48 protein-coding genes and 1 pseudogene are annotated in these 47,914 nt (G+C 44.5%); 30 read left to right on the top strand and 19 right to left on the bottom strand.

All coding sequences use genetic code 11. The features are described from left to right. Positions 1 to 87 precede the first annotated feature (87 nt). Positions 88 to 498, top strand: coding sequence for a nucleoside 2-deoxyribosyltransferase (locus tag DY78_RS04060; RefSeq protein WP_024625772.1), 411 nt, complete (start codon positions 88 to 90; stop codon positions 496 to 498). Here DY78_RS04060 and DY78_RS04055 read toward each other — a convergent pair. The 6 genes from DY78_RS04055 to DY78_RS04035 all read right to left on the bottom strand — a co-directional run bounded on the left by DY78_RS04055 (position 495) and on the right by DY78_RS04035 (position 7,215). Then, positions 495 to 845 (bottom strand): iron chaperone, encoded by a 351-nt coding sequence (locus DY78_RS04055; RefSeq protein WP_033612841.1) that lies wholly within the window; start codon positions 843 to 845, stop codon positions 495 to 497. The genes DY78_RS04060 and DY78_RS04055 overlap by 4 nt on opposite strands. A gap of 277 nt (positions 846 to 1,122) precedes the next feature. Continuing rightward, on the bottom strand, positions 1,123 to 1,275 hold the full coding sequence (locus DY78_RS16000) for a hypothetical protein (RefSeq protein WP_156093436.1): 153 nt from the start codon (positions 1,273 to 1,275) through the stop codon (positions 1,123 to 1,125). A 106-nt stretch (positions 1,276 to 1,381) separates the two neighbouring features. Next, positions 1,382 to 2,326, bottom strand: a complete 945-nt coding sequence (locus tag DY78_RS04050; RefSeq protein ID WP_033613918.1) for a glycosyltransferase family 2 protein — start codon at positions 2,324 to 2,326, stop codon at positions 1,382 to 1,384. A gap of 121 nt (positions 2,327 to 2,447) precedes the next feature. Beyond that, on the bottom strand, positions 2,448 to 3,836 hold the full coding sequence (locus DY78_RS04045; RefSeq protein ID WP_024625775.1) for a sensor histidine kinase: 1,389 nt from the start codon (positions 3,834 to 3,836) through the stop codon (positions 2,448 to 2,450). After that, positions 3,829 to 4,521 (bottom strand): response regulator transcription factor, encoded by a 693-nt coding sequence (locus DY78_RS04040; protein ID WP_024625776.1) that lies wholly within the window; start codon positions 4,519 to 4,521, stop codon positions 3,829 to 3,831. The genes DY78_RS04045 and DY78_RS04040 overlap by 8 nt, the downstream gene beginning before the upstream one ends. A 153-nt stretch (positions 4,522 to 4,674) precedes the next feature. Further along, complete coding sequence (locus DY78_RS04035; protein ID WP_024625777.1) at positions 4,675 to 7,215, bottom strand: YfhO family protein; 2,541 nt, start codon at positions 7,213 to 7,215, stop codon at positions 4,675 to 4,677. A 608-nt stretch (positions 7,216 to 7,823) separates the two neighbouring features. Here DY78_RS04035 and DY78_RS04030 point away from each other — a divergent pair. Together DY78_RS04030 and DY78_RS04025 are read left to right on the top strand one after the other, a co-directional pair. Further along, entirely contained in the window at positions 7,824 to 8,819 is a 996-nt protein-coding gene (locus DY78_RS04030; protein ID WP_024625778.1) for a glycosyltransferase family 2 protein, read from the top strand. Continuing rightward, positions 8,816 to 10,864, top strand: a complete 2,049-nt coding sequence (locus DY78_RS04025; protein ID WP_024625779.1) for a hypothetical protein — start codon at positions 8,816 to 8,818, stop codon at positions 10,862 to 10,864. The genes DY78_RS04030 and DY78_RS04025 overlap by 4 nt, the downstream gene beginning before the upstream one ends. Before the next feature lie 85 nt (positions 10,865 to 10,949). Here the strand turns inward: DY78_RS04025 and DY78_RS04020 are convergent, their stop codons facing one another. Then, complete coding sequence (locus DY78_RS04020) at positions 10,950 to 11,219, bottom strand: hypothetical protein (RefSeq protein ID WP_024625780.1); 270 nt, start codon at positions 11,217 to 11,219, stop codon at positions 10,950 to 10,952. A gap of 217 nt (positions 11,220 to 11,436) precedes the next feature. On the opposite strand from DY78_RS04020, the gene DY78_RS04015 reads away from it, so the two are divergent. Continuing rightward, a complete protein-coding gene (locus DY78_RS04015) occupies positions 11,437 to 12,015 on the top strand; it encodes a TetR/AcrR family transcriptional regulator (protein WP_024625781.1) in 579 nt (192 codons plus the stop codon). 106 nt (positions 12,016 to 12,121) lie between these two features. Here DY78_RS04015 and DY78_RS04010 read toward each other — a convergent pair whose 3' ends face one another. After that, positions 12,122 to 12,763 (bottom strand): VTT domain-containing protein, encoded by a 642-nt coding sequence (locus DY78_RS04010; protein ID WP_024625782.1) that lies wholly within the window; start codon positions 12,761 to 12,763, stop codon positions 12,122 to 12,124. A gap of 479 nt (positions 12,764 to 13,242) precedes the next feature. Here DY78_RS04010 and DY78_RS04005 point away from each other — a divergent pair, with 479 nt between their 5' ends. After that, positions 13,243 to 14,958, top strand: coding sequence for a glycosyltransferase family protein (locus tag DY78_RS04005; protein WP_156093437.1), 1,716 nt, complete (start codon positions 13,243 to 13,245; stop codon positions 14,956 to 14,958). A 411-nt stretch (positions 14,959 to 15,369) separates the two neighbouring features. Here DY78_RS04005 and DY78_RS04000 read toward each other — a convergent pair whose 3' ends face one another. Genes DY78_RS04000 through DY78_RS03990 form a run of 3 tightly spaced genes read right to left on the bottom strand, consistent with a single transcriptional unit; the run spans position 15,370 to position 17,148 of the window. Next, positions 15,370 to 16,038 (bottom strand): chloramphenicol acetyltransferase, encoded by a 669-nt coding sequence (locus tag DY78_RS04000; RefSeq protein WP_024625784.1) that lies wholly within the window; start codon positions 16,036 to 16,038, stop codon positions 15,370 to 15,372. Beyond that, positions 16,038 to 16,412 (bottom strand): GIY-YIG nuclease family protein, encoded by a 375-nt coding sequence (locus DY78_RS03995; RefSeq protein WP_024625785.1) that lies wholly within the window; start codon positions 16,410 to 16,412, stop codon positions 16,038 to 16,040. The genes DY78_RS04000 and DY78_RS03995 overlap by 1 nt, the downstream gene beginning before the upstream one ends. Positions 16,413 to 16,428: 16 nt before the next feature. Continuing rightward, positions 16,429 to 17,148, bottom strand: a complete 720-nt coding sequence (locus DY78_RS03990; protein ID WP_024625786.1) for a DUF2087 domain-containing protein — start codon at positions 17,146 to 17,148, stop codon at positions 16,429 to 16,431. A 193-nt stretch (positions 17,149 to 17,341) separates the two neighbouring features. Here DY78_RS03990 and DY78_RS03985 point away from each other — a divergent pair, with 193 nt between their 5' ends. Continuing rightward, complete coding sequence (locus DY78_RS03985) at positions 17,342 to 17,836, top strand: NUDIX hydrolase (RefSeq protein ID WP_024625787.1); 495 nt, start codon at positions 17,342 to 17,344, stop codon at positions 17,834 to 17,836. 80 nt (positions 17,837 to 17,916) lie between these two features. On the opposite strand, the gene DY78_RS03980 is transcribed toward DY78_RS03985, so the two are convergent. Next, entirely contained in the window at positions 17,917 to 19,623 is a 1,707-nt protein-coding gene (locus tag DY78_RS03980) for an NFACT RNA binding domain-containing protein (RefSeq protein ID WP_024625788.1), read from the bottom strand. A gap of 263 nt (positions 19,624 to 19,886) precedes the next feature. Here DY78_RS03980 and DY78_RS03975 point away from each other — a divergent pair, with 263 nt between their 5' ends. From DY78_RS03975 to DY78_RS03930, 10 genes and pseudogenes are all read left to right on the top strand, one after another. Further along, positions 19,887 to 20,309, top strand: a complete 423-nt coding sequence (locus tag DY78_RS03975; RefSeq protein WP_024625789.1) for a MarR family winged helix-turn-helix transcriptional regulator — start codon at positions 19,887 to 19,889, stop codon at positions 20,307 to 20,309. 94 nt (positions 20,310 to 20,403) lie between these two features. Continuing rightward, positions 20,404 to 21,276: a DegV family protein gene (locus DY78_RS03970; protein ID WP_024625790.1), complete on the top strand. Its 873-nt coding sequence runs from the start codon at positions 20,404 to 20,406 to the stop codon at positions 21,274 to 21,276. Continuing rightward, on the top strand, positions 21,276 to 21,716 hold the full coding sequence (locus DY78_RS03965; RefSeq protein ID WP_024625791.1) for a GNAT family N-acetyltransferase: 441 nt from the start codon (positions 21,276 to 21,278) through the stop codon (positions 21,714 to 21,716). The genes DY78_RS03970 and DY78_RS03965 overlap by 1 nt, the downstream gene beginning before the upstream one ends. Before the next feature lie 150 nt (positions 21,717 to 21,866). After that, positions 21,867 to 22,598 carry a DUF975 family protein gene (locus DY78_RS03960; RefSeq protein WP_024625792.1) on the top strand — a complete coding sequence of 244 codons (732 nt, stop codon included), beginning with the start codon at positions 21,867 to 21,869 and terminating at the stop codon, positions 22,596 to 22,598. Between the two features lie 386 nt (positions 22,599 to 22,984). After that, the gene (locus DY78_RS03955; RefSeq protein ID WP_024625793.1) at positions 22,985 to 23,761 is read left to right on the top strand and encodes a hypothetical protein; all 777 of its coding nucleotides are present in this window, start codon (positions 22,985 to 22,987) and stop codon (positions 23,759 to 23,761) included. An 83-nt stretch (positions 23,762 to 23,844) separates the two neighbouring features. After that, positions 23,845 to 24,138, top strand: coding sequence for a type II toxin-antitoxin system HicB family antitoxin (locus DY78_RS03950; protein WP_235810631.1), 294 nt, complete (start codon positions 23,845 to 23,847; stop codon positions 24,136 to 24,138). A gap of 61 nt (positions 24,139 to 24,199) precedes the next feature. After that, positions 24,200 to 24,961, top strand: coding sequence for a DUF4931 domain-containing protein (locus tag DY78_RS03945; RefSeq protein WP_024625795.1), 762 nt, complete (start codon positions 24,200 to 24,202; stop codon positions 24,959 to 24,961). A 90-nt stretch (positions 24,962 to 25,051) separates the two neighbouring features. Next, entirely contained in the window at positions 25,052 to 25,384 is a 333-nt protein-coding gene (locus DY78_RS03940; protein WP_024625796.1) for a hypothetical protein, read from the top strand. A 25-nt stretch (positions 25,385 to 25,409) separates the two neighbouring features. Continuing rightward, complete coding sequence (locus DY78_RS03935) at positions 25,410 to 25,718, top strand: DUF960 domain-containing protein (protein WP_024625797.1); 309 nt, start codon at positions 25,410 to 25,412, stop codon at positions 25,716 to 25,718. A 146-nt stretch (positions 25,719 to 25,864) separates the two neighbouring features. Further along, a pseudogene (locus DY78_RS03930) lies at positions 25,865 to 26,599 on the top strand (DUF1003 domain-containing protein). Here the strand turns inward: DY78_RS03930 and DY78_RS03925 are convergent. Continuing rightward, on the bottom strand, positions 26,600 to 27,457 hold the full coding sequence (locus tag DY78_RS03925) for a DUF368 domain-containing protein (RefSeq protein ID WP_024625798.1): 858 nt from the start codon (positions 27,455 to 27,457) through the stop codon (positions 26,600 to 26,602). 197 nt (positions 27,458 to 27,654) lie between these two features. Between DY78_RS03925 and DY78_RS03920 the strand changes: the two genes are divergently transcribed. Then, entirely contained in the window at positions 27,655 to 29,013 is a 1,359-nt protein-coding gene (locus DY78_RS03920) for an amino acid permease (protein ID WP_033613922.1), read from the top strand. A gap of 35 nt (positions 29,014 to 29,048) precedes the next feature. Here DY78_RS03920 and DY78_RS03915 read toward each other — a convergent pair whose 3' ends face one another. The 3 genes from DY78_RS03915 to DY78_RS03905 form a co-directional block, all read right to left on the bottom strand. Further along, positions 29,049 to 29,396 (bottom strand): hypothetical protein, encoded by a 348-nt coding sequence (locus DY78_RS03915; protein ID WP_024625801.1) that lies wholly within the window; start codon positions 29,394 to 29,396, stop codon positions 29,049 to 29,051. A 133-nt stretch (positions 29,397 to 29,529) separates the two neighbouring features. Beyond that, positions 29,530 to 31,128, bottom strand: a complete 1,599-nt coding sequence (locus tag DY78_RS03910; protein WP_024625802.1) for an L-lactate permease — start codon at positions 31,126 to 31,128, stop codon at positions 29,530 to 29,532. Between the two features lie 31 nt (positions 31,129 to 31,159). Continuing rightward, positions 31,160 to 32,509, bottom strand: a complete 1,350-nt coding sequence (locus tag DY78_RS03905; protein ID WP_024625803.1) for a hypothetical protein — start codon at positions 32,507 to 32,509, stop codon at positions 31,160 to 31,162. Positions 32,510 to 32,820: 311 nt separating this feature from the next. On the opposite strand from DY78_RS03905, the gene DY78_RS03900 reads away from it, so the two are divergent. The 4 genes from DY78_RS03900 to DY78_RS03885 all read left to right on the top strand — a co-directional run bounded on the left by DY78_RS03900 (position 32,821) and on the right by DY78_RS03885 (position 35,899). Then, a complete protein-coding gene (locus DY78_RS03900; protein WP_024625804.1) occupies positions 32,821 to 33,216 on the top strand; it encodes a hypothetical protein in 396 nt (131 codons plus the stop codon). Further along, positions 33,200 to 34,492 (top strand): Y-family DNA polymerase, encoded by a 1,293-nt coding sequence (locus tag DY78_RS03895; RefSeq protein WP_024625805.1) that lies wholly within the window; start codon positions 33,200 to 33,202, stop codon positions 34,490 to 34,492. The genes DY78_RS03900 and DY78_RS03895 overlap by 17 nt, the downstream gene beginning before the upstream one ends. Before the next feature lie 9 nt (positions 34,493 to 34,501). Beyond that, the gene (locus DY78_RS03890; RefSeq protein WP_024625806.1) at positions 34,502 to 34,855 is read left to right on the top strand and encodes a hypothetical protein; all 354 of its coding nucleotides are present in this window, start codon (positions 34,502 to 34,504) and stop codon (positions 34,853 to 34,855) included. Between the two features lie 222 nt (positions 34,856 to 35,077). Beyond that, positions 35,078 to 35,899 carry an N-acyl homoserine lactonase family protein gene (locus tag DY78_RS03885; RefSeq protein WP_024625807.1) on the top strand — a complete coding sequence of 274 codons (822 nt, stop codon included), beginning with the start codon at positions 35,078 to 35,080 and terminating at the stop codon, positions 35,897 to 35,899. Here DY78_RS03885 and DY78_RS03880 read toward each other — a convergent pair. Continuing rightward, positions 35,886 to 36,446, bottom strand: coding sequence for a TetR/AcrR family transcriptional regulator (locus DY78_RS03880; protein WP_024625808.1), 561 nt, complete (start codon positions 36,444 to 36,446; stop codon positions 35,886 to 35,888). The two genes, DY78_RS03885 and DY78_RS03880, sit on opposite strands and share 14 nt — an antisense overlap. A 9-nt stretch (positions 36,447 to 36,455) precedes the next feature. Beyond that, a complete protein-coding gene (locus DY78_RS03875) occupies positions 36,456 to 37,400 on the bottom strand; it encodes a helix-turn-helix transcriptional regulator (protein ID WP_024625809.1) in 945 nt (314 codons plus the stop codon). A 78-nt stretch (positions 37,401 to 37,478) separates the two neighbouring features. Here DY78_RS03875 and DY78_RS03870 point away from each other — a divergent pair, with 78 nt between their 5' ends. The 6 genes from DY78_RS03870 (at position 37,479) to DY78_RS03845 (ending at position 43,719) form a co-directional block, all read left to right on the top strand. Beyond that, on the top strand, positions 37,479 to 37,952 hold the full coding sequence (locus DY78_RS03870; protein ID WP_024625810.1) for an effector binding domain-containing protein: 474 nt from the start codon (positions 37,479 to 37,481) through the stop codon (positions 37,950 to 37,952). Positions 37,953 to 38,389: 437 nt separating this feature from the next. Further along, positions 38,390 to 39,091 (top strand): IspD/TarI family cytidylyltransferase, encoded by a 702-nt coding sequence (locus tag DY78_RS03865; RefSeq protein WP_024625811.1) that lies wholly within the window; start codon positions 38,390 to 38,392, stop codon positions 39,089 to 39,091. A gap of 1 nt (position 39,092) precedes the next feature. Next, positions 39,093 to 40,118: a ribitol-5-phosphate dehydrogenase gene (locus tag DY78_RS03860; RefSeq protein WP_024625812.1), complete on the top strand. Its 1,026-nt coding sequence runs from the start codon at positions 39,093 to 39,095 to the stop codon at positions 40,116 to 40,118. Further along, positions 40,106 to 41,206: a CDP-glycerol glycerophosphotransferase family protein gene (locus DY78_RS03855; protein ID WP_024625813.1), complete on the top strand. Its 1,101-nt coding sequence runs from the start codon at positions 40,106 to 40,108 to the stop codon at positions 41,204 to 41,206. The genes DY78_RS03860 and DY78_RS03855 overlap by 13 nt, the downstream gene beginning before the upstream one ends. 25 nt (positions 41,207 to 41,231) lie before the next feature. Beyond that, positions 41,232 to 43,139 (top strand): CDP-glycerol glycerophosphotransferase family protein, encoded by a 1,908-nt coding sequence (locus tag DY78_RS03850; protein WP_024625814.1) that lies wholly within the window; start codon positions 41,232 to 41,234, stop codon positions 43,137 to 43,139. 58 nt (positions 43,140 to 43,197) lie between these two features. After that, a complete protein-coding gene (locus tag DY78_RS03845) occupies positions 43,198 to 43,719 on the top strand; it encodes a GNAT family N-acetyltransferase (RefSeq protein WP_024625815.1) in 522 nt (173 codons plus the stop codon). Positions 43,720 to 43,874: 155 nt separating this feature from the next. Here the strand turns inward: DY78_RS03845 and DY78_RS03840 are convergent, their stop codons facing one another. Further along, positions 43,875 to 44,309: a hypothetical protein gene (locus DY78_RS03840; RefSeq protein ID WP_024625816.1), complete on the bottom strand. Its 435-nt coding sequence runs from the start codon at positions 44,307 to 44,309 to the stop codon at positions 43,875 to 43,877. A 210-nt stretch (positions 44,310 to 44,519) separates the two neighbouring features. On the opposite strand from DY78_RS03840, the gene DY78_RS03835 reads away from it, so the two are divergent. The 3 genes from DY78_RS03835 (at position 44,520) to DY78_RS03825 (ending at position 47,868) form a co-directional block, all read left to right on the top strand. Further along, the gene (locus DY78_RS03835) at positions 44,520 to 45,827 is read left to right on the top strand and encodes a glycosyltransferase family 2 protein (RefSeq protein ID WP_024625817.1); all 1,308 of its coding nucleotides are present in this window, start codon (positions 44,520 to 44,522) and stop codon (positions 45,825 to 45,827) included. After that, a complete protein-coding gene (locus tag DY78_RS03830) occupies positions 45,820 to 47,346 on the top strand; it encodes a glycosyltransferase family 39 protein (RefSeq protein WP_024625818.1) in 1,527 nt (508 codons plus the stop codon). The genes DY78_RS03835 and DY78_RS03830 overlap by 8 nt, the downstream gene beginning before the upstream one ends. 96 nt (positions 47,347 to 47,442) lie before the next feature. Beyond that, entirely contained in the window at positions 47,443 to 47,868 is a 426-nt protein-coding gene (locus DY78_RS03825; protein ID WP_024625819.1) for a GNAT family N-acetyltransferase, read from the top strand. Positions 47,869 to 47,914 lie beyond the last annotated feature (46 nt).

Genomic DNA, 47,914 nt, shown 5'->3' with positions numbered 1-47,914 from the left:
GTTATGCTGAACAATTTGTCCAAAAATTCGGATTAAATTTGCAATCTACCGTAAACTAAAATCAACTTTAGAAACGGGTGATTTTAGATGAAAATTTATTTTGCGGCTTCGATTCGAGGCGGCCGCAATGATGCGTCGTTGTATCAAGCCCTAATTGATGATTTAAAGACGCGGCATACGGTTTTGACTGAACATATTGGCAATCCGAATTTAACCGCGGATGGTCAGATACAACTCACTGATCAAGCCATTCGCGACCGCGATATTGATTGGTTGAAAGCCGCGGATATGGTAGTGGCTGAAACGACTAATCCGAGTTTGGGGGTTGGTTATGAATTGGCGTATGCGGAGAAAATAAAAACGCCCGTCCTCATTTTGCATCGTGACCAAGTGAATCATTTGTCTGCGATGATTAATGGGACCGGCTATTTTGACAAAATCTTTAGTTATCAGACCGTTGCGGATGCGCTAGCAATTTTGCAACGAGAATTACCTTAATGACCTTTTGGACGCCAGAAACTTGTGACGTCCTTTTTAGTCGTTAAATTATACTTAATCGCCGTGGTTAACAAGTCGTAATTAATGGGACCGTCATAATTGATTTGCCACAACATTTTAGTCGTGTGGTCGCCACCAGCGGTAATTTGTTCCCGGAAGTAATCGAGGGGGGCCGCTTCTAAAGCCACGTTAAAATGCGCTTTAGCGACGCTGAACCCAATAATAAAGGTGCCATGATCGGTAAACATTGGTTGATTCCAGGCAAAGCGGGGAGTCAATTGGGGGAAGGTCGTTGTAACCCAGTTTAAAACGGTAACGAATTGGTCGCGTTGGGCTGCATCCGGCATCGCATCCGTGAAAGCAGTAAAATCTGTGAGTTTTGGTAATAAGTTAGTCGACATAAGGTTTCCTCGTTTTTGATTAATTTTAATGAAAAAGGCGTTTAAACGCAATTAATCCCCCTCCATCGGCCCACAACGATGAAGGGGGATTAATGATAATTTGGCATGGTTTTGCTTGCGGGATAAGTTAACGGTCACGGCGGGCGGGGATTCGGCAAATTGACCATGCAAGCCCACTACGATTCGCATGATTACTTTGCCAAGTACCCGCCGTTCCTGAGAGTTAAGCGGTTGGTATGGCTAATTGCCAGTGCCAGTTTGGATTGGTCGTCCGCGTATATTGAACTGGCGTCGAATAGACTCGGTTGTGTGGCCGTTGTTTGCTGGCATGGTACCGGCGCACCGTTCCTTGGCTAACTAAATGGTTATTACGCATCGTCATCAGTTCCTTTCGTAATTGAATGACTTTAGTTTAGTCCGAAACGCAACTGACAACTACCGAGTTTTCATAAGGGTTAAATAAGAATTTCTTATAAACGCGATTAACGTTCTTCTTTACTAATATAAATGGGCCGGTGCTTTTCTTCCAAATATTGGCGACCCACATATTTACCAAGAATCCCGATGCAGAATAATTGCAATCCACCAAGCATTAAAATAATCGTCATCATCGACGGCCAGCCCATGGTTGGATCACCGAAGATTAAGGCGCGGACAACGATAAAAATCATGGCAAAAATCGAAATAATGAAGGCGACGATACCTAAAAATGAGGCCATCGCTAACGGCTTTTCGGAGAAGTTAATAATACCATCTAAGGAATAGCTCACTAAGTCACTAAATGACCAGTGTGTTTCACCAGCGACGCGGTCGTGATTTTCATAACCGATATACTTGGTTTTAAAGCCGACCCAGCTGAAAATGCCCTTAGAAAAGCGATTGTATTCTGGTAAATCTAAAACGGCATCCACGACTTGCCGAGTCATCAATCGATAATCACGGGCGCTGCGTTCGATGCGGGTGTGTGAAATCTTGTTAATGAAGCCATAAAAGGCATTCGAGAAAAATGACCGAATGACCGGTTCGCCTTTGCGGTCAACCCGTTTAGTACCAACGATATCATAGTGGGCCTCTAAAATGCCGGACATCATTTGCGGTAACAATTCGGGGGGATCTTGTAAATCAACATCCATTACCGCAATCAGTTCTCCGGTCGCATGTTGTAAACCGGCGTATAAAGCCGCCTCCTTACCAAAGTTACGGGAAAATGAAACGTAGTGGACATGTTCAGCATCCGTATGGGCTAAGGTTTTTAATTCGCGGAACGTATCATCAGATGAGCCATCATCGATGAACCAGTATTCCATTTGATATTCGGGCCACGTGACGTGGATTTTTTCAGTGTAAACTTTTTGAACGGCCTGATAGAACAAAGGAATGGATTCTTGTTCGTTATAGCAGGGCACGATAATTGATATTTTTTTCATAGTCGAAAGCTTCTTTCGTTAAAAGGTTATCTGCGTCAGTTAACGAAAACACCGCTAACCGTCACTCGCTGAATACAGTCTAACGAGATTCGATTAGCGGTGCTAGCTACAAAAGCTGAAGTTATTCTGAAGTTTTCTCAGAATGATTGACACTGAGCTTAATGTTAAAACTAGTGCCGTGGGGCTGGTGGTCAGTGACACTAATTTCAGCTTGATTCAAGTGGACGAGGCGCTCAACAATTGCTAAGCCTAAGCCGGTTCCGGGTATCTTTTGCGAGCGCGCTTGGTCGACGCGATAGAAGCGTTCAAAAATATGCGCTTTGTCATCATCGCTAATACCAGCACCCAAATCCGCAATTTGAATGGTTGGCGCTCCGTGCACCATACTAGTTGTCACCGTGATGGGCGCATCGGCCGGTGAATATTTATTGGCATTATTTAGCAGTGCAATCAAAATTTGTTGCAAACTGTCCGTATTGACCGTCGCCATCATGACTTTGGTCGCCATGTCGGCGTGAATGGGCTGACTAATGTTAGGTTGGTAATTGTCAATCGTGTCTTGTACGATTTGGTTCACATCGACGTAATTCATCTCAATGCTGACGTGGTCCATCCGGGAGAGCCGTAACAAACTTTCAACCATTTTTTGCATCCGTTCTGATTCGTTATCAATGAACTTCAACGATTTCGGAATGATTTCTGGATGCTGGTCACCACGGCGCTTGATTAAACTAATATGACCGCGAATGGCCGTCAACGGCGTCCGCAATTCATGCGAAGCATCGGACACAAATTGGTGGTCCCGTAAGGCCTGTTCATTCAGTGATTGTAGCAGCTGGTTAATTTCGGTCCCCAAATCATGCACTTCAACTGGATTGGCCGGAACCGGCAAGGCCTCCCGGTATGACAAACTTTCGGCGTGGTTGATTTTTTTAGCCGCGCTCGTTAAGTCTGCTAACGGTTGATTCAAGCGGCGTGCCAACCAGACGACGACTAAATACCCCAGTGATCCGCACAAGATTAAAACGAGCACTAAGTCGAGTAGAATCAACCGGAAAATGTGGAGGACGTTGTCGAGACTCGTCCACGTTTCATAATAAATATATTTAGATTCGGTCCCGGAACGGTAAAAAATCCCGTAACCATCAATATAGCGAATATCTGGACCAAAAGGTAATTTATATTGTTTGGCTCTTAAAAAACGTTTCGTATGTTTTGAATAAAAAGTTTGATGCGGGCGTTTGGGCATTTTTGTGCGAACTTTAACAAAGGTATCTTTAGTATCAATGGGACTATTTAGGTTCCACTGATTCCAATCCGGTTCGTCATCAATAATGGAACGTTTCAAACTTTTTAATAACGTTTCGGCATCTTCCATCCGGTTACGGGTAAGTCGGTAACCGACGACCACCGAAATTGTCGCACCGGTTACTAACACGACCAAAATCAGCATGATGGAAAAGGCCCGAGTGATTTGAGCGGCGTTTGAATGACCCCGGAAGTTAGGCATGGACATCATCTCGCAGACAATAGCCAACGCCGCGGACCGTATGAATTAACTTGCGGTCGCTTTCAGTGTCGACTTTATGCCGCAAGTAGCGGACGTAGACATCGACAATATTAGGTTGGCCTTCAAAGTCGACACCCCAAACTTGATCGAGCAATTCATCACGCGTGAGGGTGTCGCCGGCATGTTGCATCAAAGTTAATAATAATTCGTATTCGCGTTGTGTTAATTGAACGAGGCGCCGATTCCGGTGAACTTGACGCGCTTTAGTATCCAATTCCAAATCGGCATATTGATAAATCTGTGGGGTCGCTTGATTTTGCTCGGAATGTCGTAAAATCACGCGAATTCGGGCCAATAATTCTTCGGTGTCAAATGGTTTAGTGATGTAATCATCCGCACCACCGTCCAAGCCGGCGACTTTATCACCGACGTAATCGCGCGCCGTCATCATAATGACCGGAATATCATCATGCTTACGAATCCGCCGTAAAACTTCGAGACCGTCCATCTTCGGTAACATCCAGTCTAAAATAATTAAATCTAAATCATCTTTTTGCGCTTCATAAATCTCATAAGCTGCTTGACCATCGCCAGCTGTGACGACCTCATAGTCTTCAAAAGTTAATTCTTGTTGTAAAAAGTCAACGACGCTTTCTTCATCGTCGACTAACAAAATTTTCGTCATAAATTTTCTCCGTTTTCTAAAATCGTTTAACTCCAGTATAACGGTCTTTAGATTAAATTTTTAATAATATCAATCGCATTATAACTAAAAATATTGAGTATCGCTAGAACGGTAAAATAAAAGCATTCTGAGAATTTCTCAGAATGCTTAAAACTAGTGCCGGCGTCGCGACAGCAGGCGCCAGATAACAAAGCTCAGCGTCCCGATTATTGAAAGAATCGTACTGAAAAGTAACGCTGGGACATGATATTGCAACTTGATTTGGTTATGACCGGGTTTGATGGGGACTGCCGTCAAATTACCAAGCGCGGCTTTGGTCTTAACGGTTTCGCCATTGACGGTCGCGTGCCAAGCTTGATCATACGGAATCGCCACGTAGAGCCAGTGACGCGCTTGTTGATTTTGCATCGTGCCGCTGACGATGGTTTGCCAACCGCGCGCATGGTATTTCGGTACGAATTGACTCGTCTTCAAGTAACGATAGACTTGGTTGAATTGACTCATTTGTAGGCTCGCCAAGCGAACTTGACCACTGAGCTGCCGATGCGCCGAATTGAACGTCACGCGCACAGTAGCGCCACGTTTGAAGTTGCCGAGATGCCATAACAGTCGGGAGTCGTCGGCGTTAACGGTCGGCGTGACCGATTGGCCGTTGACTGTGATACTGGAATATTGTGATAAGCCTAAGTAGTCATCAAAGTACAACGGTCCGGTCGCGGTCGTTTTAAAGATCAAGCGATGATGATACGAGTAATCGCTCGACTGGGTCCGGCGACTGGTGGCCGTGGTCAGGGCAACGTCATGAAAATAGGGCGTTGCCTGTGGTCGCAGGAGTTGCAAGATTTTTTCTTGGTTCGCTAAGGCGCGGGTCGCTGATAGCTGTAGTTGGGTGACTTCACTGGGCACCGCGAACCCCATACCCAAGTAATGATGGTTAGGGATGGTCGTCGCATCGCCGTGACGGTTCAATAAGACATCGTATTTAATCCCCAGCAGCATTGAACTGACCGGAGTTAAGCCTTCCGAACTGATGCGGCGGGCATTGCGTGAGTACAAGCCTAGTTGGTCTAACATTACCCGGGTCTTTTCATTTAATGTCGAACTGTAATAGTTAATGTCGTGAAAATTAAATAACATCGGATCATTGTAATTGTTATATTTTTCTTGATAAGCGCGATTGATTAAGGTATTTGTATTGTCAACGCGATATAGTTGGCCATCCGGGTCATTGACAGCGGTCATCTGCGTATATTCACTCGAATAAGCTTGCTGATACATCGCTTGGCTACCAAAACTCGTGTTGGCCATACTCAGACTAAAGTTACCGCCGAGTTCACTCAACATAATTACCGCTAAGCCGGATGTTTGCCACCAGCGCTTGGTGGTCCATAAAACTAATGCCGTCAGGGCCACACTTACAAGACTGAGCATTAAGGTCGTGACCGGAATTTTAAATTGTAACAGCCAATTAGTGACCCACCCAATCAGCAATAGCCCACTTAAGCCGAGCGTCAAACGCCAGCGCCACGCGGGCGTCACGTGTTGTGGTCCCGCTTGCCAAGCTTGCATGGCAATCATGATTAAAGCAAAGCTGAAGAAAAAGGCGTTACGGAACGGAAAGCCCTCTGGTTGTTGAAACAAGTGCCAAATCGTATTGAATAGCTCGATACCCATACTTAGTAATAGGGCGCCTAAGAACCAGGCCGTATGCACCTTAGTCGTCCGTTTAATGGACGGTAAGGTGAAAAAGGCACCGACTAATAAAATGACGGCGGTTGTGCTAAAAATCGTGGGTGCGTGGGTCAACCGATTTTGATACGTATTGGCGCCCAACGCTAATTGACTAAAAATATCGGTACCAAATTGCGGCACTGGTAGGAAGATTTGCCAAGCATGACTGCTTTTGGCCGTCTGCATTAACCCTAGGGCTGTGGGTATCAAAATGAATAGGGCACTGACGACACTGAGTAAACCGGTGAGGATAATTTCCCGTAACCGGGGCCAACGTTGCCGTAAATCATCACGCCAGTTGGTTTGTTTAGTTTCAAATAATTGATAAATTAAATAATATCCGATAAATAAAATTGTCATGTAGCCGAGGTAAAAGTCGGTCACGATGCTGACCCACAGCCACCAAAAGAACCGGCCGGCCTGCCCATCATTTAATAAGCGATCGAGACCATCGATGATTAGTGGTAACCAGATTAGGGCATCGAGCCACATCAAGTCAAAATAATTCATCGCGACAAATCCACATAAAGCAAAGGCCGTTCCCAACAAAGCCGTCATGATTTGCGTCGTGTGAAAGTGACGTTGCAGCCAATAGGTCATCGTGAACCCAATTGCGGTAATCTTACTCATTAAAATAATGGTAATGGCAATCGGTAAGTCGGCGGCGCTAAAGCCTAAAACGATTAAATTAAACGGACTCATTAAATAATACGCCACGGTCGGCACTAAACTCCCACCGAGTGATTGTGAAAATGAGTAAAATTGAAAATTATGATAAATCAAAGCATGGCGATAACTCGTGAAAAATGATAAGTACTGAGTCCCCATATCACTAATTAAAAAATTGTGATCGCCAAACGGGGTGATTTGTTGATAACTAAAGACCGTGACTAAAACGAGCAAAGTTAAGCCACTGGCTAGCAGTGGCGCTCGCCAAAAACGGCTTATTCGGTTGATAGACATGTTTCCACTCCAATTCCCCATATTCAAAGTGTTTTCTTAGCGAAGTTGGCGCTGGTAACACCAATTGTAAGAATGTCGGTAGCCAACGAGTAAAGCGCACCAGTTAGCGACAAGTTTTATTATAACTGTTAACTAACTAGTCTGCAGGTCTGTACGCCTCGGTAATGTGAGGTGGGTGTACTTGCGTCGGCTGGCTGCTGACACCTTTAGCTAAATAAATTCGCATTTGGTCGTCAATTTTTCACTAACATAAACTATTCCCCGCAATAAAGCAAAAATTAAGCTATTTTGGTAAAGTTGCTTTGTAAGCTTATTTTTTCCTGTCACATTATTTTTTTAACTAGACCGGAACCGCTATAATAAAAATAAGTATCCAGACGAGGGAGTCCAGCACATTTGGGGTGGCTGCGACTCAGTTAAACATGGCACTTTCCTTAGTATTGCTAGCTTGTTTGACAATGCGAACTGCTGAAAAAAGAAAAGATTCTGAAGTTTTCTCAGATGGCGTTCACGCAATACCACTAGTTTCATTGTTGATGAGTCACTATACTAATTGTCAATACCTGTGAAACACAGGCAGTTAGGTATTTATTTAGGGGGAATTGATAATGAAACAACCACGGTTAACGATTGTCGTACCTTGCTACAATGAAGAAGCGGTCTTGCCGGAGTCTTCACAAGTATTAGGCGCGATTTTAAATAAAATGATTACTAATAAGCAAGTTAATCCGGCCAGTCGCATTTTGTTCGTGGACGATGGTAGCCATGATCAAACCTGGTCACTCATTCAACAATATGAACAAACTGAGCCAATCTTCAGCGGTCTTAAATTTAGTCGCAATTTTGGTCATCAAAATGCGTTAATGGCCGGCATGAAAGTGGCCGGCAAATATTCGGATGCGGTCATTACGATTGACGCTGACTTGCAAGATGATCCGAAACTCATTCCAGAAATGGTTACCCGGTTTACGGCCGGCAGTGAAATCGTCTTAGGTGTTCGCAATGACCGGTCCACCGATTCGCGTTTTAAACGGTTTACGGCCGAAACGTTCTACGGCTTGATGCAAAAAATTGGGGTGCAACTCGTGCCGGATCATGCCGACTTTCGGTTATTGAGTCAACGGGCGGTCGATGCCTTGATGGAATATCAAGAAACCAATTTATTCTTACGCGGGATCATTCCACAATTAGGGTTACCAACGACCAAACTGTATTATCGGCGGCAACCTCGGTTTGCCGGTGAATCTAAATATCCCTTTAAAAAGATGGTGGCCTTCGCCTTGGATGGCATTACGTCATTTTCAATTGCCCCAATCAAAGCCATTATGTCGTTAGGGGTGATTGTCATTGGTATCAGCTTGCTGATGATGATTTACGCGGTCGCGCGATTCTTTACCGGCAATGTGATTAATGGCTGGACCTCGCTGATGACTAGTCTGTGGTTTTTAGGTGGCATTCAATTGATTGGGATTAGTATTATCGGTGAATACATTGGTAAAATTTTCGCCGAAGTTAAACATCGCCCGCGTTATATTATTGAAGAAGACGATTATTCGGCTCGTCAACAACCGGTCTTAATCGTTAAACGCCAACGGGTTCAATGAAATATTTAATGCGCCCATTGAACTGGGCCGTTGCGACCATCTTTGCGGGCGCGATGATTGTTGCAACGTTTTTTCCGGTTCAAATTTTTGCCGATAAAGACTGGGCACCGCCACTAGCGATGCTCTTAGTGGCAGCCGGTTTGTTACTAAGCTATCTGAACTTGCAACACTTCGCGCGGCGGTGGTCACCCACCACGTATCGCCGGGTACTATGGGGTATCGGCGGCTTAATCGTCATTGCGCAGCTGGCAGTGGCGCTTAGCTTTGTCGACGCTGGTCGCGCGGATGCTTTCTTTGTTCGCAATCAAGCGATTGCTTTAGCGCAAGGTCTTTTGAACTGGAGTCAATATTTCAAAATTTATCCCAATAATGTGAACTTCACGTTGTTGGAAGCTGGCTTCTTAAAAGTTGCATTCAGTTTAGGCTGGCAGACGCCATGGGCCGGGCTCAATGTGTTACGGTTCATCTGGATTGACACTGGGCTACTAGCGGGACTGGTTTTACTCAAGCATTGGCGTAACTGGCAACCGGGTGCGCTGAGCTATTTATTAGCTTGGGGACTGAGTGTGCCACTATATGCTTACGGTGTCTTTGCTTATACGGATGCACTAGTGTTGCCACTGATGGTCGATGTTGCCGCCTTACTGGTCATTGTCCGGCAAAAAACGGGCTGGCAACGGTGGCTATGGTCCATGCTAAGCTGGCTAGTTCTAGGCTTGGGCATCGTCATGAAGAGCAACATGATCGTTGTCTGGGTTGCCGTTGTGCTCATTTTATGCGTAGCGGCATGGCAACATCAATGGTCATGGCGACTCGTTGGTCAGTGGCTGATCGGTAGTATGGTTGTCTTGGTCCTGTTTTCTGGTGGGATGAACCGCTTGGCTAAAGTGAACGGTTATCAAAAAGATGCTAATACCGCGTTACCGGTGACGAGTTGGATGGCGATGAGTTTAAATCCAAAACTCGACGGTCAATATAACCATGCTGACTTTACTAAGGTCCGGCTGGCGAAAACGGCCGCGGCTAAAAAGCAAACGGCGCAGACGATGATTAAGACGCGGGTCACTAAGATGGGTGCGCGTGGGTTAGTCGTCCATCTGGCCCGCAAATTTCGGGTCTTCTTTGCAACGGGTGACTTTGACAGCTTCAAATTAACGACGCAATGGTTGCAGGCGCCGCGCTGGTATATACGCCATCAACGTAGCTGGCAGTTTTGGCTGGTGTTGTGGACGCAGTGTTGGTACTTAGTTTGGCTGTTAGGTGGTATCGTGGCGGTACTTCGGCGGCGTCAAGCGGCGTTAAGCTTAGAATTATTGGCGCTAGCCACTTTAGGGTTAACCATGTTTCACGTTGGCTTGTGGGAAGTGGAAGCCCGTTATGCGTTGCCATTGTTACCGGTCGTGTTAATGCTCGGGATTCAAGGCTGGTCAACGGTGTGGCTGCCCGTATTAACCAAAAAACGACTCGCTTTAGCAAGTGGAGTGACCGTTGTGGGGGCCGTCATCGTCAGTGGGCAATTACTGAATTTAAGTAATCAAACTCATTTGAAGCAAACTAGTGTGACTCGTCAAGGTAATGGCTCATACGTGTTACCGGATACCTTGAAAATCGCGGTGGGGCAAACCCAAACAGTACATTTGACGACTCCGATTGCTAGTAACGAGCTAGAATTGCATCCGGCGTCTAAAACGGGTCGCGTGACGGTGACCATCCGGCAAGCGGGCCACCTGATCAAACGCGTGACTGGTACGCCCAAAAAGACGACGACGGTTAACTATCGCCAGACAAAGGCCGGTGCTTTGACGATTTCGATTACGAATCGTGGACCACGAGCGGTGACGTATCATGATGTCAAGAGTTGGTACAATCAACAAACGGGCCAGCGCTTTACTAAAGCGCAACCCGCCTTACAATATAAGATTTTCTTGAATCATAAGCGTTCAAACTTGAGTACACTAACGACCGTTACGACCTTGGTCGGACTCTTGAGCCTGAGTCTGATGGCAAGTTGGTGGGCGTTATGGCGTCACTCAATCGCTAAATAACGCAAAAGTCCTTTAATCGTGATGCGACGATTAAAGGACTTTTTTGGCGGACTAGCTTGGGAATAAAATAAATTGTTGACTTAGCTTAAGCAACCTTGTGTTGTTGAGATTTGCGATAGCCGAAGTAAAATTGCGTGGCAGCTAAGATGACGTTGAGCCAATTGAGCACTTGGAACCAAGTGTTCAAGTCGGCAACTGACGTAGCACCATAGAACGCCCAGAACCCCCAGATTACAGCGACAACGTTGATCCAGGCAAACGTTTTTTGCAACGGTTGATTATCCAAATCGAACCACATCCAAATCGCGTTAACAACGAACCAAACAGCTAAAATCCAAAAACTCCAAGTAAACATATGCCATTACCTCTAATCAATTTAGATTATTTGAAAGGGGCTAACTGGTTCCTTTCAACGATTAAATAGTACGGCTTTTAGCATCGCAAAAACACTAGCAAAAAATGGTAAACTGTTGCTTTTCGAACACCCAGCCTAATCAGTGTACGAAAAACGACGGTTCCTTTTAAAATGACTTGTGATAATATGAAGATATAGTTAATTGAGGAGTAAATTTATGACGACGGATGTACGTAAAATTAAGACTGAGCGCGACATTCAGGCCGCGTTTTTACAATTATTAGTTGATAAGGGGTTTCGCCAAATCACGGTTGCCGACGTGTGTGGGACGGCCTTAATTAGCCGCTCAACTTTCTATGCTCACTATTTGGATAAGTATGACTTATTAGATCAAATGGTAGCGCGTTACAGTGCCTTGTTTGCGCAGCGGGTGAGTGTGCGGTTTCAACAGATGATTGATGGGGAGATTGACGCCTTAGTGCACAGCTTATTGGCGGATATGGCTGAAAATCGTCACGCCATTCAAATTTTATTTACCGTCCACGAGCCGGAAGCCGACTTAAAAGCGAATTTTGACCAGATGTTGTTTAAAGAGTGGCAAACGTTTATCAAAGAACAGCCGCTTGAAATTAAAGCACCGGTCGATTTAATTGCGGCCATGGGGACCAATGTACAAATGACATTAATCGACTGGGCGGTCCAACACGGTGAAGTCTCTATCACGGCGGTATCAGAAGCGGTCGATACGATTCGCAAAGCGGTGCTCTTGCAAATTACCCCGGCCAAAAAAGATTAAGTTGTTACCATAAAGTCCATCATTTTCGTTCAAATAAGTATATTAAAGGCCGTCACTCAAAAATGGTGACGGCCTTTAATATACGATTAGAAGTTTTGCTAGCGGGTTATTCCGCGGGACTGCGACGTTTCAAAAAGGTGATGCCCACAGGAATTAGCGAAATAAAGACGATCGCTAACATGATCAATTCGAAATGTTGTTGGACAAAGCCGATATTGCCGAAGAAGAAGCCCGCTAAGACCGCCACTAAAATCCAAGTAATCCCGCCGATGATGTTGTAACGGGCGAAAGTTGGGTAGTGCATCGCACTCATGCCGGCGGTGAATGGGACTAAGGTTCGGATGATTGGTACGAAGCGACCTAAGAAAATGGCGAGACTGCCATGGCGGTCAAAGAAGGCCTGGGATTCTTGCAAGTATTCCGGTTTAATGAACCGTGATAGGCGTTTGCTGTTGAGCACGTGGGTTCCGAAACGTTTCCCAATTTCAAAGTTGACTAAGTCGCCTAATACTGCGGCGACGGCTAACAATGGTAATAAAATCGTTAATTGCAGACTGTGGTTCGCTAAAGCTGCCAATGAACCACACAGAAATAAGATGGAGTCCCCCGGTAAGAATGGAAAGACTACCAGACCGGTTTCAACGAAAATTAATAAGAATAACCCCGCATAGATCCAATTACCATATGCTGCGATTAGTTGGGGGAGCACGGTGCTTAAATGAAATAAACTCGATATCAAGACAGTCATAAGCTTTACCTCACTTTTTTATTGTCCTAAGCATACGAAAAAAAGCGGGGGCCTGCCCCTTAAAGTCGCTGAAGTAATTATGAGATTTTTTCAGGATAAGTTCAGATAAGTATACTTTTAGCCACCGCTATTTTTGCGCATAATATAACCATGGTTTATCAAAGCACCTTTGATGTCCCTCGAATATGTGTCGGATGCAATGATAGATCATCCGTTACTTGCTAGTTTTCACCGCAACCGACTGCTTGCAGTCGGTTGTTTTAGTTCAGGCGGTTTGTTCGATAAATAAATTTATACGAAGGAGGAATCTGCGGGATTGCAGGTGAGGTTCTTTGACTTTTAAATTCTCGGCCGAATATACTATGCGTATGGGAAAGTGTTGTTAAAATTAAAAGTGTAGGAGATTGATTATGCGGGTTAGGAAACAGTTTGGGGCTGTTGGACTTTTACTGCTGGCGTCACTCATTGTGGTATCACCGTTGGTTTTTAATCGAACGGCGATTATGGGTGTCGATACGTATTTCCATTATAATCGGGTGTACGAAGCAGCCATGCAACTCCAACATCATAATTTCAGCTTTTTAAATTTATATTCGTTCCAACAAGCGGGACGGGTCGTGAATCAATTGTATAGTCCCTTGTTAACTTATTTGTTCGGGGGCTTGTTGTTAGTTGTCGGGAGCTGGTTCCGCTTCCAAATTTTATCGATTTTAATTTTAAATTTCACGGCGGGGCTGACGATGTATTGGGCCGCCCGCCGACTCCGATTTTCACGGCATACGGCAGTGGCACTTGGGATGATGTATTTGTCTTCCTTATCGATCTACAGTTTTATTTTTGGCACGAATTGGCGAGCGTTCGCCTTAGCATGGGTACCGTTATTGATTGAACCGATGAAAAATTTTTACCATGGCGATTGGTCGTTCCGCGCCATGGTCAGTCTCGGATTGATTATTGGCGTGATTGCGCAAGCGCAAATGATGACGATGCTATTAGCATTACCGGTGCTAATACCATTTTTTGTCGTCGGTTTGTTCAAGTCACGTCATCTTGGTCGCAGCTTAGGCTATTTAGGCGCTGCCATTTTAACGGCCCTCGTCTTATGTTTTAACTTAATTATGCCGTTTTTAGATTTAGTCAAAACCAATACGCTATTACCACCAGCGCAGCAAAAGCTGACGAGTGGGGTTACCGACTTTATTTTACCGTTTAGTTCCAGCAACGCCGCTATCAGTAATTTCGTTGTCTTTATCGTTTTTTACTTGGGTATAGCGGGGCTAATTTATTATTGGCGGACGACTAGCTTATTTACGAAGTTATTGCTGATTACGGCGCTAGTTTACATTGTGCTAGGGACTAATTTGATGCCTTGGCAAACAATTCAAAAGAGTTGGCCAGCATTAAGTAATTTCTTACAATTGCCCCGCCGGTTTGGCATCATTGGCGTGCCACTACTGCTATTAGGTAGTGTGAACCTGTGCCAAGATGTAATTGGCTCAGACCCTCAGCGTCCGGCCAATAAATTGGTCAACTTTGCCGCGGTTTGCTTTGCACTGATTTCGGTCTTATCATTGACCGTTGCGGTTCAACAGGCGACGGATCAATTCGATAACGCTTCTGTAAGTTTAGCTAAAGGTTTTCAAGCACAGCCGGGATTTATTAATAGTCATCGTTATCATGGCAAAAAGGTAACCAAAGTGACGCAAATGCAGCCAATCTTGCATGCGAAAAATACGGCGTTGCTGATTAAAGTTATCGATCGGACTACGCCAGATTACGTGCCCATTAAAAAGTTCAATCGTAAAACACATTACTACAGTCTTTATAACAAATTGATTATTAAACCGAAAGCCAAGTACCATTACACGGTCAAAGCTGGCGGCAAATTGCAGTTAACTTGGTATCAAACTAAGGCAGCTTCCAAGCGTGGAATTCCAGTAGTGGCGTATACGAATAGTCAAATTACGCTCAATGGTCAGCGACTTACCGCAGCGCAACTGCATAAAACGACGCTCGGGACACTACGCCTTAAAACGCCGGCTGGGAAAAACACGTTAACGGTGACTTATCAGCCACATAAGCTGACGACCATTTTAACGTGGACGAGTGTCATCGCGTGGTTAGCTGGCCTAATCTGGTTAGCTGATCGTTGGCGGCGGTCTTGGCAACGCGCCGAAAAAGCACCAGCACATTAGCGTAAGTGACTTTATTGGAATGGGTCTAGGATAAAACTGTTGGTTACTGACAGTTGCCGCTTCTGGTCAGCAGTAATTTCAGTAGCGGTGACGACCGGTTCGAGCCAAAAAGCGGTCTCGCACCTCAATTTGAAGCTTGGCACAGTTCGCCAATCTCCAAAGATGTCGGTGCTGTAAATGTCGGAAAATCACTGACATTAACACCACTGGCACAGCAACTTCCATTACTGCTGACCTCCAGCTAAATTATGTCTGTCATTTAAATATGATAAAAGGATCGCTACTTATTGCTAGTAGCGATCCTTTTGTCGTATTGTTCGAGTAATACGTGTAAGCAGTGATATCCCGGAAACACTTTAATTTGCTGGAGGTCAACATTCGAAGCGTTTTGCTTCAGACTCGTTTTTTGCGTTATGCTTCAGCGGTTAACGCTGACTCAGGGGTCGTTAACAGGGCTTGTAAATCATTAAAATATTGACTGACATGGTAGCCGTCAGCAACGGCGTGGTGAATCGTTATTGACAGCGGCATCGTGATTTGGCCGTCATCAGTCGTAATGAATTTACCGGCTTGTAACACTGGGAAAAAGGACGTTAATGGGGTGAACGGTAGCGGGGTGTAGCTCGTAAAGTTGACCCACGGTAGACTCCCAATGGTGAATAAATTGCCCGACTGTGGGGCTTTAGGCATCGGTCCGGGAACGTCGCCATAAGTGGTCAAGTCCGCTAAATAATTTTGATAAAACTGTTCAAAATTCGCGTCGTAAGCCGTCCACAAATTACTAATCGTGTGGTCAGCATGCATCACCGTATAAGACGGATGTAACACGTCATAAGTGACGAGCTGTTCATCAACTTTGCCCACGCGCATTTCCGGATGCGCTAATAAGGCTTGGCTGGCCAAGTATAAATAGACGGCATTGAATTTCACATGATGCGCTTGCGCCCACTTTTTAGTGGCGGTGATGTCTAAGTTCACCGTTAGCGAAAAGCCAAGTGGTGACAGCTTCGTAAAGTAATAAAAGTATTCGCGCCGTGACCAAGTTGCTTGGTCGATCGGGGTAAAGTCAGTATTTAACATTAATCATTTTCCTCCCAGTCTTTAGGACGACGGTTGTAGCCGCGGTCATCAAAAGGGGTTAATTGGTGCAGCCATTTGAGTTTGAGGTCCTTTAAGGTTTGACGCATATTTTGCACATCAGCCGCATCCTTTTTCCAGAGCACGGTATATTCGAAAGCTTCAATGCCCAAGGTGTTCCAGTCCGCCTGCAATGGATTGTTGCGATAAAAATTTTTGTTGAGATTCAATTGATAAAAATTCCAACGATTATGCAAGTTGGCCACGGTATCGATATAAATTTTGTTATTAGTTAAATTTTTGATTTGAATGACACCGTAATAAGTCGGTGCCATTTTGTAAGCGGCTTGGAGCTGCTTTTTATGTTCAGTATCCATGATAGTGGGGTTCCTTTCATTTGTTAACGACGCGCCAATACGTGTGGCCGTCGGCGGTTCGATTAATAAAGCCGTAGTCGATTAAATAACGGCGTAAAGTGACATAGTCAAAGTAAATGGGTTTTAAATAAGCGGTTAATGCCGTTTCACTGAACTCTTGATTAGCGGGAACTTCTTCGATAATCCGCGTTAAAATCGTCACGATGGTTTTTTGCCTTTTCGGCCACCGTTTGAGTTGTAAGGGTTCTTGGTCAAAATCAAAATAATGTTGCAACGTCTGGGCCGCCTCATCTTCAGTAATCATGAACCGATCATCTAACGGCTCTGGTTGCTCAGGGACATCGATGAGCGTGTCAGTCGCTGGCGCTTGATTGAAGACTAAGTCATAGATTGCCAAATATAATTTTGCTTGTTTGGCCTTTTCACGGAAGGTGAATTTTTGATGACGAATGGTCGCGGCGGCGACTTGTAATTGGGTGGCTAACGTTTGATCCTTGATGCCGGTGGCGAAGGCGGCCAATAAATCTTGCTGTTTATCCGTTAAGGTATTATAGCGGCTATCTAAATGAATCAATTGGGTTAAGTTACGATTATGAGCAATGTTTAAATGTTCGTCGATAGTCGTCAACGGCGTTTCGAGTGACCAAGTTGCGTTGCAGTAATTACAAGTGCGTTGGTTACCGGTGAGATGCCAGCCTTGTTTTAAGTCCGTCACCGTTAAATTTGCTAAATCCATACGTGATTCCTCCAATGTCCATTAGTTTACTGATGTTTATTGAAACTGTCAACATATTAATTTTATAAATGTTTATCAAAATGATAAACCAAAAGCACTGACTTGTGTTTATCGAATACATAAACACGTTTGGCTGCTGATATTTATAGTAACCAGCGTATAATTGAGATAGTTAAACTTGGGAGGGACGAATATGGCAAAATATCATCGCGCTTTTGGGGTCTATGGTATTATTGGTGACGCTGAACAATTAGTCGTTACGAAAAAATTCGGTGGACCGTATACTAATCGTTACGATTTACCAGGTGGCAGTTTAGGGGATGGCGAACCACTCAGTGAAGCAATCGTTCGCGAGATTCATGAAGAAACCGGCTTGACGGTGACCACGGCCGAACAACTTGGGACGACGAGCTTTCGTTATCCGTGGCAATTTGAAACGTGGGCGTTTAATCAACATATCGCCGTTTTTTATCGAATTACTGCGGTTCAAGGGCAAGTTGCGGCGACGGTTCCGGACTGCTTAGGCCAAGATTCCCACGGGGCCGTTAAACTGCCGCTGTCGCAATTAGATATTAGTAATGCGTCACCATTAGTGTTAGCTGCAAAGGCTTATTTACAGCAAGGCCATTTTGATCCCACTGATACGACTTATGCGACTTGGGAAGTTTTAACCGCGCCAGTTTATTAGCGTGAGTGAATAAAAAAGCACGGCTCGAGAATCAATAATTCTCAAGCGGTGCTTTTAGTCTTGTTTGATTATAACGATGGTTACTTGTTCGGCGTTAGCTTTTCGACTAGCGCGGCGTCTGGTGACACGTACAAGGTTTTTTGACCTTCATAAATAACTAAGCCAGGTTTGGCCCCGTTAGGTTTACGAATGCGCCGCACTTGCACGTAATCGACCGGCACTGTTGCGGAATCGCGGGCCTTGGAAAAGTAGGCGGCTAAATTGGCCGCTTCAGTGAGCGTCTGTTCGCTGGGATCGTCGCTGTGAATAATGACGTGCGAGCCAGGAATCTTTTGCGTATGGAGCCAATAATCGCTTTTGCGCGCCGTCTTCAAGGTTAACTGGTCGTTTTGACGATTGTTTTTTCCAACCGAAATCTCCGTGCCGTCACTCGCGACGAATTTTTGTGGTTGACTGACTTTGCGAGAGCTACGCTGCTTCTTTTTAGTCTTGTGCTGTTTCAAATAGCCTTGTTGCGTCAACTCTTCACGAATTTCAGCAATGTCAGCCGGGGCAGCTAGTTCAATTTGTGTTTGAATATTATCCAAGTAATCGATTTCGGCTTGGGTCAATTCGATTTGTTCACCAACGTAAATGACCGCATTTTTTTGCTTCTGGTAACGTGAAAAATATTTTTGCGCGTTCCGGGAAGGTGAGAGCTGATTGGACAACTGAATTTTTAAGGGCCGATTATCGTGATAATAATCGGGCAATTCAATCTCCGTCATCCCACGTTTGACTTCGTGCAAATAAGTTGTTAGAATTTCGCCCTTTAATCGGAGCTCATCAGCTTGTTTAGTGTTTGCTAAAGTTTGTTGGAGCTTCTTTAACTTATTACGGTTCTTTTTTAAGTCGTTTTTGACGACACGAATCAAGTTACCAGCTTGTTGTTGCACGCGTTCACGTTGGGCAGCATCTTGGTAATAGAAATCAAGTAAGGCACTGAGACTATCGAATTGCCGTGTTGGTTGCCCAAAGTAGGCGTAATTGCCCGCTGCAAACATCGTCTTATGGTTTGGCAAGGTAATCAAAGTTCCCGTTGGTTGATCAAACTGGTCTAAGAAAGCTTGATAATGGGTCGCAGCATCGCCACTTTGATGTAAATCAGCAGCTAATTGTAAGGAACTGTCGCGGCCTAAGCCTTGGTAACGTTGTTGCAACTGTTTGGCCAGGACTTCTTGGTTTGGAAAATCCTTGACTAACTGAACGTAAGCCGTATTTTGAACAAAGGGGTCTAACTTATCTTGCTGCGGTGGTTCGATGTAGGTGGCTCCTGGTAGCAATAGCCGATAACGATTTTGGTCAGCGCCGACGTGTTTAATAACGTCTAAAATTTTATGGCTCTGTTGGTTGACTAAAATAACGTTACTATGACGGGCCATGATTTCAATAATCAACACTAATTGTTCCGCATCGCCCAACTCATTGCGCGTCGTAATCGTAAAATGAACGACACGGTCATTAGCCATTTGTTGAATATCGGTGACGATCGCGCCTTGCAAATATTTACGCATCATCATCGCAAAGTTAGTGGGGACTGCCGGATTAACATAAGGAATTTTAGTGATTTGAACCCGTGGGTAAGTGGGGTCCGCCGAAAAGAGCACAGGATAATTGGTCCCGTTGGCGCGAATCGTTAAAATCAATTCATTTTGATACGGTTGGTGGATTTTACTAATCCGCCCATTTAATAATTTTTTGTGCAATTCAGTGACCATCGCATGGGTGAATACGCCATCAAAAGACATGTGATCACTCACTTTCATTGATAATTTTGGTTATAAGCGATTAAAACACAGACAACAATACCAGTATACCGATATTATGCGGTTAAAGACAAGTTTAGTGCCCGGATTAGCGCGGTTTTTCAGTAATCGCCCTAATAAATTTAGCTTTAATCAATGTTATATGCAAAAACGATATTAACAGTCTTTTTACGAAAAATTTGTTTTATCTTTTAACCGGTTATTGTATAATACATATGAATTATTACTTTGAGGGGGATTCCCAGATGAAATCAAGTCTGATGGCTTTGGCGGATACAGCCAAACAACAAACTGCAGTGTTAAAACGCTTGACGAAAGCACAAGGTATCACGGTCGCTGAGTGGCAACTACTCATCAAGTTACAAGCTGGCTTTGATACCCAGGAAAAATTAGCTGTTGAAATGCAACTCGATACTTCGACTTTGAGTCGGCAATTAGCGAGCTTAGTTAAGAAAGAAAAATTGACTAAAGAAGCCGTTGGCCGTGATCGGCGGCAATTGATTTATTCCGTGACGGCTACAGGCGATAATGCGGTGGCGACCGTCAATGCCGATTATGAACGATTTGAAGCGGCTGTTTTTGATAAGTGGCCTCAAGATGAACAAAATTTATTACGCATTTTATTAAATCGATTGAACAAATCTGTTGATCGCACCTTGGCGGACTAAGCCACTTTTCGACGGTGCTTGCAAGGTGGAGTCTCGATAGCTTTTATGCTATGATGATGAATATTACTTTAAAGATGAGAAGTAGGTGTATGTCATGAAGATCGCTGTTGTTACTGACAGCACATGCTATTTGACACCGCAAGAGGTTGCCGACAATGATATTCATGTCGTGCCGATTCCGGTTATTATAGATGGGAAAGTGTATCAAGAAGGCGTCGATATTTCGACGGAAGACTTCTATGCTAATATGAAATCCTTTAAGTCATTTCCAAGTACTTCCCAACCACCCGTGGGCGAAATGATTGAGTTTTATAACAAATTGGGCGATGCTGGTTACGATGCGGTTATTAGTATCCATCTTTCCAGTACCATTTCTGGTTTTTACAATAGCTTAGTGAACATGCGTGACAGCGTGGATCATATTAAGCTATATCCGTACGACTCCCAGTTGACGGTGCGGTTGATGGGCTACTTAGCGATGGAAGCGGCCCGAATGGCGAAAGCCGGTCATACCGTTGATGAAATTTTAGCGCGCTTAGATGATTTACGGGCCTCCATGGGCGAATACTTCATCGTGGATGATTTACAAAATCTGGTGCGGGGCGGTCGCTTATCGAATGCCTCAGCATTTATCGGTAGTGTCTTACGGATTAAACCCGTCCTAACGTTTAATGATAATCATGAAATCGTGGCCTTTGAAAAAGTCCGTTCGACTAAAAAAGCAATCGCGCGTTGTGAACAGTTATTCACGGAAGCCCAAGCTAAGATTGATTACCCGATGCGGGCTTTAATTATCCAAGGGAATAATATGGAAGCGGCCGAAACTTGGAAAGCTAAGCTCCAAAAGCAATATCCAGATATGCCGATTGATATTTCGTACTTTGGCCCCGTAATTGGCGCACACTTAGGTGACAAGTCCTTGGCCTTGGCTTGGATGAAAGATATTGACAAGGCTTATCCAGACTAATGAAAATTATTTTTGATACGACACCCGCCACGCGCGCCGCGGCGTATGCGTTACGGCAAGCCGTGTTTGTTGAAGAACGGGGCATCGCGGCCGCGGTGGAATTTGATGCTAAAGATACCGATGACCGGATTTATGGGGTCGGCTATACGCCGGCGGGCTTACCCGTCGTCACGCTCCGTTTAGAACCTCAGGCCAATCAAGTTATGCGCTTTGGACGGGTCTGTACGCGTAAAAGTTATCGCGGCCATGGGTGTGGTCGCGAGTTGCTAATCGCCGCTGAACAGTGGGCCGTGGCCCACGGCTATACAGCTGGTCTGATTCACGGTGAGACGACCGCGCAGACTTTTTATGAGCGCTGCGGTTATACCGTAACTGCGGGCCCGTATCCGGAAGACGGCGCCCCCGTGGTAGTCTTACAAAAAAGTTTATCGCTATTATAATTATTGAAAGTCGTGACTGCGGTTGCGGCTTTTTTGATGGTCAGACGGCGAAACGATAAAATCTGCATTTTATGTGATTATATTGGCGAACGGACGCTTTTCAGGTACACTAGGTCAGGAGTGAATTATGCGTAACGGAGGAATTTTTTAATGAAAAGTCGTGCACAACTCAAGCAAGAAGTTAAGCAATTATTTAAGGGGCGTTGGAGAAGCGCTATTTTATTATGTTTGGTCATCAGTCTGGTTTCCATTCTAGGAATTACCTCACAGGCGGTCGATCAGTATCAAAAAACAGCGACTAGTGGCGGTGGCGGTGCTAGTAGTTCGTTTGACCCTAGTTTACTGGTGACTTTTGGTATCATGGCCATCGTGATGGCGGTCGTGGAATTAGTCATTTATTTGGTCGTTAAATTGTTCCGGGTCGGTACGAGTTACTCGATGCTAGACTGGGTGCGCCAACCCCAACGTGAAATCCATCCGGTGGCTGATTCCACCATTGGTTTCACCAAACCATATGGCTGGCATGTTGCCGGTTTAGCTATTTTACAAGCGATTTGGATTGGTCTATGGACGTTGTTACTGATTGTCCCTGGGATTATTAAGGCTTATGCTTATTCACAGTCTTATTACATTTATAAGGACATGGTGGCAGCGACACCAGCTGGCCAACCCGCTCCCCGGGTGCGAGATGCGGTCACTCGGAGTCGCCAACTAATGCGCGGTCATAAGTTTGAATATTTCGTTTTACAATTGAGTTTTATTGGCTGGGGGCTTCTCAGTGGGCTTACATTTGGTATCGGTCAATTATGGTTGACGCCATATTATATTGGGACGATGTCAAACTACTATGATAACTTAGTGGCTAATTCAGCGACTAACTAATACTTGATATTAATTTAGATTGAAAAGGATTCCGGTCTTAAGCAGTGCAACTGATGCTTAGGGCCGGAATCCTTGTTTAGTTACTGGTTATAAGTGTCTGATTAATTGGATTATTAGTGACTTAGTTGTCGCGAGTAGGCTAGTTGTCCGTAAATTCGATTTTAGGAAGTCATTTCCAATTCGCGGTATTTTATTCGACTGCGGCTGGCGGAATGCCGTAACTAACGATAACCAACTTTGAACTAGTCGCCATATTTTCGTCGCCGGCTTATTCAAAAAGCACTTGATTTGTATTAAAATTTATATGTTAGTTTATTAATCCAATCACGACAAGTGCCTGAAAATATGGTAAACTTGCGGAAGCAAGAAAGGAAGTGCGATAGTTAATGCCTGAACAACAGCCGACGCGAATGTCGCGGTTAAAAGCCCGGCAAGAATCGACGAACAAGAAACGGACCAAGGCAACGACGCCTAAGGGACCACAACCACCAAAGACGCCCCGTTCACCTAAGTCACCGAAATCGCCGAAGAAAAAGCGCCACCTCTCGTTATGGTTATTGGCTTTAATCGTGATAGCACTTGGGGGGACCATCGTTTATTTTGTCAAAGCTTCAACTGATCAAGATCTAGTTGAAACGACCAGTTCTTCAAGTAGCTCGCGTAAAAGTTCATCATCAGCAAAAAAGAAGAGTTCCTCCAAGAAGAATAGTTCTTCGAAAAAGAAGAGTAGCAGTTCTAGTGACAGTAGTGATACCACGACTGATACTACGGATACGACGACCGGCAACGACACCACGGCGGATACGACCACTGGTACGACCGATAATAATACGACGGCCACAACTTCTAACGATACGCACACTAGTACTAATAGCAGTCATGCGACCACGAGTGCCAACAGCACGTCACATACGACGGCCAGCAGTAGTAGTGCCAAGGCGTCCTCGTCAACGGCTAGCAGCAGTAGTACGGCTAGTTCTAGTGCTACCGATAGCAGCAAGGCTAGTTCGACCACTAGCAGTTCGACATCAAGTACGAGTGGCTCAACGAAGTCTTTTAGTACCCGTGAAGCGGCCATCAAGTATGGTGAATCCCATAGCGGTAATTACACGGTGGTCAATGGTGACACCAATGGGACGTACTATAAAGTCACGACCGACTAAGTCAAATTACGTAAACTCAGACTTTGAACTGTTATTTTAACCGTAAATTCGGTATGATAGCCATAAATAAGCGAATCGGAGTGGTGGGATTGAATCCAAATGTCGAAGTAAAATATCCAGCGATTTTTCGGGATGAAGGCACTTATTGGGATGTCCGTTTTCCAGATGTCCCGGCCGCCCAAACCTTTGGTGCCAGTGTCCAAGTTGCTGCGGATAATGCCGCTAACTCGTTAGCCGTGGCTTTATTCGAACAATCGATGCCGAGTGCGTCTGACCCACAATATTGGCGGTTAGCCTCCACGGAATTCGTTGTTTGGATTACGATGGCTAAAGTTAAATTTGGACCGGACTCAGGTACTCCGGCCCCGATGCAATAAAATTGAGTTAAAGAGACCGGCGGAGCCTGGTCTCTTTTTTAGTAGGAAAGGAAGCGCCATGATGTCAGTACAGCCATTAATTTTTGATACTAATATCGCTAAAGACAAACCCGAAAATATTCGCCATCCCCATAATGCCTGTCCGTTTTGTGAACCGGCGCAGTTGACGGATATTTTAGACCAAGAAGCAGACCGGATTTGGTTAATGAATAAATTTCCCACGTTACAAGCTACTTGGCAGACGCTCGTTATTGAAACGGCGGACCATCAAGGGGATATTGCCACGTATCCGGTGGCCCAAAATCGCGCAATCTTTCAGTTTGCCATCAAGCAGTGGCAAGCAACGATTGCCAGCGACCGGTTCACGTCGGTCTTACTTTACAAGAACTTTGGCCCCCATTCGGGCGGAAGTTTGCGTCATCCGCATATGCAGATAGTTGGGTTAGAAGCGGTGGACGGTTATGCGCATCTGACGCCTGCTAATTTATCTGGTTACCCAGTTGTGACGGCGGGTGACTTGCAAGTGACGGTCTCAGATCGGCCGGTAATGGGCTTCGTGGAGTTCAATGTGACCGCGGCCTTTGATGCCATTAACGAATTAGCTGATGCGGTCCAAAAAGTCGTTCAGTGGTCATTACAGGACTATTTTAATGGTCGGTGTGATAGCTATAATTTGTTTTTCTACCCGTTCGGTGATCGGTTGGTGGCCAAGGTAGTGCCGTTGTTCAACGTATCACCGTACTACATTGGCTATCGACTCGCGCAAGCGGACACCCCGGAACGAATGCGCGAAATTGCCGCAGCAGTTCGGCAAAAGTTCTAGGCCGGTAGTAAAATTAGACAATATGTTATCATAATCAGTGAGGATTAGTTATAATTAAATAATTAGAATGGTGAAGTGGAGGAATCAACTGTGCAAAACTTAATTCCGGGTGATATGCTGGAAGTTAATCAGAAGTTAAGATGGGAACTCGATGCCGGCATGTCGGCCGATGAAAGTAGTGTCATCAATGATGCCGTCTTAGCGGGCGCGCAATATTTTGTTGACGAAGCCCTTGAAGGTAGTTACTGGACGGTCAAGTGGGACGCTCAGCATCAAAATATCGATATTTATGGGACGACTGGCGCCGTAGTTGGTGCGATTAAGCCCAAGGGGACCACGCTTGAAGCTGATTTTCGGCAAGATTCCCAAGGTTTATTTATTCGGATTGAAAAAGAAGTCGCCGTGGTCGTCCGTGATAATTAAGCGCAATTAAAGCGAGGTGGCAGAAATGTTTGATCAAAATGCAGAACGATACGCGACGTTTGGTTTAGCCGCAAAATTGCCTAGTGAAGTCATCGATGGCGTCTGGGACGTGATTGACACCGATTTGCAAGGAATGGTGACCTTGCCACGCGTCTTGCAGTTTGCGTTGATTAATCGAAAAGGTCGTGTGACGATCGTGTTTGATGACCACCAAGATTCAATTTTTGAATTCGATTTACCATATGATTATACGCGGCAATTCCCAGAAACCATTGTCGTGTTAGATGATGGGCATTATCAAACGATGATGCTGATGGACGAATTACAAGCTTAAGTTGACCGTCATTTGGTCAAACAAAAAGGAGCCCAGCTGTGGCTCCTTTTTGTTTGTTCAATTACTGAGCATAACACGGTGTTTACTCGTATCTGCTATGGGTAACCGTTATAATCGTTTTATGCAGGTCAAAGGGAGTGAGTCAAATGCCAAAAACAGCACCATGCTTGGTCGACGATGCAAAATACGATATCGTCGATGGTCTGACGTTGCAAGAACTTGAACCACAGTTACAGGCGTTAATCCGCCACGATTATCCGCACAGTTCGCCCACAGATTTTATTTGTAGTGAGCATCTGGTGCAGTATCGCATGCAAAAGATGGACCAGATGATCGCTAAAGATTATCAGCAAAATAAAAAGATTAATCAACAGTTATCCCATATTTTAGCGAAAAATACGTATCAAGTGGTTGATGTTAACCGGCAACTGGAAAATTCGCTCACTTTTGGCCAACGGGTCGCCGATGCTGTTGCCCGTTTCGGTGGGAGTTGGGCCTTTATCATTTCATTTGTGAGCATCATGCTCGTATGGATGTTGTTAAATGTTTTACAACTGTTCGGGTTACACTTTGACCCGTACCCCTTTATTTTATTGAATTAATTTTTGAGCATGGTGGCCGCGATTCAAGCGCCCTTGATTATGATGAGTCAAAATCGAGCGGCGGAATATGACCGCTTGCAAGCGGTCAATGATTTTCGGGTCAATTCGAAATCTGAAGAAGAGATTCGGGTCCTACACAGTAAAGTGGACCATTTAATCCAACAAGATGAACCGAACATGCTCGAAATTCAAAAAATGCAGACGCAAATGCTCGGTGAGATTCAGGCACAAGTCAACGAATTGCGCCGGTTGCAAGCGGCCCAACAGCCCCAGCCATAGTTATTTGTATTTCACTTCTAACTTACTCATGGCGTAGCCAATCACAATTCCCGCGACTAATGCGATGGCGCTACCTAGATAGGTCAGCGGCGTCGCGCCGGCGTACGAAATACTTTCGGCGGCATAGGGGTTAGGGACGAGAATCAAGATGGTACTGGCAGTGACGATGCCTAAGATAAAGTGATAGACGCGTGAATGGAAGCGTTGGATCAAATAGTCCATTCCTTTAGAAAATAGCGCCATCGTTAACGCGCCCCCAATTGCAATCGGTAAGTAGACGCCGACTAAATCTAAGTTTTTAAAGCCAGTCAGCATGGGGGTGAAAATACCAAAAATTAATAATAGGTTTGATGAGCTTAATCCTGGAACGAGGACCCCAAAGGCAATCAACGCGCCCGCCACAATAAAGCCAATAAAGTTAGCCGGTAAAGTGCCGAAAATTTCACTCATAAAAAATAAGAAGCCGCTACTAATGATGAGTGTGCCAAAGAACCAGAGATAGTCGATCGTATCGCGCGGTGTCTTTTCGCTAGCGGTTTGGGTCAAGGCGGGCAAAGTGCCGACGATGGCCCCGGCAAAGCCCCACAAGACGATAACTTGCGCGTGGGCTAATAAATATTCTAACGGGGCGGATAATAAGGCAATACTTGCTAATCCGCCCAGACCAACTGGGAGAAAGTACCAAAAATCTTGACTGAATCGCTCACGAAGATGGGCCATAAAGCCCAGCAGTCGTTCGTAGATACCTAAAATGGCTGCTAAGACTCCGCCAGAGACCCCTGGCAGAATAAAGCCTAGGGCAATGACGACCCCTTTGAAAAAGCGTTTGAAAAAACCGTCAGTAGCTTTAGTGGACATGTGAAAACTCCTTTAGTTGAAATGTTTTATCAAAGTAATTAAAGATACCAAAAGCCACGTTTAAAAGCAATTGAAAACGTTGTCGGCTGTGGTGAACACGGGATACGAGTTGCTCACCACAGCTTTTTAGCATAAAATGGGCTAATATGTAAATACATGAAATTTTATGAAAATAAACAAAAGAAAGTTGAGGCTATATGGAAAATCAACAACTCGCCCGCAAACTAAAGCGGCGCCATGTGCAAATGATTGCGCTCGGCGGGGCCATTGGGACGGGATTATTCTTAGGGTCAGGTTCGGCCATTAAGCAAGCGGGGCCCTCGATTTTATTAGCTTATGCGATCGGGGGACTGTTTTGTTACTTAATGATGCGGGCTCTTGGTGAATTATTGCTGTCCAATACGAAGTTGCATTCGTTTTTAGAATTCATCAATTTATATTTAGGTAAAAAGTTTGAATTCGCGATTGGGTGGACTTATTGGTTATGCTGGATTAGTTTAGCCATGGCTGATCTAACGGCCAGTGGAATTTATATTCGTTACTGGTTCCCTTGGATTCCCCAGTGGGTCACGCCGTTAATTATTATTTTAGTTTTGCTCGTGTTTAACCTGTTATCGGTGAGTGCCTTCGGTGAATTGGAATACTGGTTTTCAATGATCAAGGTCGTGGCGATTATTGCTTTAATCGTTACCGGAGCCATTTTGATTGGGTCATCCGCCCATGTTGGGGGTCAGACCGTGTCGATGACGAACTTGGTTAGTCACGGGGGCTTCTTTCCGAAAGGCTTTGGCGGCTTTTTGACCTCATTTTCGTTAGTTATCTTTGCGTTTACTGGGATTGAAATGGTCGGTATCACGGCCGGGGAAGCTGAGAACCCCGAAAAAGAATTGCCGCGAGCCATCAATAGTTTGCCGATTCGGATTTCATTTTTCTATGTGGGTGCATTATTTGTGATCATGTCGATTTATCCATGGGACCAAATTACCACGAGTCAATCGCCATTCGTCCAAGTTTTCAGTGATATCGGGATTAAAGCCGCCGCTAGCATTATCAACTTTGTTGTTTTGACTGCGGCCTTGTCCGCCTGCAATAGTGCTATTTTTAGTACGAGTCGGACGTTATTTACGTTAGCCCATGGTCAAAATGCGCCCAAGTGGATGGGGAAAGTTAACCGGTTCAATGTTCCGGCCCGGGCGTTAGGCTTTTCATCATTAATTTTATTAGTCATCGTTGTTTTAAATTATGTAATCCCGAGCACCGTCTTCACGTTGATTTCAAACGTAGCCACCACAAACTTTATTATTGTCTGGTGTTCGTTATTAGTTTGTCATTATGTCTATAAAACGACGACGGACAGCCGCGACAATCCATTTAAGTTGCCACTGTTCCCAGTGTCCAACATCGCGACGTTGGTCTTTTTCATCGCCGTCACGGTCGTCTTGTGTTTTGACACCGTTAATCGTTGGGCCGTGATTGGTTCCGTGGTCTGGTTTATTGCGTTATTAGTCATTGAAACCGGTATGCGGCGTCATCAAAAACTGGATATTAATCAATAATAAAAAACGTCACTAGCAATTGAGCTAGTGGCGTTTTAATTTGGGGTCGTCGGCGCTTTAAGTTGTTGTTCGATGTCAGCCGTGGCTTTCAAGATAACGGCTTGATCAGCTAATTGAATAATATGATGGTGAGCGAAAATACTCGTCGTTAAAGCGGCGTAGACTTCGCTAGCTAAGACCCAACAAGTATTCGTGTCGTATTCCGGGGCGTTTAATAAATCATAACCACGTGAGTCGTCGACATAGACTTGAAAACCGATACCTAAACGCGCTTGCAGGCGCTTGGCGTAGCGTAACATCAAGGCTTGGTTGGCGGCGGGGTCACTCGTCAGGCCGACGATGCGATCGCCTAACTGTAGACTTGGAACTAACCAGACTTCCATAACGAGCCTCCTTCTTAGTCATAAATATTTAAATACATTTTAATCCAAATGGCGTTTAATTGCAGGTCTGAGGATTACAAAAAGGACGGCCACGTTTTAGTACATGGCCGTCCTTAATTATTAATTTAATTGTTTAAACGAGGGATACTAAGACTAGACCGGCGATGCCGATTAAGGCCGCATAGCCTAAGGCCGGTAAAATCGTTTGCCGTAAGATGGAACCTTCTTGACCACTCAGGCCGACGACGGAACTAACGGCCACGATGTTGTGGACACAAATCATGTTACCAGCGGCAGCCCCAATCAATTGCGCCGCCAAGACTACGGGCTCACTCAAATGAGCATTAGCGGCGATGTCGGCTTGAATCTGACCGAATGTTAACGTTGAGACCGTGGTACTCCCAGTCACGAAGGACCCTAATTCACCTAAGAATGGAGCGATGATAATCCAAATGCCAGCTAAATACTTCGCCACGAATTTAGCGATATACATCGGCATACTTGGTAAGTCGGCACTGTTTAAACCAGAGTTCGTGAAGACTTGCACCATAATCAAAGTAACGACTAAGGCAATCGCTGTGCCACCCATGGATTTAGTCACTTGTTTAGCCGTGGGGGCCAGTGGCTTGAGGGTCTTAGCCTGTACGAGCAACCCGATAATCGCGGCGACCGTCAAAATGGTCCCGGGCGAATACAGGAGTTCCCAATCGGAGTTAATCGTACTAAAGCCTAAGATGTTTTTCCATGACAAGTTCGCATAGTGCGTTAGTAGCGTCTGTAAGCTCGTCCAGACCCGGGTCGTGAGTAATAATAAGACGACGAGTAAGTAAGGAAACCAGGCCTTTAATAACGACATTTGGGTCGTGTCGGTTGGGGCCGCGGTTGGGGGCTGACTATTGGCGACTTGCCAAGGGTCAGTCTGCACACTTTTAGGGAGTAGCCAGCGTTGCTTAATGCTAATAATGGCGACGATTAAAGTTCCCAGTGGCGCTAAAATCGAAATGAACTCGTAACCAATCAACCAGGCACTTAAAAGGGCGATGCCGCTATAAGCGAACCCAATTAATAAGGCCCATGGTAAGACGGCTAACCATTGTTGCCACCGTTGCTTTTTCGGTCCAAAACTAAAGATCAGAATCAAGATCAAAGTAGCGGGCATTAAGGCCCCTACGAATAAGTCTAATTGGGTGACTCGTAACCCGACTAAGTTGAGCAGGCTTGCTTTTTCAGAAACGTTACTCAAGCCGACCGTCAAAGGGGTCCCGACTGCGCCGAACGCGGCGGGCGTCGAGTCGGCGACTAGCGCTAAAATGACGGCCGCCATAGGGGAGAAGCCTAGCGCAATTAACAGTGGCGCCGTGACCATCGCGGGCGTCCCAAAGCCGGAAACCCCTTCAATCAAGCCACCAAATAAAAAGGCTACCAAGATTGTTTGGAGGCGCATATCGGCGGATAAAGCTTTAAAACCTTGATTAATCCGGTCAATGGCACCAGTTGCCCGTAAACAGTTCAACATTAGTAAAGCGCCGAATAAAATCCATAAAATCGGTAACGCCTTGTGCAACGACTGTAAAATAGACGCCAAAATGACAGTCGGTGATAGGTGCCAAAACAAGTAAGCGGTAATAATAACCACGGCCGCGCTAATACTCATCCCACGAGTCGCGGGGAGATTGAGGCCGCCAAGTAAAATTAACGGTAATAAAATTGCAGCGAGGGCAACAAAGATCATTGAGTGGTTCTCCTCCTTTGATTAAGGCCAGCTAAGCAGCTGAATGTGATGGTTTAAAGTATTGTTGCCCATAAATCGTGAACAACGAAACTAATAACGATAAGGCAATCATCGGCCAAGCTAAGCCGTGTAAATAGGTCGCTTTCAAGGCTGTGGTAGTTGGGTTAAAGAAGCTCATCAACTTTAAGTGATTCAACGCACTGACCGTGACTAATAGGCCAAAGAAACAGAGTTGACATAACAAGCCGCCATACGTGGAGAAGCGGTATTTATTAATAATTGCCAAATCAGGGTCGTTTTCATCATCCGTATAAACGCTCATATTAATGGCTGGATTTTCAAACCCGACATATAACGCAATTAATAATAACCCGATAGCATATAAGGCGGGGATAGTGGTCAAGGCGAGTAAGTGGCCGACGATTAATCCCGCCCGCGCATAATTTTTGGCCACGGCTTCAACTTTGTGAGCTAATGCCATGTATAAGGGCCGGCCCCCTTCAAAGCCGAGTAAGTATAAAGCAAATACGATGTACATCCCGGCTTTACCGAGAATGAAGTAGGCAAAGAAACTGTTAAATAGTAAGACGATACTAATTAAGAAGCCCCGGTTGACGATACGTAATTTGTTAGCCGGCATCGCTTTCCAGTCAGCAGCCAGTTCAATGTTTAATAAGACGATGGCTAAGACCACGATGCCTAAGACGTATGGCAAGGCAATCGTTAAACTGATTTTCCGTAATAAAGTTAATAATCCCATCGCAATAAAGAAAATAATGAAAATAGCAATACGCCAAAATTTCAAAGGATGGCGTTTAGCTTGCGCATGCTCGTCATAAAAAGCTAATGAGAATTGGTTCAATAGCCGACCGGCGGGTAAGGCCAAGATGAATAAAACGGCCAATAAGATAAAGGCTAAGCGATATTTCAAATCAAAAATAAAGTCGACAACGAACAGCAAGCCTAAAACGCCAAAGATTAACCAGTAGAGACGTTTTAGTTTGAAGTCAGTACTGGTGGTCAAATGAAGTTTGATTGTTAAGAAGTACGGCCAAATGTTGGCAGACGTATAACCGAGGCACAACCCCCCGATAATTAACCAGATGAGGTTACTGGTCACGCCATAAATCACGCTACCCACGATGCCTAACCATAAGCACATTAATAAGTACACGCTGGACTTTAAGTTTAGTCGTTTGGTGGTAAAGACGCTCGCCGCGCGGGCCACGTAAAAGACAATCATCCCAACTAAATAATTCACGCTATGTGTCTGTTGATATTTAAATAAAATTAAGACGTACGGTAGCATAATGCCAATGTTGGCTAAAAAGTTTAAATCTGCTATTGAAAAGTCTAAAAAGCTACTCCGCAATTTTTGCAATTCGAGTCACACATCCATTCTGTTAGTTTCGTTACTGTTAAGTATAGCAATTTAGATAGGGAATTGCTGTTAAAGTGATTAGGACGAAGTGATTGACTGAATAAATAATATGAAAGAAAAAAATTAATTATTTTTGAAAATGGCAGCTAAAACTGGTTAAACGAGTAGTTCTTAATCTAATGACCGTCGCGCATTAGCAGGCAGTATTGATCTATTGATATTACCTGTAGAACTTTTAGGTAGGGTTAAATGATGCTTGCCAAAAAGAACATATGTTCGTATAATGGGTGTATGAAAGGTTGGTGATCAGCATGCAAGAACATACTGTCCCACGGGATAAGTGGCTCTATAACGACCGTGGCATGATTAAGTGGATGGGGTGGTTGTTAAGTGACCATAGTGCCTATATGGAACAAGCGCAACACCAAGCCCAGCCGCGACCGAGTCAGCCCGTGATGGCATTATCGAAAATAAATGAAAATTTGCAATACGCCTGGGAACAAAGTCAAGCCGTCCTGGTCCAAGCGGCTAATTTAGAGAACAATCAGTTGGTTGCTGCGCTAAAAGGGTGGTTAGTGGGCTACGATGCCGGTCAAATCTATTTACAAACTGAAACCGGGCAAGTGTATGCACTGGTCATCAACCAACTACGTTACGTACAACCTTTGCCAGCTGAAAAGTGGTGGTTACATGGTGACACTCCTTGATGATGCCGACCGGTTACCGGTGCATGACATTATGTGTATCGACTGTAAGTCCTTTTATGCCAGCACGGAGGCCATTCGCCGTGGGGAATATCCGTTAGCGGCTAAAATCGCCGTGTTGTCACGCGAAGAATCTAACGGCGGCTTGATTTTAGCGGCTTCACCCGATACGAAGAAAGATTACGGCGTTAAATTAGGCACACGGAAATTTGAACTGCAGCCGATGATGGATATTGAATTGGTGGCCCCCCACATGCAAACTTATATTCAATTGAATTATCGAGTCAATCAAATTTTTCGTCAATTTACGGATGACCAACATTGGTACGTTTACAGTGTCGATGAAGCTTTTATCGATGTGACCCACAGTCACAAGTTGTTTGGCAGTAATGAAGCGATTGCGCATCAAATCCAAAAGAAAGTTTTTGACCAGACGGGCATCGTGACGACGATTGGAATTGGTCCGAATCCTTTAATGGCTAAATTAGCTTTAGATAACGCCGCCAAAGAACAGGCTCCCTGGCAAGCAACCTGGACTTATGACGATGTGCCCCAAAAGGTGTGGCAGATTGACGACTTGACCGATTTTTGGTCGATTGGACAAAAGACGGCTGATAAGTTGAAAAATCTCGGTATTCACAACATTTATGAACTGGCTCATACTGACCGCCGTCAATTGCAACAAAATTTCGGCGTCCTCGGCGATGCCTTGTATTTTCATAGTTGGGGCATCGATTATTCAGATTTGGCAAAACGGTATGTGCCACGAGCCGAAAATAAAGGTTACGGGAATAGCCAAGTGTTGATGCGAAACTATACCACGCGGGCTGATATTGAAACCGTCTTGTTTGAAATTGCGGACCAGGTCGCTACCCGGTTGCGGCAGCATCAAGTATTAGGCGAGGTCATTAGCATTCAAGTCGGCTTTGCAACGCCCGATGCCCGGGCCCGTCGTGGTTGGAGTGCCCAAACTAAAGTCGACCCGACGAACCAAACGAACGATTTGATTCGCGCGGTGCAATATTTATTTGAAAGTCGCTGGGAAGGCGATGCCTTGCGCAATGTTGGCGTTCGCGTCAATCGAATTAGTCGACCAAGCAGTTTGCAACTGTCTTTGTTTTCAGATGTTAAACGCGATGCCGCTAATTTACGTTTAGAACATACCATTGACCAAATTAGAAGTCGGTATGGTTATCAAGCTATCGTTCGTGGTTATAGTAAAACGGCTGCCGGGACGGCTATTGAGCGGTCTAAGTTGGTTGGCGGCCATCAAGCCTAAGGAGGAATTATGTTAGCAGAATCTAAAGCGTTAATAGCTAATTTGGATCGTTACTTTTTGCGACGTTACCAGTGGCGCTATCATATATTAATTGTTGATAATCACTTGTTTAATTGTTACAGCTTCTTTTTACAAGCACAGCGTGGGGGCGAACGTTTAATCCATAGTTATGATTTATTGGAGATTCCACATCGGGTGGCCTTGTATCAGGAGGTCTGTCACGATTTACAAGCGCACAGTGCGCTAAGCATTGAATATCGCGATACCCACCATTTAGTGCATCCTGGGGCGGATATCGTGCAGGATTTAGCCCATGGGCACTATAAAAATACGCATTACCATGATGCCCAAAACAGGAACTAATATGTAACATCTTACTTTAACTAAAACAAATCACCCCAAAACCAGCCACCAGCTAACCACATCGGCCCATCATTGACAAGCCTTAATCCGGTCATTTGCCAAATTCCTGAACACTTGTCCAAAAAGTGTGTGTTAACTAACACTCTGATTGAAACTGGTCTTCAGTGCTGAGGGCATCCTTTATATACTAAGGTCACTTAATCAAGTAAAGGATGATTTCAAATGACAACTATTAAAATTCACGTTTTGCATACTGGCTTAGTTAAAGTAGACGCCGGGTTACCATTCCATGATAAATTTCGTAATCCATTAGCGTACACCGGCATTTTACGGTCGCACGTCAATCAAGTGACATTACCCGTTTCCAGTTACTTAATCGAGCATCCTAAGGGACTTGTCTTGATTGATACAGGTTGGAATGAACTAGTGCGGCAAAGTCAATGGCGCGAACTAGGGTTACAGACACAAATCAACAAAGCTTATTTGCCAGCCGGTTGGTCCGTCCGCGAGCAATTACAACAATTGGGCTATCAACCAAGCGATATCGATTATTTAATGCTTAGTCATTTGCACAGTGACCATGCCAGTGGCTTGCCACTCGTTAAAGATGCGCAACATATTTTAACCAGTACCCCTGAATGGAACACCGCCCAACATGATCGGTTGCGCTATATTCCTAAAATGTGGCGAGGCGTAGACGTCCAGACATTCGATTTTGACCACACTGATTTAGGACCTTTTCATCGTTCATTTGACCTATTCGGTGACGGGTCCATGCAATTTATTTATGTGCCTGGTCACAGCCACGGCTTAGCGGCAACTTTAATTCAAGGTCACCAGGGTGAACAAGTCTTATTAGCGAGTGATACTGGTTATGCGCAAGAATCAATTGATCATTTATATACACCCGGAATTGTCGTTAACCGTACTCAAGCGTTGGAATCAGTAGCTTGGATTCAACAAAAGGCGAGTGAACCTCAGGTGATTGAAACTTTAACGAATCACGACCCAGCGATTCGACCACATACCATTACTTTGGCTTAACGACTAAAGTGGGTAGTATCAAATTAAAACTTTGATTCATGAATTGACTGACTTGTTCATCAATACCATGTTCTAAGGAGTAAGTAATATAAGTCATCGCATTGGTTGCATAGAGCGCTTGTAAATAAGGTAATGGTACGGTTAGCTTGCTATCTGGCAACTTAAATTTAGTGACACTAGTTTGTAAAATCTGGTTGAAGTTGACCGTTAAATCGGCCGTCGCACTATGAATTTTAAGTAACACTAAAATGGGCGCCCGGTATGGCAGCAAGGCCGTTACGAGCTTCGTTAATGATTCACTTTGCTGAAAGTCACGTTGGCGATTAGCCATAATCGTTTGGAATTGGTCAGTGTAAAGTGCCACTTGTTTTTCTAGCCAGTCATATTTATCTAAGTAATATTGATAAAATGTCGAGCGGCCAATTGTCGCATGTTTACAAATCATGGCGACTGAAAGCTTTTCAAACGGCATTTGGTCGAGTAGCGCGTAGCAAGTTTGATCAATTAACGCTAACGTCTTAACGACCCGTTGATCGGTATTTTTCATGGGAACCTCCTATGACCACTGTTGTAGTCGCGTTTTAATGATAGTAGTCAGAGCGCTTGGTACTTGGATAGGCTGGACATCTGGACCTAAAAAGAGTAACCAGTCAGCGGTTTGAGCTAAGACGCTGGCATCATCAACTGCGACGTAGTCTTGAAAGCGCGCCGTTTGTTGAAAAGGGTCTAAATATTGTAGCAACCGGTTGGGCCGATGAAGTCGTTTAAATTGTTGCACCGCATGCGGCCCTAATTGTAAAACTAAGTTAGGCTGTGGCTGGGCCGCCGTTAACTGTTGCTCGACTACGGTCATGTCCAACGGCGCTTCGTTAATGGCGACGGCGTGAATCGATGTTAACGACCACACATGGGACTGCTGTTGCGTCAAATCAAAGGTCATCACTTGCCATTGAGCATCTTGATTATATAAATATTGAATATATACATCATGGGTTTGGCCGGTAGTTAAGGTCAAGGTTAAGTGCCGACTGGCAATACTAGCATTAATCAAAGTTTTTAGTAATGGACTAGCTAAATCCGTCAACTCTAATAGGTCAGCATTAGCTGGATTCGTGTTTTCAAATCTAAGTAGTTGTTTCAGCTGTACTAAATCATCTTGTTGAGCCTGTGACGCAATTGCAAGTAATTTTTCAGTCATCGTCTGCCGATTTTGCAAAAAAGGGAGCTGTGTGTTAGTTGTTGCCATAAAACTCACGAATAAAGCCTTTAATTCGTCGGTATTGAATTGCACTGCCGGTAATAATTGATTGCGCATGACGGTGAAACCACCAGCCGCACCAACGTGTGAAATGAGCGGCATCCCTAATTCTTGAATATCGGCTAAGTCACGATTAGCGGTACTCCGCGAAATATCGAATTCCGCCATTAAATCACTAATCGTAAAACGTTGTCGATTGTTGATATAACGCATTTCTGTATTAATTCGAGTCGTTTTTTTCATTTTTATTTTCTAATCGTTTCAGTTTTTGACATGGTTCGCTCGTATCATAACATTATTCAATTCAAGGAGGAAACAAAAATGAACAATTACGAAATTACAACTAAAGCAGCTTTTACGGTATTAGGTATTGGGACGACATTAGCCGGCAGTTACCAAGAGTTACCCGCACAAAAGCAAGCATTCTGGACTAAGACAGTAACCACGCCGCGGTATCAAACATTACGGGATAACGCCCAAAATGCTTATGAATTTGCCGTGAACGAAGCGATTGATGGCAAGATGTATTACTACGCCGGGGTACAAACGGATATGCAACCTACTACTGACGAAGAACGCGCAATTCAATTTCCAGCTAGTGATTATTTAGTCGTTCAAGGTCAGGCGGATACGGCGCTTAATTTATTTGCTCAACTTGAAGGTGCGGCGTTTGGCCAAGTCTTACCAAGTTTAACTGATCAAGCCTATGTTGGTGGTCCCAACGCCACCGTTATTACGGCTAAAGCGCATGATCAAGTTACTGGTGAAATGTGGATTCCGTTAGCTCATAAGTAATAATATGGCATCAACTGGTAAATATTGCCAGTTGATGCTTTTTTCATGAAGAAAGTCGTCAACGGTTGAATTCCATAAAACGAGTACCGTATAATAGCACCGTGACCGGGGCTATTTAGTTCATTTTTAGTCGTCCGGAAGCGGTGTTGACTGTGATTGGACGGGCCTCATTAAAAATTAAGACTATCTTAACCCGAACATTGAATTGACTGTAAAACCGCCCTCTAACTAAAGGTTAGCAGAGCCTAAGCTAGGCGGTACGCTGGTTTGGCTCTTTGTTGGCGAGTAGTCCTGACTGTTGAACAGGCCAAAACGCTGGTTAGTTAAGGATTATAACCGTTCCCGTCATAATTCCGTCACAGAAAATTCACAAAAAATTCATAATTTTTCTTTATGATTATCCTAATAATTTGAAACATGAATGGAGTAATGTTGATATGATTTATGCTCAGATTTTAGCCGGTGGCAAAGGTACCCGGATGGGTAATGTGCCAATGCCCAAACAATTTTTATCATTGGCTGATAAACCGATTTTGATTCACACGATTGAAAAATTTGTGTTAGAAAGTCGTTTCGACGCCATCTTAGTTGTCTGCCCAGCCGACTGGTTGAGTCATACGCAAGATCTCGTTAGCAAGTACGTTTCTGACGAACGGGTCCACGTGGTTACCGGTGGTTCTGAACGGAATGAAACCTTAATGAAGGGGATCGAATACATTCGTGATAACTACGGCTTACATGATGATGATGTCGTTATCACCCATGACGCTGTGCGGCCATTTATTACGTCACGGATTATCAATGACAACATTGAGGCCGTCTTAGCTAACCCCGCCGTTGATACGGTCGTTCCGGCCATTGATACGATTGTGCAAGGAAGCGAAGAAAAGATTGACGATATTCCAGTTCGTTCAACAATGTACCAAGGCCAAACCCCACAAAGTTTTAACATCAAGACGTTAATTGAATCTTACGAAGCCTTAAGTGACGCGCAAAAAGAAACGTTATCAGACTCTTGCAAGATTTGTTTATTAGCTGGCCAACCTGTTAAGATGGTTCGCGGCGAAAACTTTAACTTCAAGATTACCACGCCATACGACTTACGGGTCGCAACTGCGTTAGTGGAAACGAGGTCTTAAGATGTTAAATCAAGTCTATCGGTTAGTAGCCGCCCGACAGTTTGAAGTTCAAACTGTCGCTGAAGAAGTTACGGCCAATGATATTGTGGTCCGGCCACGTTATTTGTCCGTTTGTCACGCTGACCAACGGTACTTTACCGGGTCACGGCCACAAGCAACGTTACGTCAAAAATTACCAATGGCCTTAATTCATGAAGGTGTCGGTGAAGTGGTAAATGACCCTAAGGGCGAATTCAAGCCTGGGACATTAGTCGCCATGATTCCAAATACCCCTAGTGAAACTGATCCCATTATTAAAGAAAATTATTTACCAACCTCAAAATTCCGTTCGAGCGGCTTTGATGGGTTCATGCAAGAATTCGTCGTGTTACGCCGTGACCGCGTCATTGAAGTTCCGGCCGATTTCGACCATGAAATGTCAGCTTTTATCGAAATGGTTTCGGTTGGGGTGCATGGCTTAACTGCTTTGGCAGACACTATGGACGCCGACAAAACTACCATTGGGATTTGGGGTGATGGTAACTTAGGTTATATTACGGCGACGTTAGTTAAACAACTATTCCCAGAAAGTCAATTAATGATTTTTGGACGTCACCAATCAAAACTCGATTATTTCTCATTTGCGGATAAAACTTATTTAGTTGATGATATTCCCGCTGATTTGAAAGTGAGCCAAGCAGTTGAATGTACGGGTGGCCGTGGGAGTGAACAAGCGATTGCTCAAATCATTCAACACATCAAACCAATGGGTACTGCCATTTTAATGGGGGTCTCTGAAGACCCTGTCGGCATCGATACACGCTCCGTTTTAGCGGAAGGATTAACTTTACGCGGAACGAGTCGTAGTGGTCGGGTTGACTTTGAAAAGGCATTGGATATCTTGACTAAGAGTCCAGTAACCCGTGAACGATTACAAAACTTAGTCGGCTTGACCCGCAAAGTCAGCACCATTCAAGATATCATTGATTTCTTTGAAGGCGATTTGACGAACTATTGGGGCAAGGCGGTGATGGAGTGGGACGTTTAAAAACTATTAAGCTTTCATTATTGCATGGAAGTTTTAATCTTTTTTATCAGGCCTGCTACCACTTGGGTGGCCCGCGGAAACGACGGGTCACTTTTGCCACTATGCGCAGTGCCAAATTAAACGATAATCTAGCCGCGTTACGTCGCGAATTTGTACGTGACGGCACGACGGATATTCGTGAGTTTTGTTACCATTATGATCGCTCAAGTAAATTGGGCTTTTTGTGGGCCTCGATTAAAGCCCTCAATGCCTTAGCGCATTCTGAGCTATTTATCGTTGACGACTATTTTTTTCCGTTATATGCCATTAATAAGCACGCGGATAATCAAGTCGTCCAAATGTGGCATGCGATTGGCTCTTTGAAAAAGTTCGGTTTAAGTTTACCGCATGCGGACCAAAGTGTTCTGAAACCCCACACGAACTATGACTGGGTGTTCATTAATGCGGAAAATGACAAACCGGCGTATGCGGACGCCTTTGATATTGATCCGGACCATATTTTAGCGACGGGCGAACCAATGATGGATCGGTTAATGACGACCCAACCGGAAAATCATCCGGGGCCGAAGCGCTTATTGTATTCACCAACTTATCGGCCGGGTGCCGATGGTGAGGCGCAAGTGTTAAACTATGTACAGGACTTTATTAAAGCGAGTCAACAATTACGACCAACTTGGGATATTTATATTTCCTTACATCCGTATTTGAAATTACCGTCACTGAGCTTACCAAGCAATGTGCACGTCTTCCAAGACGCCGAACGGGTTAAGACGATTATGCCGTCTATGGATTTATTTATAACTGATTATTCATCGCTATCATTGAATTTTAGTTATTTTGAACGGCCAATCTTATTGTTTACGCCCGATTATGACGCTTACATGGCTGACTGCGGGTTTTATGTTGATTACTATCAATATTTAGGCGCGCCGCACTTCGATACGGTGGCCAACTTAGTCACGTATATCAATCAGCAAGTACCGACGATGGATTTGGATTATGTCAAGGCCTTAAAAGCCAAGACATTTCCTCATCAAGATGGTCGCAATGCCCAACGAGTCTTTCAACATCTCATCAAATTACTCTAATTATTAGCGGGGAGCGCAAGAAGCTATGTTACAACGAATTAAACGCGTCGCGCGACGGATTGTGTACGGTCGGCAGCAGCCAACGCACACCGTGACGCCCGTCGCTGGGGTGACCCCAGACGACGAAAATATGAGCTCATTAAAGTATTTAAATGAGCCCCGGCTAGATAATGAAGCCGAATCACTAATCAAACGTCAAGTTAAGAGCTTGGAATTCAACAGTTCTTATCTGACGATTGAAGGGCAAGCATATTTTGAAAAATATCCTGAAGCTGATAGCGAACGGATTATTAAAAGTTTGATTTTGGTAGGCGACCAAGGTGAAGAATTTGAAGTACCTTTGGTCAACACCGCCATTAAAAATGAAAAGTTTCCGGAAGCCGGTTATCGTGGTGCCGTTAACTTTTCAACCTTAAGCGCCGGTAAGCCTTTGATTCCTGGGACTTATCAAGTCAAACTTCAATTAAAACAATATTTGGAAAAAGGTTGGTTAATTCGCCGGACAACGGTCGGAAAAATCATGGACGCGGACCAAGACTTAAACTATACGACTAAGATGACGAGTTATTCTGCGAAGAGTAACAAATCTTACAGTTTGATTTTCCGCTATAGCTTGGCAGCACAAGACTTAAAAGTTACGTCATACAAGTTAAGTGAAATCAATCCGTTGGAAAATGAATTCTCCGACGATACGGGCTTAGATACGGCCGCTATGCGCGCCTTAAAGCGGCGGGCTTTAAAAGTCTGGTATCACTGGTATTGCTTATCACCAATCAAGAAGAAACAAATCTCATTTGTTTCCGACAGTCGGGTTACCATTTCCGGGAACTTTGAATTTATTTATCAAGAATTGAAACGTCGTCATACGGACTTTAAGATTTCATTTTATTTGAAGCCAAGTATTAAGACGAAAAAGACTTGGAAAGAAGTTCGGACCTTAGCTAAGGCATTGGCGACAAGTCGTTACGTGATCTTAGATGACTTTTATCCGTTAGTTTATCCGCTCCACATTCGTGAAAATGCCGACTTGATTCAAGTTTGGCATGCTGTGGGGGCCTTTAAAACATTCGGTTACAGTCGTTTAGGCATGCCCGGTGGTCCTAAGATTACTTCTTTGAATCACCGTAACTATACGCGCGCGTTAGTGTCATCGCATAATATTGCCGACAAGTACGCTGAAGGTTTTGGGATTGCGGCCGATAAGGTGGAACCCCTTGGGATTCCGCGGACGGATATTTTCTTTGATGAACCGAAGAAAAAAGAAATTCGCGAACGCTTAGAAGAAGAACTGCCATTCATCAAGGGCAAAAAAGTGATTTTATTTGCCCCAACTTTCCGTGGGAACGGCCAACAATCGGCCTACTATCCATTCGAAATGTTGAACTTCAAAGAAATTTATGAAGCTTTGCATGAAGATTATGTCTTCTTACTCAAGATTCATCCGTTCGTGCAAAACAAACCTACGTTACCATATGAATATTCTGATTTTTATTATGATGTTTCCGACTATCGCGAAATCAATGATTTGTTATTAGTCGCTGACCAATTAATTACCGATTATTCATCCGTTTGTTTCGAATATGCGTTGCTGAAACGGCCAATGATTTTCTTTGCACCGGATTTAGCTGATTACATGCAATCACGGAGTTTCTACTTCAACTACTTCGACTTTATTCCGGGTAGTTTAGCTGAAAACACGACCGACTTGATTAGCCAAATGGAACATCCACAGTTAGATCAAGCTAAACTTGACGGTTTCGTGAACTTCTTCTTTGATGATTTAGACGGTAAAGCAACTTCACGTTTCGTTGACGCCTTGGAAAACAATTTTGAAGATCCAGACGCTGAAGAACTTGAAGATACTGACGGTCCAGAACTCAGTGAAGATGGGAAGATTATTCCATCATGGGGTAAAAAAACACCGCAAGCTTAACAGCTAAAAAAGCATGTCGTCGTGACGTGCTTTTTTGTTACTGAAAGGAGTATCAACTTTGAAAACGACAACCCGCAAATTAACAACGGCCGACGTGACCGCCTTACAACAGATTAGTATTGAAACTTTTACCGATACTTTTGGTGCGCAAAACACCGCCGCTAACATGGCGGACTACTTAGCGACCGCCTACGATTTACCAAAATTAACGGCCGAACTCGCTAATCCTGATTCCCGATTTTATTTCGTAGAACACGACCAAACACCAGTTGGCTATTTAAAACTGAATGTTAATGACGCGCAGTCAGAAGCAATGGGGCCCGCAGCTTTAGAAGTGGAACGGATTTATATTCGGTCAGCTTTTAAGCATCAGGGACTAGGGAGTGCCTTTATTCAACAAGCGATTGAGCTTGCTCATCAAGACCACAAAACAAAGATTTGGTTGGGGGTTTGGGAACACAATGAACCGGCCAAAAAGTTCTACGAGAAGTGGGGCTTTCAACAATTTAGTGCCCACACATTCACGATGGGGACTGATCCGCAAACCGATTTATTAATGGTCAAAGACTTAACCGACTAATTCAAACCTACTAAGAGTGGGCCAAAAGGCGGAACAAACTGCTGTTGACGCACGTTTCGACAATAAAAATGATAACAACAAAATTGGTGCCTGATGAAAGTTAACTTTCATCGGGCACCAATTTTTGAGTTATTTCTCAGTCTTCTTTTGGTGTTTTAGGCATCGGATTTCTGCCAATGTAGCCACATGATATAACCCGCGTACGCTAATAGCTGTATGACTAAGACGCCAGTCCAGACTTGCCAAGCCGCATTAACGACGGCAAAGTCGCTGAATAGTGAGATCAACACAAACCAATTAGCCCCGAATAACCACCAGCGCCAAACTTGTAATGGTGGCAATAACCACCAATGCGGTGTTTGAATCATCGTGATGACCGCTGGCAGATAGCGTGTCGCGATTAATAATAGGGGCATCAGCGCACTTTCACCAACCGCCACCCAAGTATTTTGAGTGGCCACTTGATTCCAAGCATTCGGCAGCCAGCCAAAATGCACCGGCACTGCTGGCAATAACTGTCCGCGTAACAAATAGACTAATAATGGTTGGCCCAACAAAAGTCCGACGAAGAACCACGTCCTTTTTTGCATCAACTCACGTCCTTTGGCTGAATAATTGACTCAAGCTTAACAATCGTTAACTAGCATAGACTAGCACGTTTGTGTAAATTCCAGGTAAATAATGCGTAAATTAATTGGGCCCGATAGTTTACTATGCTTTCACTGCCTAAATAATAGGTGCCAGGACTCGCGCCGCCTATAATTGATTTCAAAATTAGGTTGACTTAGGGGGTCTGACATATGCAAGTCATCGCGAATACTGCTATTACGATTTCAAGTTTGTTTTATTTATATTTTTTGGTCAATATTTTCTTAATTAATCATTACCGTGAACCGGTGCGCGCTTTAACGAAAGGGCCCCAGCAATTTCGCCTATTTCTAATCATTCCGGTTTTGAATGAAGCCCACATCGTCACGCACACGATTAACCATTTATCAGCTGAGATTGCTAATTTGCCCAGTACGGTGCAAGCCGAAATTGTGGCCGTGGATGACGACTCTAGTGACAAAAGTTTAGCGGCACTGGCCCAATCATCGTCACCTTATTTACAAGTGTTGCATCGGGCCGGCAACGCCAAACAGGGTAAAGGGGCCGTCATTAACACCGCAGTCCAATATTTAGAAAACACCTTAGCGAAGACTGCTGATCCGCAGCGGACTTTAATTGGTATCCTAGACGCCGACGCTTTTATGACGACCACTGACTTAATTCAAGTCGTGGCCAACTTTGAACAAGATGATAAAATCATGATGGTTCAGACCGGTGTGAGTATTTATAACCAGAATAACTGGTTGACCCGCATGCAAAACTTTGAATTTATGTGCGTTAACAATTCTACCCAACAGTTGCGTGACCGTTTAGGACAAGGAATCGCATCGGGTAACGGCCAATTCGTGCGCCTGACTTTAGCTCAAAGAAATCAGTGGGGTAACAGTTTACTAGAAGATCTCGAATTTACCTTGCGGACTTGGTTGTTAGGGGGGCGCGTGGTTTTTACCCATGGGATGGTCGTGGAACAAGAAGCGGTTGAAAGCTTACGGCCATTCATCAAACAACGAATTCGCTGGTGCCAAGGGGCCTTGCAATGCATGACCTATCTACCAGCACTGTGGCGGTCGCGCGACGTGAATGCTTTTCAAAAATTCGACACGACCTTTTGGGTCTTGATGCCCATTACCGGCTGCATCGTACCGCTGACGAGTGTCTGGGCCTTTGCAACAATGGTGACGCGGAGCTTAGCGACTTGGCAGAGTGGCTGGCACCATCTCGCATTGTTAGCGGTCATTTTAATAGCGCTTGCAACTTGCTGGCTGTTTGCCAACTTGTATCAGCGTAATTATGCTGATATCCAAAAGCCGGTCGCTTTTTGGCCAACTTTTATCGACAGTTTAAGCTTTCAAGGCTACTTGCTGATTATTAGTATTACCCCGTACGCCGCCATCTATCGCCAACTCATTGGTCAAACGAGCTGGATTAAGACGCGCCATCAAGCCATGACTGTCTCACTGTACTCGCATCTTTTGCACAGGAGGGGCCAACATGCTTAAACGAGTTTTGATTAAGAGCCTTCAAGCCGCTACATTAAGTGTTGCAGTAGGGCTTTTAGGCTGGATGCTCTTGGCCTTAGCCGAATATGAAGCGCACCTGACCATGACGACTAACGGCTTAGCAGTTGCTAGCGCCGGGTTGAGTTTATTAGGCCTCATCTTGTTGATTGTTGGGGCTAGTTATTGGTTAAGTCATCGGGGAACCCGCGCGGTGTGCTTGGTTTTTAGCGGCTTGACCAGCTTGAAATTTTTGGCCATCGCCTGGTTAAAAATTGCACCAACTTCAGATTTTTGGAACTATCACGCGTTAGCCGCTTTTAGTGCGCAAGGGATGACTTGGCACCAAATGTGGACGCGCGGCTTACTTGGAAATTATGTCATTTTTCCACACTCACTTAATATTGCCAATTTTTTTAGTCTAATTACCGCCTTTCTCGGGGCCAACTTTTTTATTAGTCAATTAACGAATGTCTTATGTACTTTACTCGACATGTGGCTAATTTATTGGTTAGGGGCGCGGTGGTTGTCACGGCAAATGGGGTTAATTGCTAGCTTAATCTTTTATTGTATCCCGGCGTATTGGCTCTATAGTACTTTACTGAACGGGGCCGAACCGCTATTCGTCACGTTCGTATTGCTGACGTTGCTAGCGCTTACTAAGGCATTGCAACCGGCCATAACGGCTGCTCCCAATGATCCCTGGCTTAACTTGTGTTTGGCGTTAATTGCGACCTTAGCTGCTAATATGCTGCGACCAATTATGACGGTGTGGTTAATTGCCGTACTACTATTTACCGGGGTCCACTGGTTGCAAACATTTCCACGAAAGACTACCAAACGTTTATGGTTATACTTAGGGGGGGCCATGCTATTATTGACGAGTTCTGCCGGTTTGAATAACTGGCTATATGGGATTCAGTTGGCACCGAGTAACGTTGAGACGACGTACAGCTTAGCCACGGGAACCAACGTGGCCACGCAAGGGACCTATAACGCTAAAATTATGGGCCAAGTCACCCATCAATTAAAAGTAAACCCGACACCGGCCAAAGCCTATTCAAAATTAGCCCAGCAATTAACCCAAGATACCCAGCTAAACGTTCAGCAATTGCAGCAACAACATCGCTGGTTTAGCTTCATTGATGATAAAATGCAACAGTTACTAGGGCCAGACTACGGTTATAATTGGGTCTTATATAACTTACAATCACGGCGGACCGGGAATACTTGGTATCGACTCCGCTATTTTGTAATAACGCTCTCGGCGGCTTATTTCGGATTAATGTTAATTGCGGCCCTCATTGCGAGTGTGCTGGGCCTACGACAGCTGACCAAACCGCATTTTTTAAATCAGTATTTTTTCATGAGTGCTTTATTGTTTGATGGCTTTACGCTCAGTAACCTTATCTTGGAAGTTCAGGGGCGCTATCACGTTATTATCTATTTACCGCTGATTGCACTGATCATTTGCGGAATTGCGGCCTTGAAGATACGCTATCATCAATCAGAAGACGTTTGATTTGGCAACCCAGGGAGCCGCATTATATGATATGTTTAAATCAATGGGATACCCACGCTATTATTGATTCAAATGACGGTGGGAGTAGGTGAGCTAATGATTAAATTTGCATCGGTTAAGCCAACTGAATTAAATGCGTATTTAGGCACACTCTTTGCCCAACAGTTGGCTGAGCAAGTAGGAGATTACTCGCGCGCAGTTGGCGAGGTGATTGGGATTGGGGCCTTTGACCGCGATAAGTTAATTGGTGGGCTATTAATGACACGTCGGTATGACCATCTATATATCAATCGATTAGCCTTAGCGTCAACTTATCGGCACCAACGGCTCGGTACACAACTAATTACCGCGGCTGAAGCGTGGGCTCGCGACCATCAAATTATCAATATCACGTTATCGACGCGTGATTATCAAGCAGTGGGTTTCTATCAAAAGTGTGGTTACCAAGTTTATGGTCAAATTGCCGACTTGCCATTTGCGGGAGTCACGACGTTTTATTTTGTTAAACGCTTAAATTGGTAGATTGTAAAATTAATCCGAACGCTGTTCGGACAAAAAAGATCAGCTT

The organism is Lactiplantibacillus fabifermentans DSM 21115, assembly GCF_000498955.2.
Lineage (GTDB): Bacteria > Bacillota > Bacilli > Lactobacillales > Lactobacillaceae > Lactiplantibacillus > Lactiplantibacillus fabifermentans.
Note: the sequence above shows the minus strand (reverse complement) of the source record. Positions and strands in the feature narration are given on the sequence as shown.

Bases quoted from the DNA above. Each gene is read 5' to 3' on its own strand.
- DY78_RS04015 (WP_024625781.1), top strand. From the start codon at position 11,437: ATGACGACGGATGTACGTAAAATTAAGACTGAGCGCGACATTCAGGCC.
- DY78_RS04010 (WP_024625782.1), bottom strand. From the start codon at position 12,763: ATGACTGTCTTGATATCGAGTTTATTTCATTTAAGCACCGTGCTCCCC.
- DY78_RS03925 (WP_024625798.1), bottom strand. From the start codon at position 27,457: ATGTCCACTAAAGCTACTGACGGTTTTTTCAAACGCTTTTTCAAAGGG.
- DY78_RS03875 (WP_024625809.1), bottom strand. From the start codon at position 37,400: ATGAAAAAAACGACTCGAATTAATACAGAAATGCGTTATATCAACAAT.
- DY78_RS04020 (WP_024625780.1), bottom strand. From the start codon at position 11,219: ATGTTTACTTGGAGTTTTTGGATTTTAGCTGTTTGGTTCGTTGTTAAC.
- DY78_RS03890 (WP_024625806.1), top strand. From the start codon at position 34,502: ATGTTAGCAGAATCTAAAGCGTTAATAGCTAATTTGGATCGTTACTTT.
- DY78_RS03920 (WP_033613922.1), top strand. From the start codon at position 27,655: ATGGAAAATCAACAACTCGCCCGCAAACTAAAGCGGCGCCATGTGCAA.
- DY78_RS03975 (WP_024625789.1), top strand. From the start codon at position 19,887: ATGAAATCAAGTCTGATGGCTTTGGCGGATACAGCCAAACAACAAACT.
- DY78_RS03910 (WP_024625802.1), bottom strand. From the start codon at position 31,128: ATGATCTTTGTTGCCCTCGCTGCAATTTTATTACCGTTAATTTTACTT.
- DY78_RS03835 (WP_024625817.1), top strand. From the start codon at position 44,520: ATGCAAGTCATCGCGAATACTGCTATTACGATTTCAAGTTTGTTTTAT.
- DY78_RS03900 (WP_024625804.1), top strand. From the start codon at position 32,821: ATGCAAGAACATACTGTCCCACGGGATAAGTGGCTCTATAACGACCGT.
- DY78_RS04050 (WP_033613918.1), bottom strand. From the start codon at position 2,326: ATGAAAAAAATATCAATTATCGTGCCCTGCTATAACGAACAAGAATCC.
- DY78_RS03830 (WP_024625818.1), top strand. From the start codon at position 45,820: ATGCTTAAACGAGTTTTGATTAAGAGCCTTCAAGCCGCTACATTAAGT.
- DY78_RS03980 (WP_024625788.1), bottom strand. From the start codon at position 19,623: ATGTCTTTTGATGGCGTATTCACCCATGCGATGGTCACTGAATTGCAC.
- DY78_RS03985 (WP_024625787.1), top strand. From the start codon at position 17,342: ATGGCAAAATATCATCGCGCTTTTGGGGTCTATGGTATTATTGGTGAC.
- DY78_RS03970 (WP_024625790.1), top strand. From the start codon at position 20,404: ATGAAGATCGCTGTTGTTACTGACAGCACATGCTATTTGACACCGCAA.
- DY78_RS03885 (WP_024625807.1), top strand. From the start codon at position 35,078: ATGACAACTATTAAAATTCACGTTTTGCATACTGGCTTAGTTAAAGTA.
- DY78_RS04025 (WP_024625779.1), top strand. From the start codon at position 8,816: ATGAAATATTTAATGCGCCCATTGAACTGGGCCGTTGCGACCATCTTT.
- DY78_RS03825 (WP_024625819.1), top strand. From the start codon at position 47,443: ATGATTAAATTTGCATCGGTTAAGCCAACTGAATTAAATGCGTATTTA.
- DY78_RS03990 (WP_024625786.1), bottom strand. From the start codon at position 17,148: ATGGATTTAGCAAATTTAACGGTGACGGACTTAAAACAAGGCTGGCAT.
- DY78_RS04040 (WP_024625776.1), bottom strand. From the start codon at position 4,521: ATGACGAAAATTTTGTTAGTCGACGATGAAGAAAGCGTCGTTGACTTT.
- DY78_RS04055 (WP_033612841.1), bottom strand. From the start codon at position 845: ATGCCGGATGCAGCCCAACGCGACCAATTCGTTACCGTTTTAAACTGG.
- DY78_RS03865 (WP_024625811.1), top strand. From the start codon at position 38,390: ATGATTTATGCTCAGATTTTAGCCGGTGGCAAAGGTACCCGGATGGGT.
- DY78_RS04045 (WP_024625775.1), bottom strand. From the start codon at position 3,836: ATGCCTAACTTCCGGGGTCATTCAAACGCCGCTCAAATCACTCGGGCC.
- DY78_RS03965 (WP_024625791.1), top strand. From the start codon at position 21,276: ATGAAAATTATTTTTGATACGACACCCGCCACGCGCGCCGCGGCGTAT.
- DY78_RS04060 (WP_024625772.1), top strand. From the start codon at position 88: ATGAAAATTTATTTTGCGGCTTCGATTCGAGGCGGCCGCAATGATGCG.
- DY78_RS16000 (WP_156093436.1), bottom strand. From the start codon at position 1,275: ATGCGTAATAACCATTTAGTTAGCCAAGGAACGGTGCGCCGGTACCAT.
- DY78_RS03850 (WP_024625814.1), top strand. From the start codon at position 41,232: ATGTTACAACGAATTAAACGCGTCGCGCGACGGATTGTGTACGGTCGG.
- DY78_RS03880 (WP_024625808.1), bottom strand. From the start codon at position 36,446: ATGAAAAATACCGATCAACGGGTCGTTAAGACGTTAGCGTTAATTGAT.
- DY78_RS03945 (WP_024625795.1), top strand. From the start codon at position 24,200: ATGTCAGTACAGCCATTAATTTTTGATACTAATATCGCTAAAGACAAA.
- DY78_RS03955 (WP_024625793.1), top strand. From the start codon at position 22,985: ATGCCTGAACAACAGCCGACGCGAATGTCGCGGTTAAAAGCCCGGCAA.
- DY78_RS04035 (WP_024625777.1), bottom strand. From the start codon at position 7,215: ATGTCTATCAACCGAATAAGCCGTTTTTGGCGAGCGCCACTGCTAGCC.
- DY78_RS03840 (WP_024625816.1), bottom strand. From the start codon at position 44,309: ATGCAAAAAAGGACGTGGTTCTTCGTCGGACTTTTGTTGGGCCAACCA.
- DY78_RS03995 (WP_024625785.1), bottom strand. From the start codon at position 16,412: ATGGATACTGAACATAAAAAGCAGCTCCAAGCCGCTTACAAAATGGCA.
- DY78_RS03915 (WP_024625801.1), bottom strand. From the start codon at position 29,396: ATGGAAGTCTGGTTAGTTCCAAGTCTACAGTTAGGCGATCGCATCGTC.
- DY78_RS03935 (WP_024625797.1), top strand. From the start codon at position 25,410: ATGTTTGATCAAAATGCAGAACGATACGCGACGTTTGGTTTAGCCGCA.
- DY78_RS03895 (WP_024625805.1), top strand. From the start codon at position 33,200: ATGGTGACACTCCTTGATGATGCCGACCGGTTACCGGTGCATGACATT.
- DY78_RS04000 (WP_024625784.1), bottom strand. From the start codon at position 16,038: ATGTTAAATACTGACTTTACCCCGATCGACCAAGCAACTTGGTCACGG.
- DY78_RS04030 (WP_024625778.1), top strand. From the start codon at position 7,824: ATGAAACAACCACGGTTAACGATTGTCGTACCTTGCTACAATGAAGAA.
- DY78_RS03960 (WP_024625792.1), top strand. From the start codon at position 21,867: ATGAAAAGTCGTGCACAACTCAAGCAAGAAGTTAAGCAATTATTTAAG.
- DY78_RS03870 (WP_024625810.1), top strand. From the start codon at position 37,479: ATGAACAATTACGAAATTACAACTAAAGCAGCTTTTACGGTATTAGGT.
- DY78_RS03860 (WP_024625812.1), top strand. From the start codon at position 39,093: ATGTTAAATCAAGTCTATCGGTTAGTAGCCGCCCGACAGTTTGAAGTT.